This is a genomic window from Affinundibacterium flavidum (genome assembly GCF_014284175.1).
Lineage (GTDB): Bacteria > Pseudomonadota > Gammaproteobacteria > Burkholderiales > Burkholderiaceae_D > Undibacterium > Undibacterium flavidum.
Map to the genome: position 1 here is coordinate 346,029 of NZ_JACOGA010000001.1, position 57,671 is coordinate 403,699.

A 57,671-nucleotide genomic window follows, 5' to 3' on the forward strand; every position below is an offset into this window, starting at 1 on the left:
CGCTTGTTGGTAGGGCCGGAAAACCCAGGTGCTCCCGATACTGGGCAAAATCCGACTGGTTCGAAAGGAAGTCAGACTAGTAGTGGCACTGGCGTTGGCGGATCAAAAACAACGCCTGGAGGGGGAGATTCAACTGTTGGTCTATCGACAAGTTCCAATTCCGAAGTACAATTCTTGAAATTTAGTCAAATTGAAGATCTGCTGGCGGTACCCGGCTTTAACCCTGTAACAATAGTACGATTGCGAAATTTTGTTACTGTGTTACCGATATTGACAAAGATTAATGTCAATACAACGACTGCAGAGGTGCTGTCCGCGAGTTTGGAGAACGTCAGCATGACTGATGCGGCTTTAATGATAGCGACACGAGATCGCGCTTATTTTCTGAATTTTGCGCAGTTTAAATTGAATTTTCCCGACAAGGTAAAAGATACGGATAGCAATTTTTTAGATTTTCAAACTAATTTTTTTGTGGTCAATGGAAAAGTGAAGTTGAATCGATCTTTATTGGAGGTCGATGCCTTGTTGCAGCGGGATGACGTTGGAACACGAATTTTGTGGATAAAAGAAAATTGAGTCTACGTGAAAATTAAAGAATTAAAAAATATGAGAACTCAATTCGGTAAGAAGGTGTAGGAGAACATGGCAAGTACGCTTTATATACAATTACCTCCACGTACAGTCGCAGATAAACTGGGGGCATGGAGCGAGCAGACATTTTCATATTGTCTTGCTTCCGCTGAAAAAAACATACTGCAGCAAGGTCGTAACGCATTCGCAAATTTGCAGACTCTGGTACAGCAGGCAGGTCAAACGGTATTGCTAGTTTCGGCCAGTGATGTCAATTTTTTGCAAGTGGCAGTACCGCCCATGCCGTTTGCTAAATTGAAGGCTGCCATTCCTAATTTGTTGGAAGAGCAATTGCTGACAGATCCTGCGGACTTAGTATTCGTTCCAAGTCCACCCGTTAAAGGGCAATGCTATGTTGCGGTGGTAGCACGAGTTTGGATTGAGCAGGTGTTGGGATTAGGCGTGCAACTTGGTGCCGCCAGAGTTTCGGCGATTGCTTTATCTGATAGTTTGAATCAGCACGCCGACATGGCAACAGTCTTGGTTGAATCAGTACAAACTGAGCGTCAAATTTTTGAAATTGCTGTGAAAAGTCCGGAGCAGATCGCTTCAGGTTTGAGTATTGATGTTCCTGGCACCGTCACTGATCATACACAAGTGGTTCAGCAGATTTTTGCAGCGGTTAATATTTTGGCTCCGCAGGCAAGTTTGCAGGTTTATGCCGAACCAAGTTTGGAAGCCACTTTGCGCCAATTATTCGTGGAGCATGACAGTGAAACCAGACAAGTGCAGGTCGCGCCACTTGATTGGAAAAGTAAAATTGGTGGTGTTTCCAACCAGAGTATCGACTTATTGGCATTCCTAAACTCGGATGGCAAACAAAGCTTTGATTGGCTTAAATGGCGTTGGTCCATTTCGCTCATCGCCTTCATGATCTTGATTAGTTTGTTTGCCTTAAATTGGAAATGGTGGAGCTTGCGGCGCGAAGCTAATACTATTCGCGATTCAATTCAGGCCACTTATCAATCTGCATTTCCTAAAGAACCTGCTTCACGCGACCCCTTGTTTCAGATGCAGCAAAAAATTAATGCAGCTAAGAAGTTGGCGGGACAATCCAGCAATGATGACTTCTTGGTGTTAAGCGCACAGTTCGCACAAGCCTGGGATCAGTTAGTGCCTGCGCAGGCCACAGCAACGGTGACATCGATCGAATATCGTGAGCGTAGTTTGTTCGTGACGCCAAAAAATTTGGCCGAGGTGCCTGTTGAGAAATTGCGTGCATTATTAAAAGAGCGCAATCTTAAACTTGAAGTCAAAGATGGTTTGTTGAAAGTTTTTGCAGATGTGGGTGGTGTGTGATGAAAGCGATGGAAACCCTGAATAATTTACGCGACGATTGGAATAAGAGAGAGTTGCGCGAGCGCCGGATTTTAATTGGAGTTGCTGTCTTAGTAGTAGCGAGTTTATTGTATCTGTTTGGTATTCAGCCAGCTCAAAGCAATATCAAAGATCTGGAAAACTCCACACCTGCACTTAAGTTGCAAGCAGCAACGATGGCGAATATGGCGGCTCAATATGGTACTTTGTCAAAAACAATGGCGGAAAATATTCCGCCAGTGACACGTGAAGCAATCGAATCGACCTTGACGCGACGTAATATCAAAACCCAATCATTAACGGTATCGAATGACATAGTACGGTTTCAAGTGAACGTGGTGGCTTATGCTAATTTGATGGAGTGGATTTTGGAAATGCAAAAAGCTGCGAGGCTTGGTGTTGACGAAGTGAAACTCACTTCACTTGCTGAGCCAGGTCAAGTGGGGGCGGTTATCACTTTGCGTCAACAAAGGGCTGGAAATTAGTATGCAAAGAAAAACGATACTTGGATTGCTGTTTGTTGGTATTGTTAGTGTCTTCGGTACGGTATTGTATTTTTTACCCGCAAGTTGGGTTGGGTCGCTCATAGAAAAGCAAACAATGGGGCGGGTGAGCTTAGGTGATATTCAAGGAAGTTTTTGGCGCGGATCGGCATTTGTTGGCGTTGCTGTTGATAATAAGTCTGCGGTAACACCTTTGTTTCCTGGACGGTTTAATTGGCAAATTTCTCCAGCGATTTTGTTAGGCCAGGTCGCAGTGGTATTGGAAAATACATCAGTGATGTCAGCACCATTGAAAATTGATGGTAATTTTCAACAATGGCAGATTAGCCCAAATAGTTTGAGTCTCCCACCAGAACGACTAGAGGGCTTGGGGGCACCGTTGAACACTATAGGGCCGAGTGGAAAGATTAATTTGCGCTGGGGGCAGTTAGAGGCAAGTTTGATCAATGGGCAAACTTTGTTGAATGGTCATATGCAGTTGGAAATGAATGAAATGGCGTCACGCGCATCGTCTATAAAGCCTTTGGGCAGTTATGCGATGGAATTTGATTGGCGTGGCGACACGGCGAACCTAGTTTTAAGTACTAGCAAGGGGCCAATGATGTTGGAAGGAACTGGTGCTCTTCAACATGGACGGTTTCAGTTTTCTGGCAAGGCTTATGCCGAAGCTGGGCAAGAAGAAAAAATGGCAAATTTATTGAATTTGCTAGGGAGACGTCGTCAAGAAGGCGACAAACAGATCATCGCGTTAGAATATAAATGAGACAATTGGCATGAAGAATATTATCAACACTTCGACAAAATCTAAACACACCATAGGTCCAAAAAAATGGCTGAGTTTAGCGATACACGCAGCATTTATCGGTGCAATTGGCACCGTTGGCGTTGTTGGTGTCGTTACTCCACATTTCGTCTTCGCTCAAGAAGCAAATCAAAATGCAGCGGGATTGAATTTTGTCAATGCTGATATCGAATCCGTGATCAAAGCCGTTGGCCATTACACTGGTACGACTTTTGTGATTGATCCACGGGTAAAAGGACAACTAACATTGGTTGCGGAAAAGCCCTTGACTAAAGATCAGGCTTTTAAATTATTGACGTCGAATTTGCGTATGCAAGGTTTTGCCGTCGTCACTTCTGATGGATTTTCAAAAGTTGTGCCAGAAGCCGATGCTAAGTTACAAGGCGGCCCTACGCAGGTAAAAAGCATTAAAGGCGATCAAATAATCACGCAAGTATTTAGAGTGAATTATGAAGCCGCGAACAATATCGTCACCGCATTGCGCCCGTTGATATCGCCGAATAATGTGATCAACGTGAATCCTGGAAATAATTCCATTGTGATCACCGACTATGCCGACAATATGCGACGTATGGCTGAAGTGATTGCTTTGCTGGACGTGCCATCAAATCCTGAGTTAGAAATTATTCCCATTAAACATTCGATTGCGGCTGATGTGGCGACCATGGTCACGCGTCTAAGCGAAGGCAATCAAGCTAGTGCCGATGCTGGTCGCGCCATTGTATTGGCTGATTCTCGAACCAATTCTGTGTTGATTAAAGCGCCGACTGTTGCGCGTGCAAATTTGATTAAGGCACTGGTTGCAAAACTAGATCAAGCGACAGATTTGCCTGGCAATATACATGTAGTTTATTTGAAGAATGCTGAGGCAGTAAAACTAGCGGCAACTTTGCGTTCCATACTAAGTGGTGAAAGCTCGTCGCCGTCAAATTCCTCAAGTTCGAATAGTAATTCAGGTTTTGGGGGAACATCTCCAAATAACCCAGGTGCAGGTATAACACAGGGTAATAATTCAGCTTTAAGTTCATCTGGATCGACTTTGAGTCTGCCAATTAGTAGCAATAGTAATAGTCAAGGTCAGAGTGGTGGTGGCGGAGGATTTATTCAGGCCGATCAAGCTACCAATACATTGATCATTACTGCGAGTGACGCGGTGTACAGAAACCTACGTGGTGTGATTGATCAATTAGACGCACGGCGTGCTCAAGTGTATATTGAAACCATCATTGTCGAAGTTTCAGAAGAAAAATCTGCTGAATTGGGCGTTGAATGGGCCGGTGCAACTGGAGACAGTACAAGCAATTACCGGTTGGGTGCCGTCAGTTCGAATCAGGGAAATTTGGTGAACCTCGCCGATCCTACTAAGAGGTTGGGAGCACTCACAACAGGATTTAACATAGGTTTATTTCGTCAAATTGGCGGTCAGCTAGGAATCGGAGCTATCGCTAAAGCAATAGCAAATGATACTGGTTCAAATTTGTTGTCTATGCCAAATTTGGTGACTCTAGACAATGAAGAAGCGACTATTGTTGATGGGCAAACTGTTGGGATCGTGACTGGTCAATATACTGGAGCCACGACTGGCGCTGCGGCAACCAACCCATTTCAAACCATCGAGCGTAAAGAGATTGGTATCAAACTCAAAGTAAAGCCGCAAATCTCTGAAGGCGGAACGGTTAAGCTGTCAATTGCTCAGGAAGTTTCTAGTGTTGCGAAGCCTGTTCCAGGAAGCTCTGGTATTACAACTAGCTTACGTTCGATTGCAACCAATGTTTTGGTCGAAGATGGTCAGATAATTGCTTTAGGGGGCTTGATTCGTGATGACAATACTGGAGCAGAGGCGAAAGTTCCATTTCTCGGTGACATTCCATTAATAGGTAATTTGTTTAAATACAAAGAGAAAAATCGGAAAAAAGTGAATTTAATGGTGTTCTTACGTCCAACCGTTATTCGTAACGCTGAAGATAGTAAAAACGTCTCCTTGGATCGTTATGATTATTTGCGCACCCAGTATTTACGTAGCACAGAAAATGAAACCGACATCCCATTTTTGAAGATGGAAAAAGGAAGAATGATCACGCCTGTAGAAGCTGCTGGCGCTGACAAAAACAAACCCGCCAAAAAAGAAGGTCAGTAAATCGTATGTCAGAAAATCGATTATTGCCTTTCGCCTTCGCGCGTGATTTCTCTATCCTTGCGAATCGTCGCGATGATTTAGAAGGTGCTCCGGTAGAATTAAAAGTGTCCAGCGAGACTCGTCAAGCTGCGATCTTGGAAGCTGGACGTCGCTTTGGGCGCGTACATCTGGATGTACTGCCGCATACGGAATTACTGCAAGAAATTGCACGAGCGTATGCGGGTTCAGGTGGCGATGCGGCAGACGTTGTGGGTGAAGTTGAATCCGATATGGATTTGGCGAAACTAATGCAAGACATGCCAGCGATCGAAGATTTGCTGGAGTCGGCTGACGATGCTCCTGTGATTCGGATGATTAATGCATTGTTGACGCAGGCTTTGCGTGAAGGTGCATCCGATATTCATATCGAGCCATTTGAACAAATTTCAGTCGTACGTTTCCGTGTTGACGGTGCTTTACGTGATGTGATTCGCCCTAAAAAAGCGATCCACGCTTCCTTAGTGTCGCGCATCAAAATTATGGCGCAACTCGATATCGCGGAAAAACGTTTGCCACAAGACGGTCGGATTACTTTGCGTATTGGCGGCAAGCCAGTCGATGTGCGTGTCTCGACTTTGCCGACTGGTCACGGTGAGCGCGCAGTATTGCGTTTGCTCGATAAAGAAGCTGGTAAGCTTGATTTGACGCATCTGGGCATGAGTACTGAAGTGTTGACGCAGTTCGATCAATTAATTGCGCAGCCACACGGAATTGTATTGGTAACCGGACCAACTGGTTCTGGTAAAACGACGACTTTGTATGCAGCTTTATCGCGGGTGAATGCGGGAACTACGAATATTTTGACGGTTGAAGATCCGATTGAATATGAGTTGGCTGGGATCGGTCAGACACAGGTGAATGCCAAGATTGACATGAGCTTTGCCAAAGCATTGCGTGCCATATTACGGCAAGATCCGGATGTCATCATGATCGGTGAGATCCGTGATTTAGAAACAGCTCAAATTGCGGTGCAGGCGTCATTGACTGGTCACTTGGTATTGGCAACTTTGCATACCAATGATGCTGCGGCTGCGGTTACGCGCTTGTTGGATATGGGGATTGAGCCTTTCTTGCTTTCTTCTTCATTATTAGGTGTCGTAGCGCAGCGCTTGGTGCGCAAACTATGTACCCACTGTAAGGTTCATGACGGTGAGGTATGGAAGTCAGTTGGCTGCGAACATTGTGGTCATACCGGCTATCAAGGGCGAGTTGGTGTCTACGAATTATTGCTCACGACAGAAGCGATTTCTGCGCAAATTCATCATCAAGCTTCCGAAGCAGAAATTCGTTTGGCGGCACAAGGTGATGGTATGAAAACCATGCGTGAGGATGGACAGCGTTGGTTGGATGCGGGTGTCACGACTAGAGAAGAGCTGTTGCGTGTGACCAAAGAGTAATTGAAAAGTAAGACAAGAATAATTCTAGAATTCATCAAGAGAGACACTGACTGTGCCTGCATTCCGATATGAAGCCGTAGATTCTCATGGCTCAACAAAAAAAGGTGTACTGACCGCAGATAGCGCACGTGCAGCACGTTCTGATTTGAGGGCGCAACATCTGGTACCCGTGATGGTCGAGCAAATTGCCAACCAAACAGGTGAAGGTCGTCGCGGTAAATCACTGTTTAGCGAGCATTTGTCTACAGTTGAATTGGCATTGTTTACGCGCCAATTGTCGAGTCTGTTAGATGCAGGTCTACCTTTGGAACAAGCTTTTTCGGCTTTATTAGAACAGGCTGAGCGGGTTTATATTCGTGATCTGATCGCATCTATACGTTCAGAAATTTTGGCGGGTTCGGCTTTGTCCGATGCGTTGAAGCAGCATCAAAACGATTTCACAGATATCTATTGCGCATTGGTTGCATCGGGCGAGCAGATTGGACAATTGTCTAAGGTTTTGTCGCGCTTGGCGGATTATATAGAACGACGCAATGCTTTGACTCAAAAAGTGAAACTGGCGTTTACTTATCCCGCTATCGTGACCATTGTGGCGTTTGCGATTGTGATTTTCTTGTTGACCTATGTCGTACCGCAAATCGTATCGGTGTTTGCTAATACTAAGCAAAAATTGCCAATTTTGACCGTGGTGATGCTGGCGATATCAGACTTTGTGCGCGCTTACGGTTGGTTAGTGGCGATCGTTGTTGTGGCAATTACTTTCGCTTGTCGGCGTGCGTTGAAAGATCCTCAAATCAAAATGCGCTGGCATACTTGGTTGTTAGATGCGCCTATGTATGGAAAATTTGAGCGTAGTCTAAATACAGCGCGCTTCTCCAGTACGCTGTCAATTACGACTGGTTCGGGTGTTCCTATTCTGAAGGCATTGCAGACCAGTCGAGAAACTTTGTCGAACGTCGCAATGCGAGAGCAGGTCGAGGATGCAACCAATAGCGTGAGAGAAGGCGTTAGCTTGGCACGTGCTTTGTCTGCACATAAACATTTTCCACCGATGTTGATTCATATGATACGAGCAGGTGAAGTGACGGGCGAGTTACCAGCAATGTTAGAGCGCGCCTCTTCTGCTCAGGAGCAAGATCTTGAACGTCGTGCGTTGACGATAGCAGGTTTACTTGAGCCACTATTGATTTTGGCAATGGGTGTGGTGGTGTTATTGATCGTGTTGGCAGTATTGATGCCTATCATTGAAATTAACCAATTGGTTCGATAATTCGATGAACATCATCTATCGATCATCTATCGGTCATCTGCAAATATTCAACAATAAGAAAATAAGAAATACAGTGAGAACATCATGAAGCGTCTTCCATTAATCATCAATATTATTTTGTTTGCCTTAGTTTGCATGCTACTTAGTTATTGGGGATTGCAAATATTTAAGCCGACTATCCGACCAATACAGGCGCCTGTGAGTGTCAATAGTTATGAACCCAATGTTGGACAATGGGGTAATGTCTTTGGTGTGGCTGCAAGAACTGAAGTTGCACCTAGTAGCTATCAATTGAAGGGGGTAATCGTTGCTCCCAGAGCAAAAGATAGTGTGGCAATTATTGTCATTGAAGGTAAGCCAAACTTTACCATTGGTACCGGTAAAGAGTTGATACCTGGAGTGAGCTTGAAAGAAGTGCATGCGGATCATGTCATTGTGAGTGAGTCTGGCATTGCTCGTCGTATCGACTTACCAGTCCCTGCCCCAAATGCAGGCATAGTCCAGATGCAAGCTAATGATCCTGCAAGCTTTAGATCCCAAGGTATGCCAGCTCCAATGCCGCCGCCAGCGCCAGTTTCACCTATGGTACCGGGGCGTTAGTTTCGACTTTTCCCATTTTTATTCATGCGCTTTCCGGATTTTTTTCTAATAGATATTCAGCTGGCGCATCCATCTTGGCATGAGATTTTGCGTCAAGGCTTAGAAGCGGTACATCAGCAAAATCCTGACTATCTCCGGCAATTGGCACAGTCACATTTTCTGCCTAATTCGCATCGATTGTTTGCAGCATTTTCCATTCCTTTATCCGATGTCCACTATGTACTGGTCGGGGAAGGACCGTATCCACGCGAAGAGAGTGCGACTGGTTATTGTTTTATGGATGGTGCTGTCGATGAAATTTGGTCTCAAGATGTGAACGGCGGTTTGAGTAAATCTGTCAATCGTGCGACCTCATTGCGTAATTTTGTAAAAATGTTGCTGGTGGCGGACGGGCAACTTGCACAGGCAGATACTGGTAGTGCCGCAATTGCGCCCATCGCACAAAGATTGCGTTCCGAGCCTTCTCGTTACGTGCAAACCATGGGGCAATTGCAATCCAATTTCTTGCGACAAGGTTTCTTGATGTTGAATGCCTCATTGGTATTTCGTGCAGATGTCGCACCGGCGGTGGATGCGAGAGCCTGGCTGCCTTTTTTGCAGGTAGTATTTCAATCTTTGACCTTGCAGAAAACTCGACCAGAGTTAATTTTATGGGGAAAAATTGCGGATCGCTTGGGGCAGATTTCTGTCGTCGGTGAATTTGTAAACCTTAAGTCAGAACATCCCTATAACTTAAGCTTTATTTCAAATGCGACTATGCAAAACCTTTTCGCCTCGCTGAACTTACTGCATAGATGAGTTTCGTCTTTCATTCAATAGAAATATTGTTCTTTATTTCTATCTTAATGAGTAACTGTTGGTAATTATTGGGTGTGCCTGAATTAATAATTGACCACACTATAAGTTAAGACCAAGTTAGTTTCGCAAATTTGCCTCAAATCAATAAAAATCATCATTGGCTTAGGTACTCCTGCTTGTTTGCTCGTGTAGAATGAAATTGAAATTCCGCACGAGAACTTTCCATGGTGACTGTGATAGTGCTTCAGTTTGATCGACTTGGATGACTGACTAGAAGTCCTTGAATGAATGGATGTTGATTGCATATGTTGAAAAAAATTAAATCCACACAACTTCGTCAGGGTATGTTTGTTCATGAGTTATGCGCATCGTGGATGAGCTCGCCATTCTGGCAAAAATCGTTTCCAATTGACAGCATCGCAGTCGTCAATAAAATCAAAGAAGCGGGCATACGAGAAGCATGGATTGATACTGATAAAGGTATCGATGTCCTACCAGAAAATCCGCAATCTGAAGCTCAGCAAGAAATTCAGAGCCTTGCCGAACCGAGTGAGTCCCCCACTGTTCCTGATTCAAACGAGCCACGTGTTTCGTACTCAGATGTGCAATCAGTTTCTATGGATGCTGAAATAGGGAGAGCCGCCAAGATTGTAGATAAATCTAAGGGGGCGGTTTTTTCCATGTTTAGTGAAGCTCGCATGGGGAAGGCTATCGAAGCGGAGCAGGCAATGCCCTTGGTTGAAGAAATTGCCCTTTCTGTCATGCGAAACCCAGGTGCGCTGATTGGATTGGCAAGACTGAAAACAGCAGATGACTACACTTACATGCATTCAGTTGCGGTATGCGCATTAATGATAGCCTTGGCGCGGCAATTGCGCTTAAGTGATGACGAAGCACGTGAAGCTGGATTGGCGGGATTATTGCACGACATAGGTAAGATGGCCGTGCCTCCTGGAATTCTCAATAAGCCTGGTCGTCTTACCGATGAAGAATTTGTGTCGATCAAAGAACATCCTAGCGCTGGTCATGCGATGTTATTGGAGTCAAAAGGTGTCGGGCAAATTGCATTGGATGTTTGCTTGCATCATCATGAAAAAGTTGACGGCAGTGGCTACCCAAAAGGGCTGAAAGGTGATCAGATTAGCCTATATGCAAAAATGGGCGCGGTGTGCGATGTGTATGATGCGATTACTTCAAATCGCCCGTATAAAGTAGGCTGGTGCCCTGCCGAGTCTTTAAAGAAAATGTCAGAGTGGAGTAGGGGGCATTTTGATGAAGCGGTATTTCAAGCATTTGTACGCAGCATCGGTATTTATCCAGTTGGTACTTTGGTGAAGATGCAATCGGGGCGATTGGGTGTTGTGGTGGAGCAGCAGGTTGGTAAGTCATTGCTGTTACCTAAAGTCAGAGTGTTTTTTTCGACAAAATCGATGACTTATATTTCGCCGGCTTTGTTAGATCTGGCCGCTGCGGGCATGCAAGATAAAATTGTCTCACGCGAAGATGCAAGTACCTGGGGATTGAAAGACATTGATCGCTATTGGCTTGGAGATGCTGTCGGCTGAGATCGTTTTGAAGTGACGAGTTTGGGTGGACTGGGACTACCCTGAATATAGGTAATTTTGCTCGAACTTTGCTGCAAATCCAACGCTCTGAAATAAATCGCCAGCTTGGCGATTTTCATTATCGGCATCAGGTAAAATGCGTGCATGAGAATTTTGATTAGCAATGATGACGGATACTTAGCACCGGGCCTAGTGGCTCTGGCCAATGCTTTGCGTCCCTACGCCGACATCACAGTCGTGGCTCCTGATAGCAATCGTTCTGGTGCTTCGAATGCCCTGACACTTGATCGGCCCTTATCATTATTTCGTGCTGAAAACGGATTTTATTTCGTCAATGGAACCCCGTCAGATTGCGTGCATGTCGCCTTGACTGCATTGATGAAGGAGCCTCCAGATTTGGTTGTTTCAGGTATCAACCAGGGACAAAATATGGGGGACGATACTTTGTATTCAGGAACAGTTGCTGCCGCAACTGAAGCCTTTTTATTCGGAATACCTGCAATTGCATTTTCACAGGTTAATAAAGGCTGGGGTGAACTACAATCTGCAGCGAAAATTGCCGCCGAAATTGCCGTACGGGGTTTTCCATCCTTAGATCAACCCTACCTATTAAACGTTAATATTCCCAATTTGGCGTATGAGCAAATATTGGGCATACGTGCCGCACGACTTGGTAAACGACATAGTTCCGAACCTGTGATTCAGACGCAAGATCCTGCAGGAAGAAGTATTTATTGGATAGGTCCGGCAGGTGCTGCAAAAGATGCAAGTGAGGGAACCGATTTTGATACAACTTCAAAAGCCTATGTTGCCGTTACGCCATTGCAGATAGATCTGACAAATAGGAAACAAATGCAGGCATTAGCAGTGGATTTGGCATGAGTACAAATGAAAAGCGGTTTCCTCTCAGTTTGGCATCGGTAGTTGATCAACGTGGAAGTGCAGGTAAGCGTTCGACCGCAATGCCACAAACAGCAGTGAAAAATGCCGCGAACAATGTGAAACCAGCGCAAACATTTCGTTCCTCCGATAATCGATTAACACAAACATCTCCACATCCACATCAACCAACTTTGCCTGGTGTTGGAATGGTTTCGGACAAGTTTCGACAAGCAATGGTCTCACGCGTAGCGCAACAAGGCGTGAAAGATGATTTAGTACTAGCTGCATTGGAAGCTATCCCCCGTCATTTATTTGTTGAGTCTGGTTTGGCTAGTCAAGCCTATATTGATGCTTCTTTACCGATAGGGCATCATCAAACCATTTCTCAGCCATATATTGTTGCCAGAATGACTGAGATTTTGCGCAATGGTAAAAATTTAAATAAAGTATTGGAAATTGGTACCGGTTGTGGGTACCAAGCCGCTGTGTTATCTCTGGTGGCGAAAGAAGTCTATTCGATTGAACGAATTAAAGCCTTGCACGAATTGGCGAAGACGAATTTACGCCCAATGCGGATTGCCAATATTCGTTTGCATTATGGAGATGGCATGCTAGGTTTGCCACAAGTTGCACCATTTGACGGTATTATATTAGCAGCAGCAGGATTAGAAGTTCCTCATGCATTGCTCGATCAATTGGCTGTAGGCGGGCGTTTGATTGCACCGGTTGGTGGACGGCATCAAGTCTTGCAGTTAATCGAGCGGGTGGGTCAGCAAGAATGGAATAGTACGATCATGGAGCAATGCCATTTTGTACCCTTGCATCAAGGCGTTATTTAGTTTTCGAATTTAGTTCTCAACTTGAGAATAGCGAAGTTTTTTTGATGATTGTAGTTAACAAATTAAGATATATTTATGAAGCAAAGTTGGATCTTTAGTGTGAAACATCGCTTATTTTTGTTGTCTTTGGTGTTGCTTAGCGCCTGTAGCAGCGTGCCAAATAATGCGCCTGTTGTGGAGCGAAGCAAAGATGTGCCGGCAGAAGTAATTAAAGCTGTGCCTGAAGTGTCTGCAAAAAATGTAGAGCCACGTCCAAGTTATATTGTTAAACGTGGGGATACTCTATCGCGAATAGCGATTGACCAAGGTGTTAATGTTAACGATTTGATCGCATGGAATAATTTGAAGAATCCTAGCGATATCAAAGTTGACCAAGTTTTATGGGTGGGGTCACCAGATGGAAGTGGGGTTAAAATTTCACCAGTTACGAATAATTCAGGTATTGAAGTTCGTAATTTAAATCCGATAAATCCTGCGACAAATAAGACTGCACCGAAGGGGGAAAAACGTCCTTACTCGGAAGCGAATCTGGCCGAATTGCAGAAAGCAGACAATAGTGCTGGGGTCGTGCTTGCCGCCAAATCTGATATGCCGGCCGCAAAACCTCTTGAGAAAGTAACTGCGACAGCAGCACCTACAGTAGAAACTATCGAGTGGATCTGGCCAGCCAATGGTAAGGTGCTCGCGACCTTTGATGACCCGAAAAATAAAGGTATAGATATTGGTGGTAAATTGGGGCAAGACGTCGTTGCTGTCGCTCCAGGTAAGGTGATTTATGAAGTGGGTGCGGTGCGTGGTTATGGCAATATGTTGGTGATCACACATGCTAATAATTATCTATCCGTATATGCGCACAATAAGGCAAATTTGGTGAAAAAAGGGCAGACCGTCAGTAAAGGGCAGAAAATCGCCGAAATGGGAAATTCTGATAGCGAGACCGTGAAATTACACTTCGAGATTCGTCAAGCTGGAAAACCTGTTGACCCCTTAAAACTTTTGCCAACACGTTAGAATTTGGTTAACGCCCTGCAAATTTTTTTGTGATGTATAGTGCTCTCTTCGGTAGTGTCGAAGTAACTTAAATTTGTTTCACTTAAACTTGGTTCAAAGTTCAGATTATGCATAAATATTCTCAACAAGAAGTACAAGCCGATACATTAGATAGTGATGTGGTGGCTTTGTCGTCGGAACTGAATGTCGAGAATTTGGACGTGTCGCCAGATGAAGATGGGGCAGATGAACGCGACGACGATGAGAAAATGGATGAAGTACCGTCCGTTGCCATTGCCCCTATAGATGAAATTAAGACTATTCTGGCGGCCGAGTTATCGACCGACACCACTCAGCATTATCTCAACCAAATTGGTACCAGACCCCTATTTTGCGCTTCCGAAGAGCTGCATTTTGCTACCTTAGCAAAACAAGGTGATTTTGAAGCACGCCAAAAAATGATTGAGCACAATTTGCGCTTGGTAGTATCGATTGCCAAGCACTATATTAATCGCGGCGTTGCTTTGCTCGATATGATAGAAGAAGGTAATCTGGGATTGATGCATGCCATCGACAAATTCGAGCCTGAACGTGGTTTCCGATTTTCTACCTATGCTACTTGGTGGATACGCCAGAGCATAGAGCGCGCGATTATGAATCAAGCGAGAACGATACGTTTACCCGTGCATGTGGTTCGAGAACTGAACCAAATTTTGCGCGCCAAATACCATCTGGAATCGCAACAGCGCGACGGTAAGGATGCTACGGTCGATGATATTGCGCACTTGGTTAGCCGCCCATTAGATGAAGTACAGGATATTCTTGCTTTGTCTGAACACGCGATGTCGCTCGATACGCCCCTTGATGGCGACCCCCAGAGTAGTTTGTTAGATATGTTGCCGGGCGACAGTGATCATGCGCCTGATACGCAAGCGGAACACCACGAAGTGACAGTGCTCGTGCGTGACTGGCTATCCAAGCTACCTGACAAGCAAAGGATCGTTATCATGCGCCGGTTTGGCCTTGATAATGATGATCCGGTCACCTTGGAAACCTTGGCAGAAGAAATGGGAATTACCCGTGAACGGGTTCGTCAAATTCAACAAGAAGCCTTGATCAAGTTAAAACGTAGCTTTGCTTCACGTGGTGTTGGTCGCGATGCTTTGTTATAGGTCGCAATAGACGACAACTCACACTATGAACTGAGTCAATTCGCTTGAGTTGATTGACTTGGTTTGATCGCTGGTTCGGATTTAAGCAATTATCGAAAGAACGGATCACATCGACCACGACGCTTCCGTTTTGATCTGTTGATTAAGACTGTATAATCTCGGATTCTTGAAATCCTTACCCCACATGGCGCCTTCGCGCCCTCATTTGCTTATCATGAATACAATTAATATCCGTTCCTTAGATATGGACGCGCGTGGCGTTGGTCATCTGCTCAATGAAGATGGTAGCCAAGGAAAAGTCGTTTTTGTCGAAGGTGCCTTACCTGGTGAGGTTGTTGGTTTCAATAGCTACCGCAAGAAACCAAGTTGGGAGGCGGCAACGCTAGGTCCTATCGTAAAAGAATCTTCGCAGAGGATCACGCCAAAATGTCCTCATTATGGTGTCTGCGGCGGTTGTTCTATGCAGCATTTAGAGCCGAATGCGCAAGTTGCAATGAAGCAGCGCGTATTGGAAGACAACTTGGCGCACATAGGCAAGGTCAAGCCAGAAATGGTGATGCGTCCGATTTATGGCCCGACCTGGGGTTACCGTTATCGTGCGCGTTTGTCAGTTCGTAACGTGCATAAAAAAGGCATCGTTTTAGTAGGGTTCCATGAGAAGAAATCTCGTTACGTCGCGAATATGGAAACATGTGAAATCTTGCCTCCGCATATTTCTAACATGTTGATGCCTTTACGCGATTTGATCACCTCATTAACAATCATTGAGGCTTTGCCGCAAATCGAACTAGCAATTGGTGAAAATGTGACGGCGATGGTGCTGCGTATCATGCAGCCCTTGGGCGCTGGCGATGCTGAGAAATTAAAGGCATTTGCTGATCAGCATCAGGTTCAGTGGTGGTTGCAGACCGCGGGCCCTGACAGTGCCGAACCATATTATCCAGCGCACTCAGATTTGCATTATTTGTTGCCCGAGTTTGGCGTCAAAATGCCGTTTAAGCCGACTGATTTTACCCAAGTAAATCATCATATTAATCGTGTTCTGGTGGCTCGCGCTTTAGGTTTATTAGACGTGCAAAAAGATGAACGCATTTTGGATTTGTTCTGTGGCCTAGGTAACTTCACTTTGCCAATTGCCACGCAAGCACGAGAAGTTGTCGGGATCGAAGGCAGCACGGCTTTGACCGAACGAGCCTTAGACAATGCAAAAGCGAATGGCTTAGCCGCAAAAACCTCATTTGCAACTCGTAACCTATTTGAAGCAAAAGCGGAGGATTTAGTCGCGCTGGGCAAATTTGATCGATTCTTAGTTGATCCACCACGTGATGGTGCCATGGCAGTATGTCAAGCACTGATCGATCTAGCGACTTTGGCGCCCGAGCTACGGCCTAAGCGTATTGTTTATGTATCTTGCAGCCCGTCGACCCTAGCCCGCGATGCAGGTATGCTGGTCAACGAAGCGGGTTACACAATGACGAAAGCGGGTGTGGTGAATATGTTCCCGCATACCTCACATGTGGAATCGATGGCGGTATTTGATTTGCGTTAATTTATTCTGTTTTCGTTTTTTCGAAAAAGCCGGCCTCGTGTCGGCTTTTTTTATGCAACACTTTTTAAGTTGCCACCTTGAAAGTTTTGACAATTGCGTGGATACTCAATATCGGAATATACGAAAAACAATAGTGAGGAAAATAGTTTATGGAATTCGAAGTAATGGATACGCAAATTGCCCCAGATGGGCACTTAGAGGTTTTGTCGAAAGCGGAAGTAGCAAGATTATGGGATACCAGTCACGGCGGTTTGTATCAATTGTTCCGTAGTTGTGCATTGGCGGTTCTCAATTGTGGTAGCGGCCTGGATGATGGCAAAGAATTGTTAGAGCGTTATAAGAGTTTTGATATCAGCATCGTTCAGCGTGAACGTGGCATCAAATTAGATGTTAAGGCGGCACCTGCGAGCGCTTTTGTTGATGGCGTGATGATCAAAGGTATTCAAGAACATTTATTTGCGGTACTACGCGATATTTTATTTATTGATGGCGAGATTTTAAAGAATGCCCATATTGATTTGGAGACCACTGAAGGCGTGACCGATGCGGTTTTTCATATACTGCGCAACGCCAACTTATTGCAACCGCAGATTAGTCCAAATTTAGTCGTATGCTGGGGCGGTCACTCGATTTCAGGGCATGAATATGATTATACGAAGCTAGTTGGGTATCATCTCGGCTTAAGAGCGATGGATATTTGTACTGGCTGTGGTCCTGGTGCAATGAAAGGGCCAATGAAAGGGGCAACGATAGGCCATGCTAAGCAGAGGATAGAAAATGGTCGATATCTTGGGGTTTCCGAACCAGGAATCATCGCCGCTGAAGCTCCGAATCCTATCGTCAATGACTTGGTTATTTTGCCGGATATTGAGAAGCGCCTTGAAGCCTTCGTCCGCATGGCACATGCAATCGTTGTATTCCCTGGCGGCGCTGGTACTGCTGAAGAGATCCTGTATTTACTCGGTATCTTACTGCATCCTGATAATGCGCAATTGCCATTTCCGGTGATCTTCACGGGGCCTGCTTCAGCAGAAGAATATTTCCAGCAAATAGATCAATTCATCGCGACTACTTTGGGTGCTGAAGCGCAGAGTAAATATAAGATTATTATTGACGATCCGGTGGCAGTTGCACGTGAAGTGCAAGCAGGTATCAAAACCGTACGAGCCTATCGGAAGTTGCATGGTGATGCGTATTATTACAACTGGTTATTAAAAATTGACCGTGAATTTCAACATCCTTTTGCACCAACACATGCCAATATGCGTGGCTTAGCATTACATAAGAATCAGCCTGCGCATTTGTTGGCAGCTAATTTGCGACGAGCATTTTCTGGTGTCGTTGCCGGCAATGTTAAAGATCAGGGTATCCGCGCTATCGAGCAATTTGGTCACTTTGAAATTTGCGGCGATCCAGACATCATGCACGCAATGGACGTCTTGTTGAATTCATTTGTTCAGCAGACACGCATGAAACTGCCTGGAAAAGCGTATATTCCCTGCTATAAAGTTATTAAATGAAAAACACTTAATTGGTGAAGGTGGGCGATTCTTTCAGGCGCCCACAATCTCGGCGAGCAATTTTGTTGCTTCTGAAAAAAAATCAAATATTTCAGATAGGAAATTAGTGTTTATTGGGAAAAAAGTAGCATAATAAGAAGAGCGTATGACTTAAGATTCACGTGTAGCGACATAAATAAAAAGGTGATAAACATGAGTACTGTACAACATGAGGTTGATGAACGTACCAACTTGATCAGTTCAAATAAATTTGAATTGTTGTTGTTCAGATTAGGTAATGATGCAGTCAATCAACGCTCAGAATTATTTGGCATTAACGTGTTTAAAGTGCGTGAAATTGTTGCGATGCCTGAGATTACCGCAGTTGCGGGAGCTTTGCCGCATAACTTGGGCGTTGTGAATTTGCGTGGGCAAATTATTCCAGTAATCGATTTGCCATCCGTGGTTGGCCGTACGCCTGTCACCGGATTAAATATCATGTTGGTGACCGAATTTGCGCGTTCCACACAGGGGTTTGCTGTAGAGTCGGTTGAGGAAATAGTGCGCTTAGACTGGAGTCAGGTTCTCTCTGCTGAATCTAGTGCAGCAGGCGGCATGGTCACTAGTATTGCTCGTTTAGATGGTGATGCAGAAGATACAAGGCTGGCGCAAGTATTGGATGTCGAACAAATTTTGCGTCAAATTGCACCGAGTGGCAACAAAGATGTTGATTCAGAAACCATTGGTGCTAAGTTGAAGATTAAACCTGGCGCAGTTATTTTGGCGGCGGATGATTCAGCTATTGCGCGGGCATTGATTGGCCAAGCGCTTGATGCAATCGGCGCGCCATACATCATGTGCAAAACCGGTAAAGAAGCTTGGGATAAATTACAGGCATTAAATGCTACTGCCCTTACAGAAGGTAAGACTTTGCGAGATAAAGTGGCATTGATGTTGACGGATTTGGAAATGCCAGAAATGGACGGTTTTACTCTTACGCGTAACATTAAACAAGATGATCGATTTAAAGGCTTGCCTGTGATTATCCATTCTTCCTTATCTGGCACGACGAATGAAGATCATGTACGCAGTGTTGGTGCCGATGCTTATGTTGCTAAATTTGTTGCGGAAGAGCTAGCGGCAACTATCCGCGAGGTAATTACGCATTAATTCAGATTGAATATGTGATTGAAAACGCTGATACAGCAGATTGCTGTTATCGGCGTTTTTTTATGGTGAATTCAAAGAATTACTTCAAATCAGAGTAAGATTCAGCCCTCACTCATTTACACAGCGTTAAAAGGAATAAAGCGATGGAAAAGTTCATGACCTACGAAGAATATTTGGACGAAGTCACAACCCTTTTGACTGAGATGTACAAACTTAATGATGAAGCCGCGATTAAATACGTGATGCGAGCACAGGCCGCAGATTACTTCAGTCAACACGATGATCACGAAGAAATGCGAACATTAGACCGGGCGATGAAAGATGCGAAAATCGTGTATGAAACTCGAAACAAATCTCGCCCTGAAATTTATCGAAAATAATGTGTCGGAAAATGTAGTCGAAAAAAAGTCTAATATTTTTGTATAAAGAGCCGAACTACACGAAGTCACGGTGTCTAGATGAATGAATGTAAGGTAGTGTGGGGAAATGAAGAGCACTCTAGTATATAAGAATGCTCCCATTTGAATGTGAGTAGGTGTTACTTCTCGAGATTCATCATTGAAAAGATGATTTTTTTGTCACTGTATTCGAAAAAAATGCTATTTGCTATCGAATGAATTTGAAAGGATCTCAAGCTCGAATTTTGTTCGCTACACAAATTTCCTGAAATAACTGAATTTACTTGAATGGCATCGAAATTTTTGTCATTGAAGTCTGGATTTCCATACTTTAGTGACAAAGTAGAGTGGTCTTCGTGTCTATAACTAGATGAGTTTTATTTCACGTTAGATCTTAATGATCAACATTGGTGGAGTTCGCTGACAGAATGGCAGTATTGCTTCAAATGTGGTCAGCCTCAAAGTTCCTTCCAAGAAAAAACTCCCATTAACAGATTGAATAAATTTTCAGATAAATTCCTTCTATGGGAGGAGGTTCTTGCAAAAATTTCGCCACCAAAAGAGCACAATTGGGTTTAACATTATCCAGCCAAATTAACTCACATAAATTTGAAGCGATATTTGTGAGTTACACTATTTAGGCTTTTAATTATTGATCGAGATATCAGAAGATTTCACATTGAGAAATCTTCTTGACCTCAGTCTTTGCAAATGCGAGAGATTGTGTTCTCCGTGATGCCAAATAACTACTTGCGAATTCGATTATTTCGCCATGCATGAGGCTCACGATCTGCAATAGTCGAGCTGCCAATCACTGCGGGTGGCGGGGTGTAACCACTAGGACCACAAATACCAGATTTGCTGTAAGTCGCAGCACTTGCAAGCAGGCGTTCGCTGAGTGAGCCTAAATCATGTTCAAGGTCGTCTGTGGCTGGGCAGGTCGGGGCAAATCCATTCACATAACCGCCGTTGCCAGCATTGTTGACGCCATCAAATTCAATCGCGAAATACGCTGTATTGCAATTGTCAGTTTGACTAAAACCGTAAGGTTTGCCGCAAGTTGTGCCGCCTATCGTAATGACTTGTACGAATGGGGATAATCCGTTGATGATAGATTCACTCGCGGAGCAAGTGCGTGCACTGGTTAACACGAACACACGTGTCAAATTGAGTTGTGGTAAGACCATGCCGGAGCGTGATTTATCGGTGAACATGAATTTACTCTGCGCGGTCCAGTCGGCATGTTTATCGTTGTATTGCAATTGTTCAAAAACATGGCCTTGTGCCTTAGTGCCGGCAATCATAGAAGCTACCTCGTTGGCGATATAAATATAACCGCCACCGTTATAGCGGACATCCAATACGAGATCATTAATCCCTTGCTCTTTAAATTCGCGCAGACTGTTGACTAAAGGGTCTGATGCAGTCGCAATATGGTCAGTGAAAACCAAGTAGCCTAAACGACGGTTGTCTGTCGTGGTGATGATTTTGTTTTGCAGCACTGGCTTTGTGATTACGGTGGTAGCTTTTAAGTCCACACTGCGGGTTGTGCTGGCACCGACATCTTTGATTTCAAAGCGAGTCGTGGTTTGCGAACTGCTTGGATAAAGTGCTGCGATTTGGTTGTCGTAACTGACTTGTCCAATGGGTGTGCCGTTTAAACCTATGATTTGCGCGCCGCGTTTAATTTGTTGCAAATCGGCGGGTGATCCAGGCTGTACATAGGCGACGCGTAATTGATTGTTTTGATTGACGAGCTTATAGCCGAATCCTACATCTTCGCCGGCTTCGAAATAGCCATCTATTTCATCTTTGTCCGCAGTAAAACTAAAACGGTCATTTTGTTTGACTAGTAGGGCGTCAAAGTAACTTTGTGGTGTGTTGTAATTGGCCGCTGGTACATCGACAATTAGCTTGTACCAAAGGTAGACGTCATTTAAATGTGCTCTAACCCAGGACTTCTCTACACTTGGAGTGCAAATATTCGCATATACACCTGGTAGACCAATTTCCGAATTGCTGCCACTTGAATTGTTGTTTCCAGTATTAGTGTTATCTGTTGTGCCGACTGAGCAAACGCCAGTGCCATTTCCGCACAGCTTTAAACTAGTATTCGAATTCCCACCGCCACCACAGCTACTTAATGATAGCGACAATAGAATGCACGTAAGTGCGGTTGTTGTGTTTGAGAATTTGTTAAGCATTTTTTTTACCTCAGTTGTTATTGTCCCGTTCGAATTCATTTAGATGATTCTGTCGACGTTCGATATTGGTACGACGGGATTTTATTCTTTGTTCTGATATTTGAGCTCAGTCGCTGAGCAGTATAATCTAAGTTGTTTAATAAAAAAATAAACGTATCTAAAAAATAAATCTATCTTAAGAAATAGAGATAAGGTTTGCATGACGATTTGACTGAAGGCGGGCTATGCAATCTATTTTGGCATAAATTTATTTAAATTTTATGGGGCAGTTATGTCACTACAACGTTGTGGGTGGGCAAACCCGGCTAATCCTTTGTACTTGGAATATCACGACTATGAATGGGGTGTGCCATGTCATGATGAATTGCGTTTGTTTGAAATGCTCAATTTGGAAGGCGCGCAAGCAGGTTTGAGCTGGGAAACGGTGCTAAATAAACGTGAGAATTATCGTCAAGCTTTTGACGCATGGGATGCCAAGAAAATTGCTTTGTATGATGAAGCAAAGATAGATGAGTTAATGCAAAACGCCGGAATTATCCGGAATCGATTAAAAATTCAGGCGGCAATTTCGAATGCTAAAGCCTACTTGCAATTGTGTGTAGATGCAGGTGGTTTGGATAACTATTTGTGGCAGCATGTGCAGGGAACGCCGATAGTCAATCATCGTGAACGTATTGTGACAACAGACTTGTCTGATCAAATTTCGAAGGATTTGAAGAAGCGCGGATTTAAGTTTGTCGGCTCCACGATTATTTACGCCTATATGCAAGCAATCGGTATGGTGAGTGATCATGCACATGACTGTGCTTGGCGACAGTCCTGAGTTGCATAATGATGAAAAAGAAGAACAAACTAGATGTACTGATCAACGAACATCCCGACGTATTTGTTTCCGAATTTAGGGGAGTGCGCTCTTTGCATTTGGCTAGCACGATTAATTCTGATACAAGTTGTGCGCCGATTCAAGGATCGATGCGATTGGCAGTTCCTGATCAAATTGAACTTGAATATGTACAGCAAATGAATCTGTGGATGTTGTTCAATATGGTGCCTAAACATATTGTGCAACTCGGTTTGGGCGCCGCATCGTTGACGAAATTTTGCTATCGACATTTTCCTAATGCAGTAGTGACGGCGGTAGATCTAAATCCAAAAGTCATTGCTATGTGTCGTGAGCAATTTAAATTGCCCGCCGATGATGAGCGCTTGCATGTACTTGAAATGGATGCCTTCGATTTCGTGCGCAGTCCGGCGCGTCACGGGAAAATTGATGTGATTCAGGTGGACTTATATGATGCTGAGGCTGAAGGCCCGGTATTGGATAGTGCTGAATTTTATGAAGCATGTGCAGCTTGTTTGACGTCGGAAGGCATGATGACGGTCAACTTATTTGCAAATGATGTGCAACGTCAAAAAAATATAGAGGCGATGCAGGCATTTTTTGATGTTGTCGTGTGGCTGCCCGAGGTGCATGACGCCAATGTGGTGGCGATCGCATTTAAGGCTGCGCCAGAAATTGATTTTGAAATTTTGTATCAGCGCGCTGCAATTTTACGAGTCAATTACAAATTGCAGGCGCCAGTTTGGGTCAATGGATTGAAAGCCTGGATGTTACGTGAGGATGATTAAATAAATTTGAATTGGATTTGGCTGAATTTGGTTGCATTTGTGAATCAAATCAAGTCCCATCAAATTCATCATCTCTTAACACTTCCGCCTGCAAAGTAATATGATCGATGCCATGCTTCTCCAATAGCATTTTTTTGATGCTTTCTAAAATACGTGGCCAGGCACTCAAGTCATCAATTTCTAGATGGCCAATAAGTGCAGGTTGACCTGGCGACATGTCCCAAATATGCAAATCATGGACAGAGGCGACGCCGGGTGTATCTTCCAGATCACTGCCAATTTGTACATAGTCAATATGGTGTGGTACACCTTTCATCAAAAAATGAAATGATTCTCTGAGCACGCCTATGGTCGATTTGAGGATGAGCAAAGAAACGAAAATAGATAATATAGGGTCAATTGGCATCCAGCCGGTGTAATAGATGATGCCGCCGGAAACAATTGCCGCAACGGAGCCCAGTAGGTCCCCCATCACATGTATCAGCGCTGCACGCGTATTCATACTGTCTTTATCGTGAGATAAAACCCAAGCGACGATGATGTTAATCGCTAAGCCAATTGCGGCAACGATCATAACCATGCCACCCTGTACCTTCTCAGGTGTTGCTAGTCTCTGTAAAGCCTCGAAGCTAATCCATGCGACGACACCTAACATGACGAGTCCATTGACAAATGCGGCTAATGCTTCAGATCGACCAAAGCCAAATGTATGTTTGGCAGTTGGCGGGCGTTTTGCAATAATTTGTGCGAGTAGAGCTAGTCCAAGCGCCGCAGAGTCAGTCACCATATGGCCTGCATCAGAAATCAGCGCCAAAGAATTTGATAAGAATCCAAAAACAACTTCGACACCTGCAAAGAATAAAGTCAGACCCAATGCCCATGCCAAAATGGATTGGCTGCGGTCGGCGAAATAGTGCTGATGTTCGGCGTCACCATGACGATGGGCGTGAAGATGGGCGCTTTTGTCGAGATTGCTGTGGGTGTGCGAGTCGTGAGGCATATGCAATGGAAGTCATGTTATTGATCTCGCATTGTAAGTGATTTACGCCTACTTGAATGCATAAACTAACCTGTGTTGACGTCCGGCTTAACAAGAAATTCAATACGAAATTTCGTGCGGTATGGAGTTCTATGTATATGGATGCAGATAGCGCTTACAGGCCATTTCGCAAGAAATTACCAAAAAGAACTTTACGATTGCCTAGTTGTTTGCTATAGTCTCGGCTCTTCGGGCGGTTAGTTCAGCTGGTTAGAATACTTGGTCGACATCCAAGGGGTCGCAGATTCGAATTCTGCACCGCCCACCAGAATTTAGTAAAAATGTAGTATTTTGTAAGAGCGAGAAAGGTACCATGGTTATGACACCGCGAACTACGATCACATTCCTTTGTGAGCGACGCTAGTCGAGGTGTTTTTTCGTCTTTGAGGTATTCAGAAAAACGCGGCTAGTCCGCGTTTTTTTTCGTCTAAAGATTTGTTCCAATTTTAAACTTGTAATTTTTTGGCTTAGGCCCGTATGGAGATGAATATGATTTCAATTCGATTGCCCGATGGTTCGCAACGACAATTCGAGTCCGCTGTCACAGTGGCACAAGTTGCTGCCAGTATCGGTACGGGTTTAGCGAAAGCTGCGCTGGCCGGTAAGGTCAATGGCAAGTTGGTCGATACCTCACATCTGATTGAAGTGGATGCTGATTTGGCGATCGTTACGGATAAAGATGCTGATGGATTGGAAGTCATTCGACATTCGACTGCGCATTTATTGGCGTACGCAGTCAAGGAATTGTTTCCTGAGGCGCAAGTCACTATTGGCCCTGTGATTGAAAATGGTTTCTACTACGATTTTTCTTACAAACGCCCATTTACACCGGATGATCTGGTGGCAATTGAAAAGAAAATGACGGAATTGGCGAAGAAGGATGAGCCAGTCACGCGCAAAGTCTTGCCGCGTGATGAGGCTGTTGCTTACTTTAAGTCTATCGGTGAAGCTTACAAAGCTGAAATCATAGAATCGATTCCTGCGGATCAGGATGTCTCTCTTTACACAGAAGGTAATTTCACGGATTTGTGCCGCGGCCCTCACGTTCCGTCGACTGGCAAACTTAAAGTATTTAAGTTGATGAAATTGGCTGGAGCTTATTGGCGCGGTGACTCTAAAAACGAAATGCTGCAACGTGTGTACGGTACCGCATTTGCGAAGAAAGAAGATCAAGAGCAATACCTGCATATGTTGGAAGAGGCAGAAAAACGCGATCATCGTAAATTAGGCAAAACTCTAGATTTGTTCCACTTTCAAGACGAAGCGCCAGGTTTGATTTTCTGGCATCCAAAGGGCTGGACAATCTGGCAGCAAGTTGAGCAATACATGCGAAAGGTGTATCAAGATTGTGGCTATCAAGAAGTGAAAGCGCCGCAGATTTTGGATCGTACTTTGTGGGAAAAAACTGGCCACTGGGAAAACTATCGCGAGAACATGTTCAGTACAGAATCTGAAAATCGCAACTACGCATTAAAACCGATGAATTGCCCGGGTCATGTGCAGATTTTTAATTCAAATATGCGCAGTTATCGTGAATTGCCGTTGCGCTACGGTGAATTCGGTCAATGCCATCGCAACGAACCATCTGGTGCTTTGCATGGCATTATGCGTGTGCGCGGTTTTACCCAAGATGATGGTCATATTTTCTGTACCGAAGATCAGATTCAAGATGAAGTGATGGCCTTCCATCCGCAAGCGATGAAGGTGTATGACGATTTTGGCTTTGAAAATATTCAAATTAAGTTGGCCTTGCGTCCTGAAAATCGTATCGGCTCTGAAGAAATTTGGGATAAGGCTGAAGATACTTTGCGCGCTGCTTTGCGTAATTGCGGCATGACTTGGGAAGAGTTGCCAGGTGAGGGTGCTTTCTACGGTCCGAAAATTGAATACCATTTGAAAGACAGTCTGGGTCGTCCATGGCAAGTCGGTACCATGCAGGTCGATTTCTCGATGCCAGGTCGTTTGAGCGCAGAATATGTATCAGATGATAATTCGCGCAAAGTGCCAGTCATGTTGCATAGAGCAATTGTTGGTTCTATGGAAAGATTTATTGGTATTTTGATTGAAAATCATGCTGGCGCTTTGCCAACATGGTTGGCTCCAGTGCAAGTTGCGGTCTTGAATATTTCTGAATCTCAGGCCGAATATGCTAAATCTGTCGCAGAAAACCTGAAAAAACAAGGCTTTAGAGTGCATACAGATTTGCGTAATGAGAAGATTACCTATAAAATACGCGAACATTCCATGCAAAAATTGCCTTATATCATCGTAGTCGGTGATAAAGAACGGGATGCAAATACAGTGGCTGTGCGTACGCGCGGTAATCTGGACTTGGGTGTAATGACTCAGGAAGCCTTCTTGGATCGCCTCAAAAACGACTTGGAAACCAAGGCTTAACCAGCTTTTGCCCGCGAAAAAGCACAGCCTGTTTATTTAAATTTTTGAAGGAAACTAAGATAGCTACCGATAAGTCACATCGCATCAACGGCGAGATTACAGCGATAGAAGTGCGTCTGTCCGGCGTTGAGAACGAGCCTTTAGGCATTGTTAAATTAAGTGAAGCATTTCGCTTAGCCGAAGAGGCCGAAGTAGATTTGGTGGAAATCGCGCCAACCGCGCAGCCACCTGTTTGCCGATTGATGGATTACGGCAAATTTAAGTATCAAGAGCAGAAGAAGGCGCACGAAGCTAAGCTGAAGCAAAAGGTTATTTTGGTCAAGGAAGTGAAATTCCGTCCAGGTACAGATGATGGTGATTACAACATTAAGTTGCGTAATTTGACTAAATTCTTGGATGACGGCGATAAGACAAAAATTACTTTGCGTTTCCGTGGACGTGAAATGGCACATCAAGAAATTGGTATGCGCATGTTAGAGCGTTTGAAACTCGATCTTGAGCCTTACGGTCAGGTTGAACAGTTTCCGAAGATGGAAGGACGTCAAATGGTTATGATCCTTTCACCGAAAAAGAAAAAATAAGTCGGTGAGCCCATAAATTCAATTGTAGGGCGCATTACTTCGTTGTTTGTCCTCGCAATACCTTAGTATTGCTGCGGGAAACGCCTAGTACTGCATCCCTAAAATTGAATTTCTGAACCCACCTTGCGATCTCGAAGTTGGAGCGCAAAATAAAGAATTTGTAGTGATGGCGATTCGCAAGCATCACCATTACAACAAAGGGCATTGAACTCGATTTCAAGCCCAAGCTAAGTGAGAAGTAGGCATCCAAGAGTGACGTCATTGTCACCACCTACCATCATATAAAAAGGAGCTGTCGTAAAAGACAGAGATGTTATGCCTAAAATGAAAACAAAGAGCTCTGCAAAGAAGCGCTTTCGTGTACGCCCAGGTGGAACAGTTAAGAGTGGTCACGCTTTCAAGCGTCATATCTTGACTAAGAAAACCACTAAGAACAAACGCCAATTGCGTGGCACCCGTAACATCAACGCGTCTGACGTAACATCAGTCATGCGCATGATGCCAACAGCTTAACCTCTACTCACTATTTTAAGGAGTTATCATGCCTAGAGTAAAACGTGGGGTTACCGCTCGTGCCCGTCATAAGAAAGTTCTCGATTTAGCCAAAGGCTATCGTGGTCGTCGTAGTAAGGTATTCCGTATTGCTAAGCAAGCAGTTATGCGCGCTGGTCAATATGCATACCGTGATCGTCGTAACAAAAAACGTGTATTCCGCGCATTGTGGATTACTCGTATCAATGCTGCATCCCGTCAACATGGTTTGACTTACAGCGTGTTCATGAACGGCTTGAAAAAAGCGAACATCGAACTCGACCGTAAAGTGTTGGCCGATATGGCTGTGATGGACAAACCAGCATTTGCTGCGATTGTTAATCAAGTAAAAACGACTTTGGCTGCTTAATTAGTCATAGTCTGTAGTTTCGCTGCAGGCGAAGCTGCAATATGAGCGGGGCAGAGGTTTAATCCTGTGCCCCGTTTGTTTTTCTGAAGGGCTTATACAAAATAATCTATCTTCGTTCAGTTTATTTTGTGTGAGTCTTTTGTGTTGTAGGGCGGGTGCAACCCGCGCTGCTCAGGTGCTCGATGGCTTGGCGGCGCGGGTTGCACCCGCCCTACGAGACTGCGGTATTCAAGCTGTACAAGTCAAAAGCTTGAACCGCAGAGGCGCAGAGTACGCAGAGAAAGATAATGGTTTTCTCTGTGTACTCTGCGCCTCTGCGGTTAGGTTTTTTGTTTTGCATGTGGATACTTTAGTTAAATGTAGAGACTTTATTTTCTATCATCCACACGAAGTGGGAAAAAATCGCATGAATCCCTTAGATCAAATTGTCACCCAAGCTATCGCTGATTTTGCAGCGGCACCAGATGCTGCTGCTTTGGAAAATGCCAAGGCTTTGTACCTAGGTAAATCCGGCCAAATTACTGAACAAATGAAAAGCCTGGGCAAACTAGCTCCAGACGAACGTAAAGTTCAGGGAGCGGTAATTAATGTCGCCAAAGAAAAAATCGAAAATGCTTTAACCGCTCGCCGTGAAGCTTTGGCCAATGCGCAAATGGAAGCACGCTTAAACGCAGAAGCCATCGACGTGACTTTGCCCGGTCGTGGTCGTGGCATGGGCGGTATCCATCCAGTAATGCGTACTTGGCAGCGCGTTGAAGAAATCTTCCGTTCGATAGGTTTTGATGTTGCAGATGGCCCAGAAATTGAAAATGACTGGACTAACTTCACCGCTCTGAACAGCCCAGAGAATCATCCTGCGCGTTCTATGCAAGATACTTTCTACGTTGAGGGCAACGATACTTCTGGTAAGCCTTTGTTACTGCGTACGCACACCAGCCCTATGCAGGTACGTTATGCACGCATGAACAAGCCACCGATTAAAGTGATCGCGCCGGGACGTACATATCGTGTCGATAGCGATGCTACGCATTCACCGATGTTTCATCAAGTCGAAGGTTTGTGGATTGCGGAGGACATCAGCTTCGCGGATCTGAAAGGCGTGTATCTGAATTTCGTTAAAGCCTTCTTTGAAACAGATGATTTGCAAGTGCGTTTCCGTCCTTCGTATTTTCCGTTCACTGAACCATCGGCAGAGATCGATATCGCGTTTGGCAGTGGTCCTTTAAAAGGGCGTTGGTTAGAAATTTCTGGCTCAGGGCAGGTGCATCCATCTGTCATTAAAAACATGGGACTCGATCCTGAACAATATATTGGTTTTGCATTTGGCTCAGGCTTAGAGCGACTGACAATGCTGCGTTACGGCGTGAGCGATTTGCGCCTGTTTTACGAAGGTGATTTACGATTCTTGAAGCAGTTTAATTAATGGAGACATCTATAAATCCAATTCTCGGGCGACTATTTTCGTTGCAAAGCCACACAATATTGAATACCGACGTATTGCTACGTTTTGCGCCTCAATCTGCATCCCGATAATTGAATTTCTAGAAGCTCCATTCGTAAGAATAAATAAGACTATATTTTTTGTACTGCAAAGTACACCATCAACATCACGGTTGAATTATGCAATTTTCTGAAAACTGGTTACGTACCATGGTTGATCCGAACATGACTTCGGACGAGTTGTCTCATCTTCTGACGATGGCAGGTTTGGAAGTAGAGGAAGTGGAGGCTGTTGCGCCGCCTTTTAGCAATGTGGTTGTCGCTGAGATTCGCGAAATCGCTAAGCATCCCGATGCGGATCGCTTAAATGTGTGTCAGGTCGATGTTGGTACTGGCACTTTGTTGAATATCGTTTGCGGCGCGCCAAATGTGCGCGTCGGTATGAAGGTTCCTTGTGCTACTGCTGGTGCAGTGTTGCCACCGGGTGCTGACGGTAAACCATTTTTGATTAAAGTGGGCAAGCTGCGCGGCGTTGAGTCGCAAGGTATGTTGTGCTCGGCGCGTGAATTGAAATTATCCGAAGACGGCGGCGGTTTGATGGATTTGCCAGCCGATGCGCAAGTTGGTCAAAATTTCCGTGATTATTATCAATTAAACGATTTGAAATTCACGATCAAATTGACGCCAAATAAGGCCGATTGCTTATCCGTACTGGGTGTGGCTCGCGAAGTGTCTGCATTGACTGGCACGCCTATGCATTTGCCAGAAGCACATATTGTGCCAGTGAGTTTGACGGAAAAATTGCCAGTCAAAATCAGCGCGCCGGATTTGTGCGGACGTTTCGTAGGTCGCGTGATTCGTGGTGTGAATGCGAAAGCACCAACGCCAGATTGGATGAAGCAACGCTTGGAGCGCAGTGGTCAGCGACCAATATCTGCGCTGGTCGATATCTCTAATTACGTGATGTTAGAGCTTGGTCGCCCTAGCCATGTTTTTGACTTGGATAAAATTCATGGTGGCCTAGATGTACGTTGGGGCAAAACGGGTGAGTCCTTAAAACTGTTGAATGGCAACACAGTGGCGGTCGATGAGTGGGTCGGCGTAATTGCTGATCATCAGGAAATTGAGTCTTTGGCCGGCATCATGGGCGGCGACTCTACTGCAGTGACATTAGAAACAGAAAACATCTATCTCGAATCTGCTTTCTGGTGGCCGCAGGCGATACAAGGTCGTGCTCGTAAGTATAATTTCTCAACAGATGCGGCGCACCGCTATGAACGTGGCGTGGATTTCGCATCCATCGTTGAACACGTGGAGCGCATCACTGCATTGATCGTGGAAATCTGTGGTGGTACTGAGCATGTTAAAGTTGGCCCGGTAGATGACCTGGTCGTGAATTTGCCAAAACGCCTTCCTGTGAAATTACGTACAGCACGCGCCAACAAAGTGATTGGTGTGCCATTCACTGACGCACAAATTGCTGATATTTTTACTCGCCTTGGTTTGCAGTTCACGCAAGAGCCCGGCTTGTTCTCAGTAACACCGCCATCCTATCGTTTCGATATTGAAATTGAAGAAGATTTGATCGAAGAAGTCGTGCGTGTATATGGATTTGAGAATATTCCTTCTCTGCCGCCAGTTGCGCCGAACGCGATGTTGATCGCGCCAGAAAATACGCGTTCTGCATTCACTTTGCGTCGTCAGATCGCTGATTTGGATTTCCAAGAAGTCGTCAACTATAGCTTCGTAGAAGAAGCCTGGGAAAAAGACTTTTGCGGTAACGATAACCCGATCAAACTGCAAAACCCTATCGCTAGCCAAATGAGCGTAATGCGTACCAGCCTGATAGCAAGCCTGGTAGCGAACACACGATACAACCTCAATCGCAAACTGAATCGTGTGCGTATTTTTGAATTGGCAGCGGTGTATTTGCGCGACGAATCTGTTGTCGATGACGCATTAACGCTAGCGGGCTACGATCAACCTAAACGTTTGGCGGCTTTAGCGTATGGGCCGGTTGCGGCGGAGCAATGGGGGCAGGCGACACGCAATGTTGATTTCTTTGATCTGAAGTCAGATCTGGAAAATCTATTTGCACCTAAAGTTTTGCGTTTCAATAAAGTTGACCATCCCGCTTTGCATCCTGGCCGTTCTGCACAAGTAGAGTGCGATGGCAAGGTCATTGGCTTAATTGGTGAACTCCATCCACGTTTGCAACAAAAGTATGACTTGCCATTGGCACCAGTCGTGTTTGAGGTCGAATTGAGCGCTTTGCAGTCAGTTAGCTTACCTGGTCATCGTGATATTTCTAAATTCCAGGCGGTCACGCGTGACCTTGCATTAGTGGTCAAACAATCGGTTGCTGCACAAGATTTAGTCGATGTGTTCCGTGCAGAAATAAATAAAGCAGAATCTTGCAAAATCGTGCAAGACATTGTTTTATTTGATGAATATCGTGGTAAAGGTTTAGAAAATGACGAGAAAAGTCTTGCTTTCCGCTTTAGCTTGCAAGATACTCAGAATACCCTGCAAGACGAAACCGTAGACTTGGCAATAGCAGCTTTGGTAGCTGCTGCGAGTGTCGGTGTTTCCGCAAGACTTCGTTAAAACTGCGCATCTTTTGACGCCTTGAGTGCCAATCATTTTTGGCAGGTAGGGGCGTCAAAGCATTTAAGCTTGCTGGGAATGTTGTGCAAATTGGAAAATCTGTATGAACAACAGAGTGCTGTACAGTAGACAGTTTGTAATGTGCCACTTCGCAGATAAAAAGAATATCTCATCTGTAGCAGAAATGCATGGTGTGAAAATTGGATAATAATAGGTAAATAATGATGAATGATGTAACTTCTGCCGATCTTCATACTCTGTTAGACGAAGATTTAAAACGTGCTATGCGAGAAGCGCAGGCACGTTCAAAAGCGGAAAAAGATTTACCGACATTGACTAAAGCGGAACTGGCAGAGCTTCTATTTGAACAAGTAGGTTTGAATAAGCGTGAAGCAAAAGATATGGTTGAAACTTTCTTCGGCGAGATTCGTGATGCTTTGGAGCGAGGCGCCGAGGTTAAGCTTTCGGGTTTTGGTAATTTTCAATTGCGGGATAAGCCACAACGCCCTGGACGTAACCCAAAAACTGGAGAGGAGATCCCCATCACGGCACGTCGGGTGGTGACTTTTCATGCTAGCCAAAAGCTAAAAGGTATGGTTGATGATCTGCATTCCCCTAACCAATTCACTGGTGTTAATGCAGCGTAAGGTCTTTTATGATTGAAGCCACTATGGAAAATTTCGTATTACCTCCAATTCCTGCGAAGCGCTATTTTACGATAGGCGAGGTGAGTGATTTGTGTGGCGTCAAGCCGCATGTATTGCGCTATTGGGAACAGGAGTTTGCGCAGCTTAAACCAGTGAAGCGCCGCGGCAATCGACGTTACTATCAACACCACGAAGTACTCCTAATTCGTCGTATTCGTGAGCTGCTATACGAGCATGGATTTACGATTAATGGTGCACGTAATAAATTGAATAATCAGTCGACGCACGATGAAGTTGTTGTAGACAATAAACCATCGACGCCACTGAGTTCTGTGCAGATTCGTAGTCAGTTACAGGCGGTGTTGAACTTGTTGAAGCTTTGATGGACTTGTGATGAGAGATAGCGAGGCTAGTTTTTTGTGACGCTGAATATCGCTTAACTTTGAGTTGTGATTAGTTACTCTTCATACTTGCAGCTTGTTAGTTAGCTCGTTGTTGGCAGCGTGGTTGATAGCATGGTGGCCGCTTGTTCAACTAATTCAACCATTGACCTTGCTCTTTGCGACCTACAATTCGCGCACTTCGAATTCTTATAGTGTTCCCCCCGATTTAGTCAGTTTATTTAATGCCGAGCGAATTGCTGGGATTAGCTCATTTGCTGTCAGTCCAATCGGGCCTATTTCTTCTAATATGCAATCGTCGGCGCCCTTGCCATGTAAATAGACGGCAAGGCAGGCAGCATGTGTTGCCCCTAATCCTTGTGCTAATAAAGCCGCGCAAACACCAGTTAAAACGTCGCCAGTGCCTGCGGTTGCCAATGCCGGATTGCCACTACTATTGATCCATAAATAATCTGCATCGGCGATGATGCTTCCCGCACCTTTGAGGATCACGCAAGCTTGAAAAATGTCGACTAGCTTTTTAGCCGCGGTACACCGGTCTGCCTGAATTTGGGGTACGGTAGTTTTGAGTAAACGCGCAACTTCTAAAGGGTGTGGTGTGATGATAGTGCGTAGATCTTGCTGACTTCGACGTTTTACTAATTCTTGTAAATATTCATGAGATGCAATTAGATTCAGCGCATCGGCGTCAATCACCAAAGCGGTACTTTCTTGTAAGGCACGTTGTAATTGCAGTTTTGCATTGTCAGTCGAACCCAGCCCCGGTCCTATTGCCACTATCGCAGAAATATAATCAGAATCCTCCGCGCTTCTACACATGAGCTCCGGATGTAAATGATCAACGGGATTGAAGTTGCCGAGAAATCCCAGATGAACTCGACCTGCACCACAGTACAAAGCTGCGCGGCCTGCGAGTAATGGTGCACCGGTCATGCCATTATTTCCACCAACCACCAATACAGTCCCATAAGTTCCTTTGTGGCTATCATGCTGACGTTTGGGCATGCTGTTAATGAAGGTTTTTTCTGTCAATAAATGGGCATAGGCAGGTGGATAAATTGTAGGTGCCAGACCTAGGCCATCAATGTGAACTTGGCCCGCATAGTCTTTACCTTGCGCCGTGTGCAGACCAACTTTATTCGCTATGAAACTGATGGTATGGGTTGCTTGTAAAGCTTTATGTTGATCACCAGGAATGGTGCCGGTATCAACATTTAATCCGCTAGGAATATCGAGTGCCAGTATCGGAGTTTGATGATTGGGATTGTTATTGTTGATATGGGTAATTAAGCTGGCAATTGCACCTTCAAGAGGGCGTTTGAGCCCGATTCCAAATAAACCATCAATCACTAAATCCCAATGCTTAATGGAAAGGCTCTCGACTTCAGCTTGTGATATCCATCGTAGTTGGCTATGTTGAGCCCGGTGTAGGCTTTGTCTTGCGTCTCTTGAATAGTGTTGTTCGGTACCGAGTAAAAGCACATGGATCTCCAAGCCTTCTTCGGCTAAGAGATGTGCGACTTCTAAGGCGTCACCACCATTGTCACCGGGACCAGCGAGTATCAATACTTTGCCGCGTGCTTTTGGGAGTAGGCTCAGTGCTAATTTTGCAGCCGCAATTCCAGCGGCTCGCATGAGTGCACCAACAGGAAGCGTCTTTTTTGCCGTTGCTTCAATCGCTTGTATTTGCTGAGCTTGATACAAGCCTTGAGAAGCAATCTGCGGTGCCGGAAGATGCGCTTTCGAAGATACAGACATGTCGAAAATGATCCTTAAGGTTGCTTGGTCGGACTAAGTGGCAGTGGCGAGCCTAAGTTATTAATGGCATCCAGGCTATGCTGGAATATGTTCTCTAATGGTAGTAAAAGATAGGGCAAAATCAAACTCAACATGAGAAAGCCGACAGCGATGGTGATGGGAAAGCCAATACCAAACAAGTTAAGTTGCGGTGCTGCACGTGTCAATATTCCTAAAGCGATATTGGTAATCAGGAGTGCGGCCACGATAGGCATGGAAATGAGCATACCAACTTTAAAAATTTCTTCTCCCCAAATAGCTAATCGTTGTACGCTAAAGCCCATGTGTAGGGAAGTTGAAATTGGTATGGATTTAAAGCTGTTAATCAAGGCTTCGAACATCGCCAGATGGATGTTTAAACTCAAAAAAACCAAGGTGGCGATAATCACTAGAAACTGTGAAATGGCGGACGATCTACCACGTGTCTGCGGATCAAAAAATGTCGCAAAACCCAGGCCCATGGTTAAGCCAATTACTTCGCCAGCCATTTCAACGCCAGCAAACATCACCCTGACCACAAATCCCATCGCCAAGCCGATAATTAATTGCTGCATTAACACCGCAATACCAGCGATGGAAATGAGATCGACATGGCTTAACGGTGGAATAGTCGGTGCAACTATCAGTGCTAAGAAGACGCCTAGAGTCAGTTTTACCTGCACAGGAACGCCGTTATTTCCAATCGGTGGGGCAATAGCAATAAAGCCGAGAATGCGCGTTAATGGCCACATGAAAGAGGCAATTAAGGCAATGAGCTCATTGCTATTTATTGAAACCATAATATTGAAACCATAGCGCTTTAGCCATTCATGAAGGCAATACTGGTGAAAACTTCACGCATATAATCACCAAGCACGCCCAGCATCCATGGACCGGCGACGATTAAAGTGACAAAAATGCCGACCAGTTTCGGGATGAATGACAAAGTTGTTTCGTTAATTTGCGTTGCTGCTTGAAAGATACTGACGATTAAACCTACTCCCAGCGCCACCAGCAGTAATGGAGCAGCAACCATTAAAGTCACTTCCATCGCGTGACGCCCCATCGTCATAACACTATCTGGATTCATTTTTGTCTCCTAATCTTGATCTCTAATAGAAGCTGCGTGCTAAGGAGCCAATTAATAATTGCCAACCATCGACCAATACGAAGAGCATTAGCTTAAACGGCAGAGAGACAATCGAGGGGGATACCATCATCATACCCATTGCCATCAAGACGCTGGCAACCACCATATCGATAATCAAAAAAGGAATAAAAATCGCAAAACTAATTTGGAAAGCAGTCTTTAATTCACTTGTGATAAATGCGGGGATCAATACCCGCAGAGGAATGTCTTCAGGCCCTTGCAAAGCAGGGGTGTTGGATAATTTTACATACAGCGCGATATCTGATTCGCGCGTCTGTTTGAGCATAAATCCTTTGAGCGGCTCAACTCCTTTTTCCATCGCCTTCTGCATTGTGATTTTGTTTTCAGAAAATGGCAGATAGGCATCTTCATAAATTTTATCGAATGCCGGGCCCATCACAAATAAAGTCAAAAATAAGGATAAGCCGATCAATACTTGATTTGGTGGTGCGGATTGAGTACCCAGAGCTTGACGTAACAGGGATAACACAATGATGATGCGGGTGAAGCTGGTCATCATTAATAAGGCCGCAGGGATAAACGCCAGCGAGCTTAAAAAAATCAGAGTTTGAATACTGAGCGAGTAATTTTGGCCACCGCCGGAAGCTGGTGAACTGTTAATCGCTGGTAAGCCACCACCTTGTGCCAATGCAAATTGTGACATGCCGGCTAATAGCATCACCACCGCAAAGGGAAGGAGAGGGCGAAGAATCTTGCGCAAGTTTTTCATAAGTACTTAGTTCTTTGGTGTATTGCGCTTTTCTATGGTCTTCTTGAGCCAATCAGAAAATGGAGCTGCTAACGGACCGGTATTGGATTCATTGACTGGCAATTCTTGTTTAGGCATGGTGGCAAGCGTATTAATTTGCTGAGCTGTGACCCCGAGAACTAACCATTGATCTGCGACTTCTATCACCATCACGCGTTCACGATTACCAATGCTGATACCACCGATGATATTAACTGGTAGCTTGTTGTGATTGTTGATTGGGCCTACACGTTTAAATAGCCATGCCATCAACAACATCAGCGCAATGACAAAGCTGAGCGCCAAAAAAATTTGTAATAAACCTGTGCTGGCGGACACCGTATTTGATTGCGCAAACGCCTGTAGTGGAAACAGTAATGGAAACAGCAAACCAAGCGAGAATAAAAACGGTAGTAAGAATGATTTACGCATTATTGTGGCATCACTTATTTAACTTACGGATACGCTCAGCCGGCGTAACAATATCTGTTAAGCGAATACCGAATTTATCATTAACCACCACCACCTCACCTTGCGCAATCAAGCAACCATTGACCAGAACATCCATAGGTTCACCCGCCAGGCCATCGAGTTCGACGACAGAGCCCTGCGCTAATTGCAGTAAGTTTTTAATCGCAATTTTGGTACGACCGAGTTCTACTGTTAGTTGAACTGGGATGTCGAGAATAAAGTCGATGTCATTGTGCGTTTGGGTTGGAGGGCTTTTGCCAAACTCCTGGAACATACTTGCACCAGATTGGACAGCAGGCGCTGCTGCCGCTCTCGCCGCTGCTTCAGCGTCGGCTTTTTCTTGTTCGGCAATCGCTGCACCCCAATCGTCTTCACTGATAGGGCTGTCGTTATTGTCATCCATTGTTTTCTCCATGTAGCGACTCATGCGCTATTTCATTGACGCTTGATCCAAGCATTTTGTCGACACGTAAGGCGTATTGTCCGTTAAAAACGCCATATTTACATTCCATTACAGGAGTGCCATCTACTTTTGCCGAGACGATTTCTGGAACTGAAATCGGAATAATGTCGCCGACCTTCATGTTCAAAATATCACCCAGGCTCATTTTTGTGGTTCCCAAATCTGCCACGATTTCTACTTCGGCAATTTGAATTTGTTGCGTCATTAAACGCACCCAACGTTTGTCAATTTCCAGCGTTTCACCTTGCAAACTACTAGTCAGCAAATCGCGAATTGGCTCTATCATTGAGTACGGCATGCACATATGCATTTCGCCACTGACAGGCCCAAGTTCTATCGTAAAGGTGGTTGAGACTACGACTTCATTTGGTGTCGCAATATTCGCAAATTGTGTGTTCATTTCAGAGCGAATATATTCAAACTGAACTGGATACACCGGCTCCCAAGATTTAGCGTAGGTTTCGTAAATGATTTCTAGAATTCTCTGAATAATTCTTTGTTCGGTTTGGGTGAAATCACGCCCTTCAACCCGGGTATGAAATCGTCCATCGCCACCAAACAAATTATCCACCAATAAGAATACCAAACCTGGATCTAACACAATTAATGAAGTACCTCGCAGAGGCTTCATGTGGGTTAAATTCAAATTGGTCGGCACCACCAGATTACGGATGAATTCACTATATTTCGAGACCTTAACAGTACCGACAGATACCTCAGCGCTGCGACGTAAGAAATTGAACAAGCCTATACGTAACAAGCGCGCAAAACGTTCATTGATAATTTCCAGCGTTGGCATACGCCCACGAACGATACGTTCTTGGGTCGCCAAATTATAGGGCCGGACACCCGAGGTCTCTTCCAGCGATTCAGAATCATCCTGATCGCCTGTGACCCCTTTTAAAAGGGCATCGACCTCTTCCTGTGATAGAAAATTATCAGACACGGTATTTATTGAACGACAAATGACGTGAAGAAAACACCACTAACTTTCTGTGGTTCGCCTTTGGCAGCAAATGGTAAGTTAATTTGTGTTGTGATCTCTTGGATCAAGGTATCTTTGCCCTCAGGGGTCAGTAGACCCTCGGCGCTCTTGCTGGACAATAGCATGATCAGGCGACTTTTTACTTGTGGCATATTGGCTTTGATCAAGTTTGATTGAACTTCATCAGGCACTTGCAAGGTCATTTGAACTTGTAGGTATTTCTCGCCAAATTCAGACTGCAGATTGACCACAAATGGTTCTAAAGCCAAAAATACCGGCGCTTTTGCTTCTTCTTTATGTTCTTTATCAGGTGCTTTTTTCTTTGACATGAAAAAGACCGCGCCACCACCAACGCCAGCAAGTACAAGTACAGCCGCAGCAATGATCACGAGCAGTTTTCTTTTTGACTTCCCAGCAGGGGGCGTCGTCGCTGGATTTTCTGGAGCTTTAGACATTTTGATTTTTCACCGATGTTAAGCGTTTATCTGATTAAGAGAGATTATCCAACATTTTGTATCATCTCTATCTTTGAAAAAGAGGGGAGATTATCGTTTAGCTCTGCTGATAAGGCGGCATTTGCTACTGAGCTTATCCCTTTTTTCAGTCAATTCTTTGTCATGGATTAGTCGATACACTTTCTCGATATGAGTTTCCAGAAAGAAATCGAAAAGTTCCACTACGGAATTCTTTTGCGGCTTCAATTATAGTATCGTTTTTAGGAAAGCAAGCCCGATTACTGAGCGCGCGTTGAAAAACGGTGACTTTCATCACGCATTCACAACACGGGCGAGCTTTAGCGCCTAAATTAAGCGAAGGTGTCGACCAGTCCCGAATCTCGAGAATTGGTTTGAGTCGGTACCGAGAGTGCAGTATTGATCTCATTAGCAGCAGAATTTCCGACAAATCCACGTCCATTGTTGCTTGCGCGATTCTCGGCATAAGATGAATTGAACGACTGGCTTGATTGTGAGGAATCTGCACTCACAGAAAATCCCGAAAGAGAAATTCCAGCGTTGTCCATCATTTCTCGCAATTTTGGAGCTGCCGCTTCAATGGCTTCCCGTACATCCAAATGGGATGAAACGAAACTCGCATCGACAAAATTATCGCTAATACTCAACACCACCTGCACAGGTCCTAGATCTGGTGGATTCAAAGTGAGCTGAGCAGTTTGTTCGCCCCCTGCAACCATCCAGACAATTTTTTGACCAAGAGCCTGATCCCAGCCCTTGCTCGCAACGCGCGGTGCAATGTGTTCAGACATTACTGTGCTTATAACTTCTGCGGGTGCTGGTGCGGTAGGTGTGGTTGCTAGCGGTTTGATTGCTAATTCGTTTTGAGATTCTGTGCTAGTGAACTTAACAATGTCCTGACGCTCCCGTGTTAACTGAGTGCTTAAATCTTTAGCAAATTGTGCGTTATCCGCACTGTTCGACGTTGCGAAATCTTGTGATTTTTGACTGACTTCTGCAATTTTATGTTGGTTACTTAGATCTTTGCTACCTTCGGTCGCTGCGATAGACATGTTATTTACTGCTTTTTCAGTGCTTGGTTTTTCGCCCATTGTGGACAGTATTGGCGCAATCGTCGTGTTGCTCAATTTGCTCTCAGTAACTGGATTGTCTGATTGGGAGTTGTCAGCACTTACGCGTGACGTATTCGTGGTATTGCTCGTTTTGTTTTCTGCAGTAGGTTTATTGAATTGAGATTTGTCCGCGCTTAAGTTTGATATCGACGTATTTTGCAGATTTGCTGGCGGCATTTGAGCTTGAGATCCATTGCTTGTTGAAGCACTGACTGAATTTTTTATCGCACTTGAAGTCGCGGATTCGGCGGCAATCCGATTTGATTTTGCTAGATCAGACGTGTCCTTGTTTTTCACTGTAGACAGATCAGAATCGGTCACGTTAGATTTCACTGGTGCTGAATTAGCCGAGACTTCGGTATCACTTGATGCCATGACTGTGAAATCTGATTGTGGCAATTCCAAACGATCATTGGTTTCGTCCGCTGGCATGCCAAATTGTTCAATTTTTGGCAAACCCGTCAGATTGTCGCGCTCGTCAATACGGCGTGCGAGTGAGGATGCTGTAGCACTGAAATCTGAAATTGTTTGTCCCGTAAGCAAAGTGTTGTCAGTGCCACGGTGGTAATTTAATACTTCCGACGTTGCAGGTGCTGCGCCATTTATTTGATTCGATAGCGCATTATTTTCGCGTTGATTTGTCGAAGCCGACAGAATTTGTTGGCCCATTTGTTGACTCAATTGGCTACGCAATTGGGCGGTCAAATTCAAACTTGCGTTTTCAATAGTTAGTTTGCTATGTCCACTAGTGATCGGCACTGTTGGAGCTTGGATAGTCATTGCTGCAGTCGTTAGCATGTCATTCTTAGCCCGCGAATTTGGCTGCAGACTCGAAGTGATTTTGCCATCCTTGCTGATCGAAGACTTTTCTTGCAGTGCAGAAGTATTACTCAGTGCATTCACCGTCTTGTCCGCATTTACCATAGGTGGCGCTTGCTCGCCAGTGCTGCTAGTTGCGACTATCTGCTTACCATCGTCAGAAGCATGGTCACCGCTCTCTTTGATGTCCTGACCAATGTCAATATTGGACGATGTAGTGGCGGCGATTTCCGTTTTCGATGTGAGTTCAGAACTTGCGGAGTCGTAGATGCTCTTGTCATTCGTGACGCCTTGTGAAACTGTTTGTGCTGATCCTGTTGTGAGTTCAGAAATTGCAGAGTCGTACGAGCTCTTGTCGTTCGCTGGATCTTGTGTGGCGGATTGCGCCAAGGCAGAAATATTGCCGACAAATGCAAGTAATGAGCTTGGGTCACTCAAATTGCCCAATGTTAACTCTGTCGATTTTGGTGCGTCTTCACTTTCGCTATCGTTGACCTCAGTGTCACTGTCGTGATTGATTGGTTTTACAGATTCGTGCGGTGCTGGGCTAGCCTTAACACTCTGAGGCGGATTATTCTTGGCTGTCTCGACATTCAGCTTCTTGCTTTTGTTCACGACTTCATTCTTTAATACTTGATTAAAGCTAGGCGCGTTCGTTTTTAACTCAGTTATTGGTGCTGAGACGGGCGCTGAAGTTTTTGCTGCTGCGAAAATAGGGAGCGATTGATGAATAGTTTGTGAATTGGGCATTTTATTTCACCTGCTTTAATTAAATGTCGCAAGCAATCTGCGATTTATTTTTTGTAGAATAATGTGCGACCAGCACGTTCATCAGTCTGTTTTTGATCCCGTTTATTTTCTTTTATTACTTCTGCTGCTGCGTTTCTATCAATCAATGTTTTATAAGATAAGCGCTTTTTCTCACATTCTTGCCAATTCTTTCTCGCTAGTTCAATTTTATATTCCGCATCGGCGACGATCTTTTTTTGACCTTCTATTGCCTGATCCAGCTTATTGATAAAACCTTGAAAATTAGTGAATTGGGTAACGTTTAGTCCTGTTTGTGCATTGGCTTGAAATCTATTGACGTAGTCGTTACGGTATTGGTGAAGCAAATTTAACTGTGTGTTCGCGTCATCGCGTGCTTTGATGCATCTGCCTAGATTTTTTGCCGCATTTTCGACATCATTGATCGCTAGTTCTATGAGTGTAAGTAGTGCTGAGCTTGCCATGATGTTCTCAATTGACTTCTATTTTACGGAAAAGCTCTTTTTTCTAAGCGTCGAATAGAGCGGAAAGTCCCTCTAAGCTCTCGGTTATGGAAGATTTTTCAAAGATTTCTTGTTGTAGAAAAGCTTGTATTTGTGGATATTTTCGAATTGCTTCATCTAGAACTGGATCAGAGCCCGCCGAATACGCGCCAACATTGATTAAGTCACGACTGCGCTCATAGCGCGAATAGAGCTGTTTTAGCTTGCGTGATAGGCGTTGATGTTCTGGTGAGGTAATTCCATGCATGGCACGGCTAATCGATTGTTCAATATCGATCGCTGGGTAATGCCCACTTTCTGCCAGAACTCGATTTAGTACGATGTGCCCATCCAAGATGGCGCGTGCGGCATCAGCAATGGGGTCTTGTTGATCGTCACCCTCAGTTAACACAGTATAAAAGGCGGTGATTGATCCGCCACCAAGACGCCCATTCCCAGCACGTTCCACTAAGATTGGTAGTTTGGCAAAGACGGAAGGAGGGTAACCTTTTGTCGCAGGCGGTTCGCCAATCGCTAGTGCAATTTCACGTTGTGCCATTGCGTAACGGGTGAGTGAATCCATAATGAGTAAGACGTTTTTGTCTTGGTCACGAAAATACTCTGCAATGGTGGTTGCATAAGCCGCACCTTGCATACGCATTAGGGGCGGCGCATCTGCCGGTGCCGCGACCACAACCGATCGTGCTAAGCCGTCTTCACCGAGGATTTCTTCAATAAATTCTTTGACTTCACGACCCCGTTCGCCGATTAAGCCAACGACGATCACATCCGCGGTGGTGTACCGTGCCATCATGCCCAACAACACACTTTTACCAACGCCAGAACCTGCGAACAAACCCAGTCGTTGCCCACGTCCTACCGTCAACATACTATTGATGGCACGCACGCCGACATCTAATTTCTCTTTGATGGGAGCGCGTGACAATGGATTGTAAATACGCGCTCCGAGTGGAGCACTAGCACGACTATTGAGTGGCCCTAGTGAATCTAACGGGCGTCCGTTTGCATCCAGGACACGCCCCAGCAGCTCTTCGCCGACAGGCAAGTGTTTGGTGCGATCCGCATTGCGTCTATGGGGTAAATCGCTACCCGCATGTGAGGGTGCGGCGACAGGGAATACTGCCGCACCGGGAATGACACCATCTAAATCACTCTGAGGCATCAGAAATAGACGATCACCGTCGAAGCCGACCACTTCAGCTTCAATTTTGACTTCGTTTTGCAAATGAATGATGCAACTACTTCCAACCGGCAGTTTGATGCCGACCGCTTCCATCACCAAACCTGTTACTTTGACGATGCGTCCGGAAATGCTTTCACTCTGCGCATGCTTTAATGTTTGCGTGCTTTTGGCGAATTGGTCTTTCCAAAGCTGAGGCGAGAGCGAATCGTTCATGATGTGTGTTTGGCATGTCCGCTTCGTTGATGCATGGTTAGCGCAGCGCTTAGTCGCGCCCAACGAGTCTCATACGTAGCATCAATCAAATTTTGAGCAGTCTCGATGCGGCATCCGCCACGAGTAAGGTGGGAATCTTGGTTCAAGCGCCAACCATCTTTTTCTAATGCATCACCCAATAGATTTTTTATTAGTTGCAAATCTTCAGGGTGCAAAAAAATTTGTGCTGGCTGGTGGATTACCGGAAGTAGTTCAATTGATTCCTTCACGATTGCTGTGATTGATTCTGCATCGTATTCGAACTGGTGTTTAGTCATGGCACTGGCTAAATCAACTGCCAGGGCTATAAGGTCTTGCCCGATGTCATTATGTGCCTGTGCCAATTGATGTTTGAAATTTTCTTTCAATACTTCGAGAGTTTCAAGTGCGTCCCTTAACTGTGATTGCATCTCTAGCGCACCAGCTTGTTGTCCCTCTTGATAACCAAGTGCATAGGCTTCTTTGTAGGCGGTCGTGTAAGCCTCATTGCGTGCTTGCTCTTTAATTGCAGCAATTTCTGCCAAGCTTACTTTGGCCGCCTGAGACGCACGTTCAATTTGCGCTGGACGTGCATCGCCAAACGAGGTCATCTCCCATCGTTGGAAAGCGGTTTGTTGCTCTTTTGGTAGAGCACTAGACATAAGAATCCTCGCCTTTTGCGCCTAACATGATTTGACCTTCATCTGCCAAACGTCGTACGATCAATAGAATTTGTTTTTGCTGAGCTTCAACTTCGGATAAACGCACCGGACCTTTTGATTCAAGATCTTCGCGCATCATTTCAGCAGCACGTTGTGACATATTTTTGAAGATCTTTTCACGCATATCGGCATTCGCACCTTTGAGCGCAATGATCAGTGAATCGGATTGAACTTCGCGTAAGAGTAATTGAATACCGCGATCATCAATTTCGAGGATGTTGTCGAATACAAACATTTCATCCATGATTTTCTCTGCCATATCACCATCATACTTGCGCAGATTTTCCATAATCGATGCTTCGTTTTCGCCACTCATGAAGTTAAGAATTTCAGCCGCGGCACGAACGCCACCGATAGATTTTTTCTTCAGGCTTTCATTACCTGTCAGTAGCTTGGTCAGTACATCATTTAACTCGCGTAAAGCGGTTGGTTGAATACCATCCAAAGTCGCAATACGTAATACGGCGTCATTGCGCAAGCGTTCGCTGAAGTGGTTCAAAATTTCACTTGCCTGATCACTTTCAAGATGGACAAGAATGGTGGCGATAATTTGCGGATGTTCATTTTTAATCAATTCAGCGACTGAAGCCGAATCCATCCATTTCAGGCTTTCTATACCGCTTGCATCTTTTCCACCCAGAATGCGATTGAGTAATGAGGACGCTTTGTCGTCTCCTAGAGCTTTGGTTAACACATTGCGAATATACTCATCGGAATCAAGTCCGACTGAGGAACTGAGATCCGCTTCTGAGCGAAACTCTTCAAGTACCTTGGCAATTGCTTCGTGCGGAATGGCACCTATCGCTGCCATCGCAGCACCAATTTTTTGAACTTCGCGTGGGCCGAGATGCTTCATCACCTCAGCCGCGCCATCTTCCCCAAGTGCGAGCATCAGGGTTGCCGCTTTTTGTATGCCGTCTTCACTCATTGCTAACCCAAGATTTAATAACATTGGCTACGATTTTTGGATCGCTGGAGGCGAGTTGTTTCGCCATATCCATATTGGTTTCGTAGCTTGAATGTTGATGTTTATGATGTGTTTCTGCTGCGTGATTGAGATTGACAATCGCAGCTTCTTCCTCTTCTACGCGTTTTCTTTCCTCTTCTTCCTCTTCTTTACGCAGGCGCTCTTTTTCTTTCTTTATCGACGCGGCATCTTTGCCCGTCAATTTGTTGAGCGTCGGTTTTAAGTAGCCGAAGAACAGATACATTAACAGTAAACCACCGACCACATATTTTCCAACTTCTTTTACCGTTTGTAGCACATCGGCTTGCTTCCATAGTGGAATATCTTCGGCCTGTACTTTTTCTGGTGCCGCGAACGGGCTATTGACCACATTTAAAGTGTCGCCACGTTCTTTGCTAAATCCCATTGCCTCTCGGGCGAGGTCGGTAATTTGCGTTTTTTCAATTTCGGTCAGAGGACGTGTAATCGTCTTGCCAGACTTATCGACTTCGGTTTTGTAATTCACCACCACCGCAACCGATAAACGCTTTAGTCCACCCATGGCCTGTTGGGTATAACGAATGGTTTTATCGACTTCAAAATTCACTGTGGAATCTTTTTGCGACAAACCACTCGCACCACCATTGGCATTCGCTGTTGTCGCGGTGTTCGCTGCGCCAGTAATAGGCGCTGTAGCGGGTGCTGGTGGTTGGTTGCTCAAGGCACCCGGAACACCAGATGCTGCGGCGGACTTGCCATAACTTTCGCTGGTCTGTTGACTACGGATAGAACTTGTTTCTGGTGGTGAATTCGGGCGATAGCTTTCTGCGGCTTGTTCGCTACGAGAGAAATCAATATCTGCACTCGCTTCAGCACGCACGTTTTGCAAACCAACAATAGGTGAAATAATCGATTCAACCTTTTTGACGACGCTCTGCTGAAACTCTTGTACATACTTTAATTGCGAAGGATCCAAGTTATTGTTCGCGGCTTGTTTGCTAGGGTCGGACAGCAAATTGCCGTTTTGATCAACAATCGTGACGTTTTTTGCAGATAACTCAGGAATGCTGCTGGCGACTAAATGCAATATGGCGCTAACTTGCTGTTGATCTAAGACTCGGCTTGGATAGAGATTCAATAATACTGATGCCGTAGGTTTTTGTTGTTCGCGAATGAACACAGATGCTTTAGGAATTGCCAGGTGAACACGCGCAGTTTGAACTGCCGAAACTGCCTGGATAGAGCGCGCCAATTCGCCTTCCAATGCCCGTTGAAAATTAACTTGTTCCAAAAATTGTGAGATGCCAAGCTTTTGGTTTTCCATCAGTTCAAAGCCGACATTGCCACCTTTAGGCAAGCCTTGTGCGGCAAGTTTCAGGCGTACATCATGGACTTGATCAGCTGGTACCAAAATGGCACTACCACCTTCAGAATACTTATAGGGGATATTTAATTGTTGAAGCGAGGCGACGATGGCGCCACCATCCCGGTCATTAAAATTTGAAAATAGCACGCGATAATCGGGCGCTTGGCTCCACATCCAGACGCCTACCATGACTGCAATCGTCATGGCGGCACCGACCGCTAAAATGATATTGCGCACGCCAGGTGTCTGTGGGATGCCAAATAATCCAGGTGCTGGCGGTGTTAATGTTGCGTCATTTGCCGTTGCCATGTGCACTCCTGATGAATTGCGATTCGAATTGCGATTTGAATTTCATTTGCTGCATGATGTTTTCCGTAAAGGTTTTTTCCTTGGTACAGATTGTGTTCCTTTTTCTCTTATTTAAAGGGCAGAAAAACCATAGTTTCACCCGTCTTATTCGGTTTAAGCAATTTTTTTCCGATGATAAGCTTCTTACATCTGAAAAAAGCGGAGAGCTAAAGTGAATATCGGTGGTATAGATAAAAGCCGGATTGATGCGATGGTGGCACAATTAAAGGCGGCGGCAACCAAGATGGAGGCTGGCACGGGCGAATTGTCGCGAGCTGGTGCGACCGCAGCACCTAAGTTAGACTTTGCAGATGCCTTAAAGTCATCTTTAGATCAAGTCAATGCAGCGCAATTGTCATCGCAGCAGATGGGGCAAAAGTTTGCAATGGGAGATGATAGCGTCAGCATGTCAGACATGATGATCTCTATGCAAAAAGCCAGCATCTCTTTTCAAACCACGGTGCAAGTTAGAAATAAACTGGTAAGTGCATATCATGACATTATGAATATGCAGATTTAGTGAAAGTAAGTTTAATTTAATTTAAATTAAACTTACTAGCGTTGATTGACCAAAATAGAGGTCAACCAAGCTTAGCTAATACCAGTCATTTTAGCATTGCGTTCGCGCTCTAAGTTCATGATGTAGCGCTGTACATTCGTTAATGCTTTGCTCGATAGATTGACAAATTCACAGCCGATGCGACGCGTGGTTCGTCCATTGAGTAAAGTCAGATCTTGCGAATTGCGAATTTCAAGCATGGTGTCAAGAACACCAATTCCAGCGATGCTTATTTGGCACTCTGCGTAACGAGTACCAATCGAGATATTCAACAATCGCTGGTCATCTAATATCGCGATTCCTCCGCAGCTGATATCAACCAAAGAAAACTTTCCTGTTTGCATGCTTGAATCCACCTCAAGTGGGATTTGGCATTTGATAGGATTGGAAATTGGCGTATTGATGCGATAGTTCTCACGCCTTTGGAGGCGAATCAAACTAACGGGAATCGGCATCAGAAGTGCTGGGCGCTTTTCAAATATGGACTTTTGCAGCTTGGAAGAGGAAAACTGAATACTGATTTTATCCAACAAACCATCAAAAAAGACTTGTGAAGCTTCGACTATCCTTTGGTTCGCTTCGTTGCTAGCAGCACTGTCAATCGTGACCGTATTATTGGTGTCATCAACATCAAGTATCGACGTAATAAAAGCTTCGGCGCCATTATTGATGTACATACTGATTAGTTGATTTTTTTCTTTGAATCCACGCAGCAAAGCGATAATTTCTCGTCTTGATTCTACTTGGTATGGACTTTGGTTTTCTGTTCCTAATGACGGGAATGTAGCTTGCATAGCACTTCTTATCTTGTGATTATTGTAGTGGAGGGGGGCGGAGGCATCTTAGTTGCGCTTAGCTCGTTCTCAATATGGTATAGCCAAGCGAGTAGTTCTGCAACAACTCGATACAGGGCAGGCGGGATGTTGTCATCTAAATCAACTTTCATCAACAAATTGACTAATTCTTGTGATTGATGAATAAATACACCATGCTCGTTGGCACGGGCGATGATTTCATCCGCAATCAAGCCTTTTCCTTTAGCGACGACTTTCGGCGCCTTGTCCTCTTGTCTATAGCTCAGTGCAACGGCACTGTTGACTGGTTGATCAGAGTTTTTCATGATGCTGCACCGAAATGGATTGTATGTGCGTTCCAGTATTTTCAACTGCCTCTTTAAGCAATTGGAAACGCGATTTCAAGAGAGGAATCGTCGTGAGGTTCTCACCTTGTATATTGAGTTGTAGCTGTCCAGCAGCCAAATTCACATGGACCGCGACGGTACCGAGATTAGGTAATTCAACTCGTAAATAACTATGCCATTTCTGTTGCTCATTTGGATTTTCTGCAACGGACGATTGAGAATCTGGTGGGGATTCTTCTATGCTCCATTGCATAGCTATACCTGACGCCAGTTCACCAGTCCAATAGAGCTTTTGGTGTTCAAGGACATCCAACTGCTGATGAATTAATTGTGCCAACTGCGCGTGATCGCTATTGTTGCTATCCGTTAAGATTGATGCTTCTGATTTCAGTGCAATTTGTGCTTGTGGCTCAGTCTTGAGCTCTTCAATACTTTTCTTACCCAACACCCAATCGATCACATGTGATTCATAAAACAATCCACTCTGTTGCACATTCTGACGTAGCTGCGTTTCCAATATCTGTGCTGGCAGTGTTGATTGTGTTGATTTTGGTGTGCTGGCAATGGCCTCGGCCGATAGCAATGGCATCTTGCCCTTAATGCTGAGTTCTTTTGTCGTTTGGCTGGTTTCTTGCAGCAATTTGTTGATTATTTGACCTGCGGTGCTGAGGTCTGTTTTTGAGCTGGCATTATCTGCTGCTGAAAATGCATTAGCAGCATCGCTGCCAAAGGATTTTTTTGGATCGATGAAATTTGATGTGACATCAAGTGGCAATGATGCTTGCAGATCAGATTTCGCAGAATTTGTTTGTGATGAGAAATTTCTTGTGACCGGTACACCCGGTTGTCGTCCTGAATTTGTATTTGACTCCAGTAAATTGTCAGAGCCAGCTTCTAGTATTCCGCCAGGGAAGTTCTGCTGCTTAGCGTTATTTGATTTTGTCGGTAGGTCGGTGCCGAGTAGCGCAACTTGATGTTGGCCATTGAGTAAGAAAACAGGTCGTGGTGTCAAATGTAATAGTGTGAGCGATAGTCTCGCACCAATTTGTGTTTCAGCTGGGAGTGCCAAGCGCATTGGCGTGCCATTCACATGTGCTATGAAGCTTCCGTCGCGTAATTTCGCTAACACCTCGCCCTGAATCTGTTTTCCTATGCCAATTTGACGAAGATTGTGTATCGTATCTTGTTTAATTGCCTCGATTGGCCTGATAGTGGTTGGACCCTCAACACCCGTAGTGATAATCAGGTTTGGATCTAAGCGCGGAAAATTAATGGACATGCACTATCTCATTTGATTGGCACCATAGCTTTGCGAAAGTTTGCGACTAGTACTTGAACTCTTCATTAAATTGGCAAGATTTTGCATCCATGGTTCAGTGATTTCACGAATGGCACGATCATCTGCAAGAATCTGTTTAATGATGGCGATTTTTTTTGTTTTTAATTCTAGAGGTAATTCAGTCGGCCCCTCAAATTCTTTTAGTGTGCTGACGTGACCGCTGCAATTGTTCTCTAATTGGCTTAACAATTCCCAATCGTTGGCACGTGCGGCTATCAGCATATCTGCGGTGATCTGAGCGACTTTTTCGTAGACAACGATCAATTCAAAACTATTCATGGTTTATGCCTTAAAAAGAGTTGCACTGCGCGGCGCGAGTGGATCAATAGGAGGTGGCGGTACTTCTGCGCTCATTTGATTGGTGACTGGCGCAATGGCTTCCCACGAGAACTTCAAATCGCGAAGCAAGTTTTGAACTTCAATCAATCCTTCTGGTTGATTATTCAGATTGGCTTGCAGTAGACGGTTGCTCATATATTCGTATAGCGCATCGAGACTCGCAGCGATATCGCCACCAGCTTTCTTATCGAGGCTTGCACGTAAGCCCGTCTCAATGATGGCGATGGCCTTAGAAATCGAGTGGCCTTTCGCTGGTATGTCATTGTCTTTCATGAATTGTGTTGCATTGGTCAGTGAGGTTATTGCACCGTCGTACAACATAATAATTAACTTGTGCGGACTAGCGGATATAACACCAGTTTCAATACCAACTTTTGCGTAGGCATTTGCGCCATGTGAATTAGAAGAGCCAAACATATCTATCCTTTTTTATTTGCTGCTACTGCCAGTTAATGCCGAAAGTTGCTGAGTGAGAAAAGTACTAGTGTTGTTGAGTCCACTCACGATTCTATCGAGCGCCGTAAATTGCGCGCGATAGCGTGCCTCAGTATCAATCAGGCGACTGTTTAATATGTCACGTTGCTTGCCTATATCTTTAATGCTGCGATTCACGCCATCGGTAGTGCTGGCGATGCTGCCGCCACTACCGACGATAGAACTAAATAAACTACTTAATTGGCTAGCGTAACCTTTGGAAAAATGAACCGTGCCCCGGTCTCCCGTAGATCCACCAGCAATCACTACTTTTAAGCCATCTGCTGCGGATCCCGCTGTGCCTGTAAGGAATTGTCCAGCACCTACTGCAGAAACACCATTGAATGACCCCGTAACATTGGTGCCAGCATTGCCACTAAAGATGGTGCCAGTCAGCGCAGAAATGGTGGTCCCCGTTCCGTTCGTTAATGCAATATTTGAGGTGCTGCCATAGCTATTGGATGTTAATTTCAAAAAACCACCACCCGTGGTCGCTGCAGAAATTTTGATTCCAGCATTGGAAAACGCAGTGGTTCCGTTAATAGAAGTTTGCAACAAAGTCGTTAGTTGACTTGAGGTGTAAGTGCCAGCGGCCAGCGATACCGCAGCGGAAGTGCCATCGATGGTGACGTTAATGCTGGTGCTAGGATCAATCGTTGTGCTCCCAGCCGTCAGATCGAGATCGCCAGTGAGACTGCCTTGGGTTGCTAAAGCAGATACGTTGAGAGCGTAGCTGCCCTGTGTCGTCGCGGAGGTCGCGGTGCTATAGCTGACCAAGCTGTCCGTCGCTTTGCCTATGGTGGCGAACAAGCCGCTGATTTCTTTGAAGTTATTATTGATGGCGGCTTGCAATTTTGTTGAGTCAACGCTTAATGTGCCGTCTTTTTGAAAACTGATGCCGATCGACGATAGTGTCGTAATATTCCCACCTAAACCATTTACTGCGGACGATAAGGCATTTCGCACCTGAGTCTGTGCGCCGCGCGCAGCTGCATCGCCAGTGAGTACGCCACCTTTTTTTGTCGATGAATCAAAACCTGTGAGTGACTTGAAGGTCGACTGAAGATCATTGTAACCTTTGACAAAAGTGCTGATCGCATTTTGCACACCTGCTGTGTTATTGCTCAGCGCCAGAGTCGTGCTGCCAACTTTTGCTAAGGTAATGGCAGTGCCTTGTACCGCATCATTCACCGTATTCGACGTACTTGTAATGCTAATGCCATTAATCGTCAGATTGGCGTTTTGACCTGTTGTTGTTTCGGTGAGATTTTGTGTGCCGGCTGGATTGTAATTGAGCAAAGACTGTAATGTGGCATCGCCTGTAACATCGATTTTTAGGCTTGAGGTTAAGCCAGTCTTGTTCGAGCTTAAAACGAGGTGATAGGGAGTCGCTGATCCATCTCCAACGATTGATGCAGTAACGCCTTTCGCAGCGGCATTGATCGCGTCGCGAATACCTTGCAATGAATTGTTAGAGCTGTCGATGGTAACTGTGCCGATCGCTTGATTGGCGTCTTGCGTAAAAGTGGCTCCAGAATAGACTCCACTGCTAAGTGTGCCTCCACTGATGGTGCCAAATTGAAATGAAATTGTACTTGTTGCACCAGTGCCGATCGTATTTGTGGTGCTGACTTGGCCTGCGCTTGAAATTGTCTGCGCTTTTGCCAGTTGTGTGACATTAATATTGTAATTGCCAGCCGTCGCAACACTGGTCGTGCTTGCGCTCAAGATAGTTGCATCTCCAACATTAGCTGTGAGATTTTGAAATGCTGCAGTACTATTTAATCCAACAAAACTACTTTGAAACGAGCTGAGCGCACCATTTAATGTGCCATAAGCAGTTAATTTTGCAAGATAACTCGCTTCTTTCTTAGCAAGGGACGTTAACGGCTGACTTTCCACCTGCATCAGCTTAGTGATGATGTCATTGACATTTAGGTTGGAGCCAACTCCGGTTGATTGTATGCCCACCACGTTCCCCTTTTGTAAGTATCGTTACTATACAAGTTAACGGCAAAAGCAAATCAGACTTTAGAGGGGCATTTACCTATCTATTTTCATCTTGCATGATTGAGATGCTATTAACTACAGTTGTTAGCGCTAACTATTGTTGACTATTGCTGATTTTTGCTAATTATTAGCTGCGACTGTCAACGATAACTATCAAAGCTAACTATCCAAGGTAGCTATCAACGGAAACATCAACCGTGAGCATGGATGAGTTTGATCTGGTAGTTCAGGCTTCCTGCTTGATGAGAAGACCCTGTAACTTGTCCAGTGATTTCGCAATTTCCAGCGCTTCCTCGGTAGGAATCTGCCGTAACACTTCTTTTGTCTGTTGATCGACAACCTTGACGACGACTTCGTTGGCTTCACTATCTACCGTGAATTCAAGATTCTGTGAGCTTGCCTGTACGATCTTATTGATATCGCTTACAGCTTTGTTGATTTCACTTGCAGTTGGAGATCTCGCAGCTTGAGTTACTGCAGTTGTTGTTTCTGTTGCAGTCGCATTTTGCGTACTGGCGATTGCTGTGGAAGGCGGGGGCGGAAGTTTATCTGCGATCAGTGATCCGGATGGCGAATTTCTGCCTATCGATTGAATGTCCATGATCTTTTCCTTTAAGTAAAATTCCCCTGACCAAAAAAACTTGGGCAGGGGACAGTCTACATCAATGAATAATGTGTTGAACTACATTATTTCTTAACCTCTCAACAGAGCCAATACGCCTTGTGGTAACGCATTTGCTTGTGCCAAGATCGCTGTACCTGCTTGTTGTAACACTTGACCACGAGTCAATGTTGCAGTTTCTGATGCGAAGTCTGCGTCACGGATACGGCTACGTGATGCTGACAAGTTTTCAGAGTTCGTTTGCAAGCTTGCAACAGCTGATGAGAAGCGGTTTTGGTAAGCACCTAAAGACGCACGTGAGCTATTGATTGATTGCAACGCTGCATCAATGGTGGTTAATGCCGCGGTCGCCCCTGCTGCGGTACCCAAGTTCAGTGAGGATACACCTGCACCTACTGTAACCGTGGCAGAAGTGAAGCCACCAGTTAAGTTAGCAGCAGTCAAACCAGTACCTGTACCGTTTGCCAAAGTAATACCAGCAGAGCTAGTAGATGTCAGGCTCAACGTTGAAGTAGATACGTCTGTTGCGCCAGTTGCAGATACCGTGATACCTGTGTTTGCAGCGGCAGCGGCAGCATTAGTGCTTGCAGTGATTGTGATGTTGCGACCGTCAGCAGCAGCCAGCGCAACTGCACCAGTTGTTGTATTGAAAGTTGCAGAAACACCCGTTTGTGAGCTAATTGCATTTACCGCAGCAGCAACTTGAGCACCACGTTGTGCGCCAGATGTAGATGCAGACAATGCACCCAAATTTACGCCGTTGATAGTGATGTCGCCAGAAGCGATAGCGGTTGCAGATGTTGATGCAGTACCTGCGACTGCGGTCGAGCCAACAGTCGCTGTCACGCCTGTGCTACCACTAATTGCGTTAATTGCAGCAGCTTTGGAGATACCGCTACCTGTGGAATTTGAGAAAGAAACACCGTCTGCAGCAGATGCGCCAACTTGGAAACCGTTAATAGAGAGGTCGCCAGCAGCCAAAGCTGTCGTGGTTACTGCACCAGCACCGGCAACCGTGGTTGCGTAGCTAGAAGATGCACCTACACCTAAAGCAGATGATTTTGCGCTAGCGATAGAAGCGATACTGATTTGATCGTTTGCTGTACCGTCAGCACCAACTTGGAAAGTTTGAGCAGAGAAAGAACCATCCAACAGATTAACACCGTTGAAGTTAGTGTTGCTAGCAACGCGGTTAATCTCAGAGATCAACTGGGAAGCTTCGTTATTCAAGGCTGCACGGTCAGAAACGCTGTTTGAACCGTTGGCAGATTGAACTGCCAAGTCACGAATACGTTGTAAGTTAGAACCGATTTGGCTTAACGCACCCTCAGCTGTTTGAGCGAGAGAGATACCGTCGTTTGCATTACGAGCAGCTTGATTCAAGCCGCCGATTTGTGAAGTCATACGTTCAGAAATCGCCAAACCTGCCGCATCGTCTTTTGCGCTATTGATACGCAAGCCAGAAGACAAACGTTGCAAGGATGTGTTTAATGAACTTTGTGATGTCGATAAATTGCGTTGTGCATTTAAAGACGCGATATTGGTATTGATATATGAAGCCATGATGGTTCTCCTAACTTGGTTAATTCAACTCGACGTTTAGCTTGAACTTCGGTCTGTCTTATTGACCATTGCACCGTCGTTGAATCAGGTAACGGGCGGTATTTTAAAAAATTGAGGAAATTGCTCAAAATAAATATTATTTTTTGTGCTTAAGTTTTTTTTGTTGTTCCGTTAGACGACAGCTTTTAAAAATACTTAAGCCCTGATTTGAACAATTTTTTCACTTCTTTTTAGGCGATTCGGCTCGAATATTTGTTTGTAAAATACTAAAAAATCGATAATTTCTGTTTTTGAAGGTTTATTTTGGAAGGTTGATTGTGTATCTGTATGTTGTTCAGATTGTCTCGTGAATTGTGATTTTGAAGATTAACTGGTAAAAGATAGCTAAGTCTTTATGACCAAGCCTCTATAACTAACCCAAAAGCGAAAGTATCTGCGATGAGTAAATCTGGTTTTGATCCGAAGGCAGTGATGCGTGAAGCACAGTCTTTCGTAAAGGCGGGCAAATTGGAAGACGCCAGGCAAGCCGCTTTGCGCGTGATTCAACGCTTTCCTCTCAATGAAGAAGCACACCTGCTATTGTCCAAAATCTATTTTAATTGCGACCAGGACGAAGATGCGATCGCGCATTTGCAAAAGGCTTTTTCAATTTCGCACAAGATGGTGATTGATTCGAAGGCGTATTACACCATCTTGAATCGATTCGTTACCCGCAAATCGTATGCGCTTCTAGAGCAAGCAAGTCGTTGGTTGGTCAATTTACGTCCCAAAGACGGGATCGCTTGGGATTACTTGTCGATTGCGTATTTGGAACAGCAGAAGTATGAGGCAGCATACGACGCGGCTTCACACGCAGCAAAAATTCTGCCGAATAATCCGCACGTATTAAATAACCTGGCCTGTTCGTTAACTTCCTTGGAGCGTTGTGCTGAGTCATTGGAGATTTTGCAGCGTACTGTTGCATTAGCCCCAGACATGGCAACTGCCTATAACAATCTCGGCAATGCGTATCGCTTTCTAGGTAGATATGAAGAAGCAATTGAGAGTTTTTCTAAGGCGATAAAATTAGCGCCGGAGATGGCCTATTTATATAACAACTTGGGGTTGACGTACCGATCCTTGGATCGATGTGAGTCGGCGATTGAGGTTTATCAACAGGCTTTACAGATTCAACCCGATTTGCATCAGGTTTACCCTAATCTCATTGAAGCATATCGACATGCTGGGCAAATCCGGCAAGCAATCGACTGTAGTAATAGTGCACTTCAATTAAATGACCAAATTCCAGAGATTTGGGCGGCTTATGGTGACGCGCTACGAGATGGCGGATATCTTGATGCTGCTATTGAGACTTATATACAGGCGGTATCCTTTAGAACCGACGAACATTCGACTTTCAATCGAAAAGTCTATACCAACATTTTATTTTGTCTAAATTATCATCCTGATTTGTCGGCAGAAGTGATTTTCAATGCGTATCGTGAATTTGATCAACGGTTTGCGATTCAACTAAAAGACAAGTGGCTGCCTTTTAGTAATGATAAAACACCGGGGCGAAAGTTGAAGATCGGCTATGTTTGCCAGTCTTTCTATAATCAAGTTTGCAAATACTTCTTGATTCCCTTGCTGGAAAAACATGATCGAAGTCAGGTCGAGATCTTTGCCTATGCGCAAATTCCATTTGAAGATGAAGTGACCGGACACTATAAGAAAATTGTCGACCATTGGATACCTATTCGCAGTATGACCGATGACGAGGCGGCGGAAAGAATTCGTGCCGATGGAATTGATATTTTGATAGACGTATCAGGGCATACTAACTCTAATCGTCTGATGATTTTTGCGCAGAAACCAGCGCCTGTTTCTTTGCACTGGCTAGAATATGGTTACACCACTGGATTGAGTGCAGTTGACTACTTTATGACCGATAGCCCAAGCGTCACTGATGATTGTGATCATTTGTTTTCAGAAAAAATCTGGCGCTTGGACGGACCAGCCTATGTCTACCGACCCGATACGCGTTTGGCTGTGTTAAATGATTCACCTGTTAGTCAAACCGGTATTGTCACGTTTGGTAGTTTGTCGCGAACTACCAGGATTAATCATCGGGTCGTGCGAATTTGGGCGGCGATTTTAGATGCGATGCCCAATTCGCGT

At 44.9% G+C, this 57,671-nt stretch carries 54 protein-coding genes and 1 tRNA gene (2 of these 55 cut by a window edge); 31 read left to right on the top strand and 24 right to left on the bottom strand.

Going from position 1 to position 57,671, the window contains the following annotated elements; all coding sequences use genetic code 11:
- From gspK to H8K55_RS01595, 18 genes are all read left to right on the top strand, one after another.
- Window positions 1-576: the 3' portion of a type II secretion system minor pseudopilin GspK gene (gene gspK, locus H8K55_RS01510; protein WP_186940243.1), read on the top strand. The gene continues 495 nt to the left of window position 1, outside the view; 576 of the gene's 1,071 nt are visible here — the last part of the coding sequence; the start codon falls outside the window, past its left edge; it ends in the stop codon at window positions 574-576.
- Between the two features lie 66 nt (window positions 577-642).
- The gene (gene gspL, locus H8K55_RS01515) at window positions 643-1,929 is read left to right on the top strand and encodes a type II secretion system protein GspL (RefSeq protein ID WP_186940244.1); all 1,287 of its coding nucleotides are present in this window, start codon (window positions 643-645) and stop codon (window positions 1,927-1,929) included.
- Between the two features lie 8 nt (window positions 1,930-1,937).
- On the top strand, window positions 1,938-2,432 hold the full coding sequence (gspM, locus tag H8K55_RS01520) for a type II secretion system protein GspM (protein WP_186940245.1): 495 nt from the start codon (window positions 1,938-1,940) through the stop codon (window positions 2,430-2,432).
- Window position 2,433: 1 nt separating this feature from the next.
- Entirely contained in the window at window positions 2,434-3,213 is a 780-nt protein-coding gene (locus H8K55_RS01525; protein ID WP_186940246.1) for a type II secretion system protein N, read from the top strand.
- 10 nt (window positions 3,214-3,223) lie between these two features.
- A complete protein-coding gene (gene gspD, locus H8K55_RS01530) occupies window positions 3,224-5,389 on the top strand; it encodes a type II secretion system secretin GspD (protein WP_186940247.1) in 2,166 nt (721 codons plus the stop codon).
- 5 nt (window positions 5,390-5,394) lie between these two features.
- A complete protein-coding gene (gene gspE, locus H8K55_RS01535) occupies window positions 5,395-6,825 on the top strand; it encodes a type II secretion system ATPase GspE (protein ID WP_186940248.1) in 1,431 nt (476 codons plus the stop codon).
- 52 nt (window positions 6,826-6,877) lie between these two features.
- Window positions 6,878-8,095, top strand: a complete 1,218-nt coding sequence (gspF, locus tag H8K55_RS01540; RefSeq protein WP_186940249.1) for a type II secretion system inner membrane protein GspF — start codon at window positions 6,878-6,880, stop codon at window positions 8,093-8,095.
- Window positions 8,096-8,179: 84 nt separating this feature from the next.
- Window positions 8,180-8,695 (top strand): type II secretion system protein N, encoded by a 516-nt coding sequence (locus H8K55_RS01545; protein WP_186940250.1) that lies wholly within the window; start codon window positions 8,180-8,182, stop codon window positions 8,693-8,695.
- A 24-nt stretch (window positions 8,696-8,719) separates the two neighbouring features.
- Window positions 8,720-9,493: a uracil-DNA glycosylase family protein gene (locus H8K55_RS01550; protein ID WP_186940251.1), complete on the top strand. Its 774-nt coding sequence runs from the start codon at window positions 8,720-8,722 to the stop codon at window positions 9,491-9,493.
- A gap of 305 nt (window positions 9,494-9,798) precedes the next feature.
- Window positions 9,799-11,058 (top strand): HD-GYP domain-containing protein, encoded by a 1,260-nt coding sequence (locus H8K55_RS01555; protein WP_186940252.1) that lies wholly within the window; start codon window positions 9,799-9,801, stop codon window positions 11,056-11,058.
- Between the two features lie 144 nt (window positions 11,059-11,202).
- Window positions 11,203-11,940: a 5'/3'-nucleotidase SurE gene (gene surE / locus H8K55_RS01560; protein WP_186940253.1), complete on the top strand. Its 738-nt coding sequence runs from the start codon at window positions 11,203-11,205 to the stop codon at window positions 11,938-11,940.
- Entirely contained in the window at window positions 11,937-12,779 is an 843-nt protein-coding gene (locus H8K55_RS01565; protein ID WP_186940254.1) for a protein-L-isoaspartate(D-aspartate) O-methyltransferase, read from the top strand. The genes surE and H8K55_RS01565 overlap by 4 nt, the downstream gene beginning before the upstream one ends.
- A gap of 75 nt (window positions 12,780-12,854) precedes the next feature.
- Window positions 12,855-13,790 carry a peptidoglycan DD-metalloendopeptidase family protein gene (locus tag H8K55_RS01570; RefSeq protein WP_186940255.1) on the top strand — a complete coding sequence of 312 codons (936 nt, stop codon included), beginning with the start codon at window positions 12,855-12,857 and terminating at the stop codon, window positions 13,788-13,790.
- Window positions 13,791-13,897: 107 nt separating this feature from the next.
- Window positions 13,898-14,941 (top strand): RNA polymerase sigma factor RpoS, encoded by a 1,044-nt coding sequence (gene rpoS, locus H8K55_RS01575; protein WP_186940256.1) that lies wholly within the window; start codon window positions 13,898-13,900, stop codon window positions 14,939-14,941.
- 214 nt (window positions 14,942-15,155) lie between these two features.
- Entirely contained in the window at window positions 15,156-16,490 is a 1,335-nt protein-coding gene (gene rlmD / locus H8K55_RS01580; protein WP_230408445.1) for a 23S rRNA (uracil(1939)-C(5))-methyltransferase RlmD, read from the top strand.
- Between the two features lie 149 nt (window positions 16,491-16,639).
- Entirely contained in the window at window positions 16,640-18,010 is a 1,371-nt protein-coding gene (gene ppnN, locus H8K55_RS01585) for a nucleotide 5'-monophosphate nucleosidase PpnN (protein WP_329604981.1), read from the top strand.
- Between the two features lie 192 nt (window positions 18,011-18,202).
- Entirely contained in the window at window positions 18,203-19,159 is a 957-nt protein-coding gene (locus tag H8K55_RS01590; protein ID WP_186940258.1) for a chemotaxis protein, read from the top strand.
- Between the two features lie 143 nt (window positions 19,160-19,302).
- On the top strand, window positions 19,303-19,539 hold the full coding sequence (locus H8K55_RS01595; protein WP_329604982.1) for a hypothetical protein: 237 nt from the start codon (window positions 19,303-19,305) through the stop codon (window positions 19,537-19,539).
- A gap of 764 nt (window positions 19,540-20,303) precedes the next feature.
- Here the strand turns inward: H8K55_RS01595 and H8K55_RS01600 are convergent.
- Window positions 20,304-21,761, bottom strand: a complete 1,458-nt coding sequence (locus H8K55_RS01600; protein WP_186940259.1) for a S41 family peptidase — start codon at window positions 21,759-21,761, stop codon at window positions 20,304-20,306.
- A 271-nt stretch (window positions 21,762-22,032) separates the two neighbouring features.
- Here H8K55_RS01600 and H8K55_RS01605 point away from each other — a divergent pair, with 271 nt between their 5' ends.
- Both H8K55_RS01605 and H8K55_RS01610 read left to right on the top strand, forming a co-directional pair.
- Window positions 22,033-22,584 carry a DNA-3-methyladenine glycosylase I gene (locus tag H8K55_RS01605; RefSeq protein ID WP_186940260.1) on the top strand — a complete coding sequence of 184 codons (552 nt, stop codon included), beginning with the start codon at window positions 22,033-22,035 and terminating at the stop codon, window positions 22,582-22,584.
- Between the two features lie 8 nt (window positions 22,585-22,592).
- Entirely contained in the window at window positions 22,593-23,390 is a 798-nt protein-coding gene (locus H8K55_RS01610; protein ID WP_186940261.1) for a spermine/spermidine synthase domain-containing protein, read from the top strand.
- Between the two features lie 49 nt (window positions 23,391-23,439).
- Here H8K55_RS01610 and H8K55_RS01615 read toward each other — a convergent pair whose 3' ends face one another.
- Window positions 23,440-24,390, bottom strand: coding sequence for a cation diffusion facilitator family transporter (locus tag H8K55_RS01615; RefSeq protein ID WP_186940262.1), 951 nt, complete (start codon window positions 24,388-24,390; stop codon window positions 23,440-23,442).
- A gap of 230 nt (window positions 24,391-24,620) precedes the next feature.
- Here H8K55_RS01615 and H8K55_RS01620 point away from each other — a divergent pair.
- The 9 genes from H8K55_RS01620 to H8K55_RS01660 all read left to right on the top strand — a co-directional run bounded on the left by H8K55_RS01620 (window position 24,621) and on the right by H8K55_RS01660 (window position 33,385).
- Window positions 24,621-24,697: transfer RNA gene (locus H8K55_RS01620), tRNA-Val, on the top strand.
- Window positions 24,698-24,918: 221 nt separating this feature from the next.
- Entirely contained in the window at window positions 24,919-26,826 is a 1,908-nt protein-coding gene (gene thrS / locus H8K55_RS01625) for a threonine--tRNA ligase (RefSeq protein WP_186940263.1), read from the top strand.
- 44 nt (window positions 26,827-26,870) lie between these two features.
- Window positions 26,871-27,407 (top strand): translation initiation factor IF-3, encoded by a 537-nt coding sequence (gene infC, locus H8K55_RS01630; protein ID WP_186889229.1) that lies wholly within the window; start codon window positions 26,871-26,873, stop codon window positions 27,405-27,407.
- Between the two features lie 315 nt (window positions 27,408-27,722).
- Window positions 27,723-27,920, top strand: a complete 198-nt coding sequence (rpmI, locus tag H8K55_RS01635; protein WP_038493025.1) for a 50S ribosomal protein L35 — start codon at window positions 27,723-27,725, stop codon at window positions 27,918-27,920.
- 28 nt (window positions 27,921-27,948) lie between these two features.
- On the top strand, window positions 27,949-28,308 hold the full coding sequence (gene rplT, locus H8K55_RS01640; protein ID WP_186889230.1) for a 50S ribosomal protein L20: 360 nt from the start codon (window positions 27,949-27,951) through the stop codon (window positions 28,306-28,308).
- 406 nt (window positions 28,309-28,714) lie between these two features.
- Window positions 28,715-29,731, top strand: a complete 1,017-nt coding sequence (gene pheS / locus H8K55_RS01645; protein ID WP_186940264.1) for a phenylalanine--tRNA ligase subunit alpha — start codon at window positions 28,715-28,717, stop codon at window positions 29,729-29,731.
- A gap of 197 nt (window positions 29,732-29,928) precedes the next feature.
- Entirely contained in the window at window positions 29,929-32,355 is a 2,427-nt protein-coding gene (gene pheT, locus H8K55_RS01650; RefSeq protein ID WP_186940265.1) for a phenylalanine--tRNA ligase subunit beta, read from the top strand.
- Window positions 32,356-32,639: 284 nt separating this feature from the next.
- Window positions 32,640-33,002: an integration host factor subunit alpha gene (locus H8K55_RS01655; protein ID WP_456243343.1), complete on the top strand. Its 363-nt coding sequence runs from the start codon at window positions 32,640-32,642 to the stop codon at window positions 33,000-33,002.
- Window positions 33,003-33,025: 23 nt separating this feature from the next.
- Window positions 33,026-33,385 (top strand): MerR family transcriptional regulator, encoded by a 360-nt coding sequence (locus tag H8K55_RS01660; protein WP_186940266.1) that lies wholly within the window; start codon window positions 33,026-33,028, stop codon window positions 33,383-33,385.
- Window positions 33,386-33,592: 207 nt separating this feature from the next.
- On the opposite strand, the gene H8K55_RS01665 is transcribed toward H8K55_RS01660, so the two are convergent.
- The 14 genes from H8K55_RS01665 to fliF form a co-directional block, all read right to left on the bottom strand.
- Complete coding sequence (locus H8K55_RS01665) at window positions 33,593-35,161, bottom strand: NAD(P)H-hydrate dehydratase (protein WP_186940267.1); 1,569 nt, start codon at window positions 35,159-35,161, stop codon at window positions 33,593-33,595.
- 14 nt (window positions 35,162-35,175) lie between these two features.
- Window positions 35,176-35,979 carry a flagellar biosynthetic protein FliR gene (gene fliR, locus H8K55_RS01670; protein ID WP_186940268.1) on the bottom strand — a complete coding sequence of 268 codons (804 nt, stop codon included), beginning with the start codon at window positions 35,977-35,979 and terminating at the stop codon, window positions 35,176-35,178.
- Window positions 35,980-35,999: 20 nt separating this feature from the next.
- Window positions 36,000-36,269 (bottom strand): flagellar biosynthesis protein FliQ, encoded by a 270-nt coding sequence (gene fliQ / locus H8K55_RS01675; protein WP_186940269.1) that lies wholly within the window; start codon window positions 36,267-36,269, stop codon window positions 36,000-36,002.
- Between the two features lie 22 nt (window positions 36,270-36,291).
- Window positions 36,292-37,008: a flagellar type III secretion system pore protein FliP gene (gene fliP / locus H8K55_RS01680; RefSeq protein WP_230408452.1), complete on the bottom strand. Its 717-nt coding sequence runs from the start codon at window positions 37,006-37,008 to the stop codon at window positions 36,292-36,294.
- A gap of 57 nt (window positions 37,009-37,065) precedes the next feature.
- Entirely contained in the window at window positions 37,066-37,509 is a 444-nt protein-coding gene (gene fliO / locus H8K55_RS01685) for a flagellar biosynthetic protein FliO (protein ID WP_186940271.1), read from the bottom strand.
- 10 nt (window positions 37,510-37,519) lie between these two features.
- Window positions 37,520-37,951 carry a flagellar motor switch protein FliN gene (gene fliN, locus H8K55_RS01690; RefSeq protein WP_186940272.1) on the bottom strand — a complete coding sequence of 144 codons (432 nt, stop codon included), beginning with the start codon at window positions 37,949-37,951 and terminating at the stop codon, window positions 37,520-37,522.
- Complete coding sequence (gene fliM / locus H8K55_RS01695; RefSeq protein WP_186940273.1) at window positions 37,944-38,957, bottom strand: flagellar motor switch protein FliM; 1,014 nt, start codon at window positions 38,955-38,957, stop codon at window positions 37,944-37,946. The genes fliN and fliM overlap by 8 nt, the downstream gene beginning before the upstream one ends.
- A 5-nt stretch (window positions 38,958-38,962) precedes the next feature.
- Window positions 38,963-39,451 carry a flagellar basal body-associated protein FliL gene (gene fliL / locus H8K55_RS01700; protein ID WP_186940274.1) on the bottom strand — a complete coding sequence of 163 codons (489 nt, stop codon included), beginning with the start codon at window positions 39,449-39,451 and terminating at the stop codon, window positions 38,963-38,965.
- 350 nt (window positions 39,452-39,801) lie between these two features.
- Window positions 39,802-42,150 (bottom strand): flagellar hook-length control protein FliK, encoded by a 2,349-nt coding sequence (locus H8K55_RS01705; RefSeq protein ID WP_186940275.1) that lies wholly within the window; start codon window positions 42,148-42,150, stop codon window positions 39,802-39,804.
- A 44-nt stretch (window positions 42,151-42,194) separates the two neighbouring features.
- Complete coding sequence (gene fliJ / locus H8K55_RS01710; protein WP_222612305.1) at window positions 42,195-42,632, bottom strand: flagellar export protein FliJ; 438 nt, start codon at window positions 42,630-42,632, stop codon at window positions 42,195-42,197.
- Between the two features lie 43 nt (window positions 42,633-42,675).
- Window positions 42,676-44,067 (bottom strand): flagellar protein export ATPase FliI, encoded by a 1,392-nt coding sequence (gene fliI / locus H8K55_RS01715; RefSeq protein WP_186940276.1) that lies wholly within the window; start codon window positions 44,065-44,067, stop codon window positions 42,676-42,678.
- Window positions 44,064-44,747 carry a flagellar assembly protein FliH gene (locus tag H8K55_RS01720; RefSeq protein WP_186940277.1) on the bottom strand — a complete coding sequence of 228 codons (684 nt, stop codon included), beginning with the start codon at window positions 44,745-44,747 and terminating at the stop codon, window positions 44,064-44,066. The genes fliI and H8K55_RS01720 overlap by 4 nt, the downstream gene beginning before the upstream one ends.
- Window positions 44,740-45,735 carry a flagellar motor switch protein FliG gene (fliG, locus tag H8K55_RS01725; protein ID WP_186940278.1) on the bottom strand — a complete coding sequence of 332 codons (996 nt, stop codon included), beginning with the start codon at window positions 45,733-45,735 and terminating at the stop codon, window positions 44,740-44,742. The genes H8K55_RS01720 and fliG overlap by 8 nt, the downstream gene beginning before the upstream one ends.
- A complete protein-coding gene (fliF, locus tag H8K55_RS01730; protein ID WP_186940279.1) occupies window positions 45,728-47,428 on the bottom strand; it encodes a flagellar basal-body MS-ring/collar protein FliF in 1,701 nt (566 codons plus the stop codon). The genes fliG and fliF overlap by 8 nt, the downstream gene beginning before the upstream one ends.
- Before the next feature lie 250 nt (window positions 47,429-47,678).
- Between fliF and fliE the strand changes: the two genes are divergently transcribed.
- Entirely contained in the window at window positions 47,679-47,987 is a 309-nt protein-coding gene (gene fliE, locus H8K55_RS01735; RefSeq protein WP_222612319.1) for a flagellar hook-basal body complex protein FliE, read from the top strand.
- A 71-nt stretch (window positions 47,988-48,058) separates the two neighbouring features.
- Here fliE and H8K55_RS01740 read toward each other — a convergent pair whose 3' ends face one another.
- The 8 genes from H8K55_RS01740 to H8K55_RS01775 form a co-directional block, all read right to left on the bottom strand.
- Entirely contained in the window at window positions 48,059-48,820 is a 762-nt protein-coding gene (locus H8K55_RS01740) for a flagellar brake protein (protein ID WP_186940281.1), read from the bottom strand.
- 8 nt (window positions 48,821-48,828) lie between these two features.
- A complete protein-coding gene (locus H8K55_RS01745; RefSeq protein ID WP_186940282.1) occupies window positions 48,829-49,146 on the bottom strand; it encodes an EscU/YscU/HrcU family type III secretion system export apparatus switch protein in 318 nt (105 codons plus the stop codon).
- Window positions 49,133-50,446 (bottom strand): flagellar hook-length control protein FliK, encoded by a 1,314-nt coding sequence (gene fliK, locus H8K55_RS01750; RefSeq protein ID WP_186940283.1) that lies wholly within the window; start codon window positions 50,444-50,446, stop codon window positions 49,133-49,135. The genes H8K55_RS01745 and fliK overlap by 14 nt, the downstream gene beginning before the upstream one ends.
- A gap of 3 nt (window positions 50,447-50,449) precedes the next feature.
- On the bottom strand, window positions 50,450-50,785 hold the full coding sequence (locus tag H8K55_RS01755) for a flagellar protein FliT (protein WP_186940284.1): 336 nt from the start codon (window positions 50,783-50,785) through the stop codon (window positions 50,450-50,452).
- 3 nt (window positions 50,786-50,788) lie between these two features.
- Entirely contained in the window at window positions 50,789-51,262 is a 474-nt protein-coding gene (gene fliS / locus H8K55_RS01760) for a flagellar export chaperone FliS (RefSeq protein ID WP_186940285.1), read from the bottom strand.
- A gap of 12 nt (window positions 51,263-51,274) precedes the next feature.
- Window positions 51,275-53,290 (bottom strand): flagellar filament capping protein FliD, encoded by a 2,016-nt coding sequence (gene fliD, locus H8K55_RS01765; protein ID WP_186940286.1) that lies wholly within the window; start codon window positions 53,288-53,290, stop codon window positions 51,275-51,277.
- A 265-nt stretch (window positions 53,291-53,555) separates the two neighbouring features.
- A complete protein-coding gene (locus H8K55_RS01770) occupies window positions 53,556-53,930 on the bottom strand; it encodes a flagellar protein FlaG (protein WP_186940287.1) in 375 nt (124 codons plus the stop codon).
- A 93-nt stretch (window positions 53,931-54,023) separates the two neighbouring features.
- Window positions 54,024-55,514 carry a flagellin N-terminal helical domain-containing protein gene (locus H8K55_RS01775; protein ID WP_186940288.1) on the bottom strand — a complete coding sequence of 497 codons (1,491 nt, stop codon included), beginning with the start codon at window positions 55,512-55,514 and terminating at the stop codon, window positions 54,024-54,026.
- Between the two features lie 438 nt (window positions 55,515-55,952).
- Here H8K55_RS01775 and H8K55_RS01780 point away from each other — a divergent pair, with 438 nt between their 5' ends.
- Window positions 55,953-57,671, top strand: partial view of a tetratricopeptide repeat protein gene (locus H8K55_RS01780; RefSeq protein ID WP_186940289.1) — the 5' portion only. 486 nt of this gene lie beyond the right edge of the window; 1,719 of the gene's 2,205 nt are visible here — the first part of the coding sequence; the start codon lies at window positions 55,953-55,955; the stop codon falls past the right edge of the window.

Excerpts from the sequence above, each read along its gene's own strand:
- gspL (WP_186940244.1), top strand. The coding sequence starts at position 643 with ATGGCAAGTACGCTTTATATACAATTACCTCCACGTACAGTCGCAGAT.
- gspM (WP_186940245.1), top strand. The coding sequence starts at position 1,938 with ATGGAAACCCTGAATAATTTACGCGACGATTGGAATAAGAGAGAGTTG.
- H8K55_RS01525 (WP_186940246.1), top strand. The coding sequence starts at position 2,434 with ATGCAAAGAAAAACGATACTTGGATTGCTGTTTGTTGGTATTGTTAGT.
- gspD (WP_186940247.1), top strand. The coding sequence starts at position 3,224 with ATGAAGAATATTATCAACACTTCGACAAAATCTAAACACACCATAGGT.
- gspE (WP_186940248.1), top strand. The coding sequence starts at position 5,395 with ATGTCAGAAAATCGATTATTGCCTTTCGCCTTCGCGCGTGATTTCTCT.
- H8K55_RS01545 (WP_186940250.1), top strand. The coding sequence starts at position 8,180 with ATGAAGCGTCTTCCATTAATCATCAATATTATTTTGTTTGCCTTAGTT.
- H8K55_RS01550 (WP_186940251.1), top strand. The coding sequence starts at position 8,720 with ATGCGCTTTCCGGATTTTTTTCTAATAGATATTCAGCTGGCGCATCCA.
- H8K55_RS01555 (WP_186940252.1), top strand. The coding sequence starts at position 9,799 with ATGTTGAAAAAAATTAAATCCACACAACTTCGTCAGGGTATGTTTGTT.
- surE (WP_186940253.1), top strand. The coding sequence starts at position 11,203 with ATGAGAATTTTGATTAGCAATGATGACGGATACTTAGCACCGGGCCTA.
- H8K55_RS01565 (WP_186940254.1), top strand. The coding sequence starts at position 11,937 with ATGAGTACAAATGAAAAGCGGTTTCCTCTCAGTTTGGCATCGGTAGTT.
- H8K55_RS01570 (WP_186940255.1), top strand. The coding sequence starts at position 12,855 with ATGAAGCAAAGTTGGATCTTTAGTGTGAAACATCGCTTATTTTTGTTG.
- rpoS (WP_186940256.1), top strand. The coding sequence starts at position 13,898 with ATGCATAAATATTCTCAACAAGAAGTACAAGCCGATACATTAGATAGT.
- rlmD (WP_230408445.1), top strand. The coding sequence starts at position 15,156 with ATGAATACAATTAATATCCGTTCCTTAGATATGGACGCGCGTGGCGTT.
- ppnN (WP_329604981.1), top strand. The coding sequence starts at position 16,640 with ATGGAATTCGAAGTAATGGATACGCAAATTGCCCCAGATGGGCACTTA.
- H8K55_RS01590 (WP_186940258.1), top strand. The coding sequence starts at position 18,203 with ATGAGTACTGTACAACATGAGGTTGATGAACGTACCAACTTGATCAGT.
- H8K55_RS01595 (WP_329604982.1), top strand. The coding sequence starts at position 19,303 with ATGGAAAAGTTCATGACCTACGAAGAATATTTGGACGAAGTCACAACC.
- H8K55_RS01600 (WP_186940259.1), bottom strand. The coding sequence starts at position 21,761 with ATGCTTAACAAATTCTCAAACACAACAACCGCACTTACGTGCATTCTA.
- H8K55_RS01605 (WP_186940260.1), top strand. The coding sequence starts at position 22,033 with ATGTCACTACAACGTTGTGGGTGGGCAAACCCGGCTAATCCTTTGTAC.
- H8K55_RS01610 (WP_186940261.1), top strand. The coding sequence starts at position 22,593 with ATGATGAAAAAGAAGAACAAACTAGATGTACTGATCAACGAACATCCC.
- H8K55_RS01615 (WP_186940262.1), bottom strand. The coding sequence starts at position 24,390 with ATGCCTCACGACTCGCACACCCACAGCAATCTCGACAAAAGCGCCCAT.
- thrS (WP_186940263.1), top strand. The coding sequence starts at position 24,919 with ATGATTTCAATTCGATTGCCCGATGGTTCGCAACGACAATTCGAGTCC.
- rpmI (WP_038493025.1), top strand. The coding sequence starts at position 27,723 with ATGCCTAAAATGAAAACAAAGAGCTCTGCAAAGAAGCGCTTTCGTGTA.
- rplT (WP_186889230.1), top strand. The coding sequence starts at position 27,949 with ATGCCTAGAGTAAAACGTGGGGTTACCGCTCGTGCCCGTCATAAGAAA.
- pheS (WP_186940264.1), top strand. The coding sequence starts at position 28,715 with ATGAATCCCTTAGATCAAATTGTCACCCAAGCTATCGCTGATTTTGCA.
- pheT (WP_186940265.1), top strand. The coding sequence starts at position 29,929 with ATGCAATTTTCTGAAAACTGGTTACGTACCATGGTTGATCCGAACATG.
- H8K55_RS01655 (WP_456243343.1), top strand. The coding sequence starts at position 32,640 with ATGCGAGAAGCGCAGGCACGTTCAAAAGCGGAAAAAGATTTACCGACA.
- H8K55_RS01660 (WP_186940266.1), top strand. The coding sequence starts at position 33,026 with ATGGAAAATTTCGTATTACCTCCAATTCCTGCGAAGCGCTATTTTACG.
- H8K55_RS01665 (WP_186940267.1), bottom strand. The coding sequence starts at position 35,161 with ATGTCTGTATCTTCGAAAGCGCATCTTCCGGCACCGCAGATTGCTTCT.
- fliR (WP_186940268.1), bottom strand. The coding sequence starts at position 35,979 with ATGGTTTCAATAAATAGCAATGAGCTCATTGCCTTAATTGCCTCTTTC.
- fliQ (WP_186940269.1), bottom strand. The coding sequence starts at position 36,269 with ATGAATCCAGATAGTGTTATGACGATGGGGCGTCACGCGATGGAAGTG.
- fliP (WP_230408452.1), bottom strand. The coding sequence starts at position 37,008 with ATGCTATTAGCCGGCATGTCACAATTTGCATTGGCACAAGGTGGTGGC.
- fliO (WP_186940271.1), bottom strand. The coding sequence starts at position 37,509 with ATGCGTAAATCATTCTTACTACCGTTTTTATTCTCGCTTGGTTTGCTG.
- fliN (WP_186940272.1), bottom strand. The coding sequence starts at position 37,951 with ATGGATGACAATAACGACAGCCCTATCAGTGAAGACGATTGGGGTGCA.
- fliL (WP_186940274.1), bottom strand. The coding sequence starts at position 39,451 with ATGTCTAAAGCTCCAGAAAATCCAGCGACGACGCCCCCTGCTGGGAAG.
- H8K55_RS01705 (WP_186940275.1), bottom strand. The coding sequence starts at position 42,150 with ATGCCCAATTCACAAACTATTCATCAATCGCTCCCTATTTTCGCAGCA.
- fliJ (WP_222612305.1), bottom strand. The coding sequence starts at position 42,632 with ATGGCAAGCTCAGCACTACTTACACTCATAGAACTAGCGATCAATGAT.
- fliI (WP_186940276.1), bottom strand. The coding sequence starts at position 44,067 with ATGAACGATTCGCTCTCGCCTCAGCTTTGGAAAGACCAATTCGCCAAA.
- H8K55_RS01720 (WP_186940277.1), bottom strand. The coding sequence starts at position 44,747 with ATGTCTAGTGCTCTACCAAAAGAGCAACAAACCGCTTTCCAACGATGG.
- fliG (WP_186940278.1), bottom strand. The coding sequence starts at position 45,735 with ATGAGTGAAGACGGCATACAAAAAGCGGCAACCCTGATGCTCGCACTT.
- fliF (WP_186940279.1), bottom strand. The coding sequence starts at position 47,428 with ATGGCAACGGCAAATGACGCAACATTAACACCGCCAGCACCTGGATTA.
- fliE (WP_222612319.1), top strand. The coding sequence starts at position 47,679 with ATGGTGGCACAATTAAAGGCGGCGGCAACCAAGATGGAGGCTGGCACG.
- H8K55_RS01740 (WP_186940281.1), bottom strand. The coding sequence starts at position 48,820 with ATGCAAGCTACATTCCCGTCATTAGGAACAGAAAACCAAAGTCCATAC.
- H8K55_RS01745 (WP_186940282.1), bottom strand. The coding sequence starts at position 49,146 with ATGAAAAACTCTGATCAACCAGTCAACAGTGCCGTTGCACTGAGCTAT.
- fliK (WP_186940283.1), bottom strand. The coding sequence starts at position 50,446 with ATGTCCATTAATTTTCCGCGCTTAGATCCAAACCTGATTATCACTACG.
- H8K55_RS01755 (WP_186940284.1), bottom strand. The coding sequence starts at position 50,785 with ATGAATAGTTTTGAATTGATCGTTGTCTACGAAAAAGTCGCTCAGATC.
- fliS (WP_186940285.1), bottom strand. The coding sequence starts at position 51,262 with ATGTTTGGCTCTTCTAATTCACATGGCGCAAATGCCTACGCAAAAGTT.
- H8K55_RS01770 (WP_186940287.1), bottom strand. The coding sequence starts at position 53,930 with ATGGACATTCAATCGATAGGCAGAAATTCGCCATCCGGATCACTGATC.
- H8K55_RS01775 (WP_186940288.1), bottom strand. The coding sequence starts at position 55,514 with ATGGCTTCATATATCAATACCAATATCGCGTCTTTAAATGCACAACGC.